We start from the raw sequence: 56,356 nt of genomic DNA on the forward strand, positions 1-56,356 counted from the left end.
AACGCCACGACGCCGAGCACCAAGGCCGATCACAAATCATTCATGCCATCTCCTTTGGGAAAGCCCGCCGCGCTTTCGCACGGAGCCGATTCGGTATAAGGTCAGGGAGAGGCGGCCGGCAAGCCGGCGACCGAGGCAGAGGGGTAACACGCATCATGTCCATGTCGCGTTCCGTAACCATCATCGGCATCGTCCTGCTACTCTGGAACCTGATGGGCGTCGCCGCCTGGGTGATGCAATATGGCATGGACCTTTCCGAACTGGCGAAGACCGATCCCGTGGGCGCGCGCATCTTCGCTGAGATGCCGTCCTGGCTATGGGTCGCCTATGCGGTCGCGGTCGGCGCCGGAACGCTGGGCGCGCTACTGTTGCTGATGAAGAAGGCAGCGGCCGCCACGCTGTTCCTCGTTTCGCTGGTCGCGGTGCTGGTCCAGTTCGGTTACACGCTGGGCGCTACCGACCTGATCGCGCAAAAGGGGATCGTGGTCGCAGCCGGCTTTCCCGCCTTCGTCATTCTGGTCGCGATCGTGCAGTTGGCCTACGCCCGGTCCCTGGTGGCGAAGGGCGTGCTACGCTAGTCGTTCGGTGTCGCCTTTTCCCGAGCCGGCACGCGCGATAACCCGCACCGAGAAGGCTTCAGCGGATCAAAGTTCGCCCCGGGCGCGCCGAATTTCGAACCATTTGCGCACATTCTCATTATGCTGCTGATAGGTGTCGGCAAAGATATGGCCGCCCTTCCCATCCGCGACGAAATAGAGCGCTTTCGTCTTTTCCGGATGGAGCACGGCGAAGATCGACAGCCGGCCCGGATTGGCGATGGGGCCCTTGGGCAGCCCGACCATCGCATAGGTGTTATAGTCGTTGACGGCGGCGATCTCCGACTTGCGGATGCGCCGGCCGAGCGGCTTGCCCCGGGTGATCGGATAGATGATCGTCGGATCGGCCTGCAGCATCATGTTCGCGCGCAGACGGTTATAATAGACGCCCGCGACGGTCGGCCGTTCGGCCGGAACGGCGGTTTCCTTCTCCACGATGCTGGCCAGGATCACCGCCTCCCTGGGGGACTTGACCAATAATCCCTGGGCGCGGCCGGCCCATAGCTGGGCCAGTTCCTTGTCCATTGCGACCTGCATGCGCTTCAATACCTTGGCGCGGGGCTCGCCCTTGTCGAAGGCATAGCTGTCAGGGAGAACGCTGCCTTCCTCCGGCACGGGGATGGTGCCGGTCAGCTGGTCGTTCGCCATCAGCCGTTCGTGCACGAGGATGGAGGGCATGCCTTCGGGAATGGTGACGAGCCGCGTCACCGTCTTGCCGCCCTGAAGGATGGACAGGATGTCGCTGTTGCTGGCTCCGGCCGGGATGTGGAACTCGCCGGCCTTGATCGGCTTCGTCCCCCCGAAAACCCTGGCGCGGGTCAGGAACGCGTCGGCCGAGCGAACCGCCCCCGCCCGTTTCAACAGAACGGCGGCGTCGGACAGGGTCGCGCCCTCGCGCACGGTGATGCTGACGTCTTGCGCCGCAGGGCCCTTTTCAGTCCAGCCGACGACGAACCGGAAAGCGACGAAGGCGGCGACCGCGAGGCCGAGGAGGAGGATGCCGCAGCCAAAGCGGCGGGCGGCCGCAGGACGGGTGCGACGAGCCATGTCAGTATTCTGTTCCCCGGCCTTCGCCGGGGGCCGGCAAGGCAGCCAAAGCCGTCACACCGCCTTCATGATCAGCGAGGCGTTGGTGCCGCCGAAGCCGAAGCTGTTGTTCAGCACCGCGCGGACCTTCCGCTCCTTGGCGACATGCGGCACCAGGTCGACGCCCTTGCAGCTTTCGCTCGGTTCATCGAGGTTGAGCGTCGGCGGCACGATCTGGTCGCGGATGGCAAGGATGCAGAAGATGCTCTCCACCGCGCCCGCGCCGCCCAGCAGATGGCCGATGGCCGACTTGGTGGACGACATCGACATGGTCGCCAGATGCTCACCGAAGAGGCGCTTCACCGCCCCCAGCTCCAGTTCGTCGCCGAGCGGAGTCGAGGTGCCGTGGGCGTTCACATAATCGATGTCGGCCAGGCTCAGGCCGGACTTTCTGAGCGCCATTTCCATGGAGCGATAGCCACCATTGCCCTCAGGGTGGGGCGCTGTGACATGATAGGCGTCGCCCGACAGGCCATAGCCGATGACTTCGGCATAGATTTTCGCGCCGCGCGCCTTGGCCCGCTCATATTCCTCCAGCACGACGACGCCCGCGCCCTCGCCCATGACGAAGCCGTCGCGGTTGACGTCATAGGGACGGCTCGCCTTTTCCGGCGTGTCGTTGAAACTGGTCGAAAGCGCACGCGCCTGCGCGAAGCCGGCAATGCCGATGGGGCAGATCGCGCTTTCCGCGCCGCCAGCCAGCATTACGTCGGCGTCATCCATCGCAATCATGCGCGCGGCGTCCCCGATCGAATGCGCGCCCGTGGAGCAAGCTGTGACGACCGCATGGTTCGGCCCCATCAGGCCGTATTTGATCGAAACCTGCCCCGAGATCAGGTTGATGAGCCGTCCGTGGACGAAGTGCGGCGAAACGCGGCTCGGTCCTTTGTTCGCGAGCACCAGCGATTCGCTCTCGATGCCCGGCAGGCCGCCGATGCCCGACCCGATCGAGCAACCGGCGCGCAGCCGCTCCTCTTCGCTCATATTGTCGAGGCCAGCGTCACGGAGCGCCTGGCTGGCGGCGGAAATTCCATAGACGATGAAGGGATCGACCTGACGCTGGATCTTGTGATCGACGTCGATCGACGGATCATAGCCATATTCGTGGTCGGCGGGCTTTACTTCGCACGCGATGCGGCACTTGTAATCGGTCGCGTCGAAGCGCGTGATCGTGGCCGCGCCGGATTTGGCCGCGATGATGTTCTTCCAGCTGGTTTCCACATCCCCGCCAAGCGGGCTGACCATGCCAAGGCCGGTGACGACGACACGACGCATATACTCGCTCCGATATTCTTCTTCATGGGCTAGCAGCCGCCCATGTAGCCATTGGCGGCGCACTTTCAAACCGCGCGCCAGATAAGAAAAGGCTCCCCCATATTCCGGGATCGCCGGACAGGAGGAGCCGTTTCTTCACGCAACAGGGGCGGCCCTCCCCATAGGGGGTCGGGCCAGCGCCGCCTTACTGCTTGCTGTCGATATAATCGATGGCGTCCTTGACGGTGGCGATCTTTTCCGCCGCATCGTCAGGGATTTCCACGCCGAATTCTTCTTCGAACGCCATAACCAGCTCAACGATGTCCAGGCTGTCTGCGCCCAGATCGTCAATGAAGCTGGCGTCTTCGGTCACCTTTTCGGCTTCGACGCCCAGATGTTCGACGACGATTTTCTTTACGCGATCCGCGGTCTCACTCATGAGAGGTCCTTCTTACTGGGTATCGTTGGTGGTCTGTGAACAACCGTTAAGGCATGCCCTAGTGCCAAGCCCCGATAGAGGCAAGAGGGAAGGCCGCCAAGTCCCTTCGTAGCGGCAGGCAATGGTCCGGCAACAAAAGCACCCCGCCGCACCGCGGAAAGCGCATACTCACTGAAATTTCGCCAACTTCCCATGCCGGGACCGCAGGGCGCGGGACGGATCGGGAGCGCGCCATCCTGCCGGGCGGCGCGCTCGGTGTCGTCAGATCATCGCCATCCCGCCATTGACATGCAATGTCTGGCCGGTGACGTAGCCGGCTTCGCGGCTCGCCAGATAGACGACCGCCGCACCGATATCGTCCCCGCTGCCCAGGTCGCCGGCCGGGATCTTGGACAGGATGCCGCCCTTCTGCGCGTCGGTAAGGGCGTCGGTCATGGCCGAACGGATGAAGCCGGGCGCGATGCAATTGACGGTGATGCCCCGGCTCGCCAGTTCCTGCCCCAGCGATTTCGACATGCCGATGATGCCCGCCTTGGACGCGCAATAATTGGCCTGGCCCGGATTGCCGGTCACGCCGACCACCGACGTGATCGAGATGATGCGCCCGAACCGCGCCTTCATCATCGGTTTGGCGGCGGCGCGGCAGAGGCGGAAGGCGGCCTCCAGATTGATCTGGATGACCTGGCTCCATTCCTCATCCTTCATGCGCAGGATGAGGTTGTCGCGCGTCACGCCCGCATTGTTGACGAGGATATCGATCTTGCCGCCCAGCGCTTCCACCGCCTGCGGCACCAGCGCGTCGACGGAGGCAGGATCGGACAGGTTGCAGACGAGCGTTTTATGACCTTCGCCGAGATCCGCCGCAAACGCCTTCAGCTTCTCCTCGTTGCTGCCCGAAACAGCAAGCGTCGCCCCCTGCGCTGCAAGCGCCTTCGCGATGGCAGAACCGATTCCGCCCGAAGCGCCCGTCACCAGCGCGGTCATGCCTGTAAGGTCGAACATCCTATGTCCTTTCGTGCCGTTCGCCCCCGGCATCCCGCAGGGCCTTGTTTCAAATGAGATGTCGGAAGGTCAAAAAGAGGCCAGCGCGCCCTCTATGTCGTCCATGGTAACGACGCTGCGGACGGTGGCGTCGGGGGCGATGCGCTTGACCATGGGGCCTAGCACCTTGCCGCCCAGTTCGACGAATTCCGTGACGCCCGCGCCCCACATGGCGGCAACCGACTCCCGCCAGCGTACCCGGCCGGTCACCTGCTCGACCAGACGCGCCTTGATCTCGTCCGCGTCAGCAACGGGCCCGGCGAGCACATTGGCATAGACTGGCAGAAGCGGCGCGGAAACGGTCGCCTTGCCCAGCGCTTCTTCCATCGCGTCGGCGGCGGGCTGCATCAACGGACAGTGAAAGGGGGCGGACACCGGCAGCAGCACACCACGCTTGATGCCATGATCCTTCACCATCGCCACCGCGCGCTCGATCGCTCCGCGATGGCCCGAAATCACGACCTGGGTGGGATCATTGTCGTTGGCGACGGCGCAGACTTCGCCCTCCGCCGCCGCCTCGGCCAGCGCCTGCGCCTTGTCGATATCTGCGCCCAGCAGCGCCGCCATCGCGCCCTCACCTACCGGCACTGCGGCCTGCATCGCCCTCCCCCGCAGCTTGAGCAGCCGCGCGGTGGTGGAGAGGTCGAACGCCCGCGCCGCGCACAGGGCGCTATATTCGCCAAGGCTGTGCCCCGCGACATAATCGCCCTTGTCGGCAAGGCTGAAGCCGCCTTCCCGTTCCATCACGCGCAACGTGGCGATGGCGTTAGCCATGATCGCGGGCTGCGCATTTTCGGTCAGCGTCAGGTCGCTTTCGGGCCCTTCCACCATCATGCGGAACAAATGCTGTGACAGCGCGTCATCGACCTCCTGAAACAGTTCCCTGGCCGCCGGGCTCGCCTCGCTCAACGTCTTGCCCATGCCGACCGCCTGGCTGCCCTGCCCCGGAAAGATAAATGCCCGCATCCTCACGTCCTTACATTGCTGCGCCTTCGCACGGCGCGCCTCATCAACATCGTTACACTTTGAGACATAAATGTCATTGAGCCGTACATGTGCCTGCGGCAGTCAGATCATGACGATGCCGGCCCGGTACCCTGCGAAAGTGTGGCGGCCCCTTTAACGATGACGGAGAGCAAGGAAAAGGTGCGATATCGCATTGCTTCGATCGGGGGCTGTTTCGGGACCGCTCTGATGCTGTCGGCCTGCGCTGCAGGGCCCGACTATCATGCGCCGCAATCCGCCGCGCTGGGCGTGCCGGATACCTATTATGGCGCAGGGGCGGCCCAGCCGGTCAGCGATGCGGATCTGGCGCAATGGTGGTCGCGGCTGAACGATCCCACGTTAAGCGCGCTAATCGACAAGGCCATCGCCGGCAATCTGGACATCGTACAGGCGCAGGCGCGTCTTCGGCAGGCGCGCGAAAGCCTGATCCAGACCAACGCTGCCTTCCTGCCGCAGTTGAACGGCACCGCCACGGGCGGCCGCAACTATAGCAGCCAGGATGCGGGCGGGCGGCTGGACGCCAACGGCAACCCGATCGGCGGCGGCGGAAGCAACTGGTCCAGCAGCTATTCCGCCCGGGTCAATGCCAGCTGGCAGATCGACCTGTTCGGCGAACTGGCGCGCGGCAGCGAGGCGGCGCGGGCCGATCTTGCCGCATCGGGATATGATCTCGCCAATGTCAGGATGACGATCATATCCGAACTCGTCACCAACTATGTCCAGGCGCGGCTGGCACACGAGCAACTGCGGATCGCGCGCGAAACGCAGAAGGTGCAGGAGGATAATTACCGGATCGCCGGCTGGCGGCTCCAGGCCGGCCTGGTCTCCTCGCTCGACGAGCAGCAGGCCCGCGCCCAACTGGCGCAGACCAATGCCACCATCCCTCAGCTGGAGGCGCGCCTTCGCAGCAGTCTCAACCGCGTCGCCGTGCTGACGGGGCAGGCGCCGGGCGAAGCGACGCGCGCGCTGGAAACGCCCGCTCCCCTGCCGGTCGCATCGACGCAGATCGCCACGGGCATTCCCGCCGACACGTTGCGCCAGCGGCCCGACGTGCGCAGCGCCGAACGCGCGCTGGCCGCCGCGACGGCGCGGATCGGCGTGGCGCAGGCGCAGCTCTATCCGGCGCTCGGGATCAGCGGAAATATCGGCACCACCTCCAATGCGTTTCGTGACCTGTTCAGCCTCATCACAGGGGGCATATTCGGCAATGTGCAGCAGTTGATCTTCGACGGTGGCAGGCTGCGCTCGCAGGTCCGGTCGCAGCGCGCAGCGACCGACGCTGCCTTCGCCGCCTACAAGCAGAGCGTGCTGACCGCCGTGGAGGATGTCGAGAACGCCGTCGCGCAACTGAACAGCGCCCGCGCGCGCAAGGCAGAGTTCGCGGTCGCCTTCGAGGCGTCGAACAATGCGGCGATCCTCGCCCGCAGCCAGTATCAAGCCGGCCTTATCGATTTCCAGACGCTGCTGACCAGCGAATCCACCTTGCTGAACGCCCGCAACAGCCTGGCGTCGGCGCAATCCGACGAGGTTCTGGCCATCGCTCAGCTATATAACGCACTGGGTGGCGGCTGGCAGAATATGGAAACCCAAGCGCGATGAGCAATGACGTGACGAAGGATCAGGAGATCGACGATTTTCTGGGCGCGAAGCCACAGAAACCGTGGCGCAAATGGGCGATCAGGGGCGGGATCGGCATCGGCCTGCTTCTTTTGATCCTCCTCGTTTCGCGCTGCTTTTCGGACGAGGACAAGCCCAACTACGCCACCCGGGAAGTGCGGCGCGGCGACCTGACCGTCAGCGTGTCGGCGACCGGCAACCTGAAGCCCGTCAACCAGGTCGATGTGGGGTCCGAACAATCGGGCAAGATCACCGCCGTCTATGTCGATGTGAACGACCGGGTGACGCGCGGGCAGAGGCTGGCCGAACTCGACACGCGCCGGCTGGTCGACACGGTGAACCAGAACCGGGCGCAGGTCGCCTCCTCGCAGGCAAGCGTGGCGCAGGCGCAGGCACAGGTCGCGCTGGCGAAGGCGACGCTCGACCGTCAGGAAGATGTGTTCCGTCTGTCGGGCGGTAGGGTGCCGGCCAAAACCGAACTGGATTCGGCGCGGGCGAATTATCAGTCGGCCCTTGGATCGCTACGGGCGGCACAGGCGCAGGTCAGCGTCTCGCGCGCGCAACTCTCCAGCGCGCAGACCAACCTGTCGATCGCCCAGATCGTGTCGCCCGTCACCGGCGTGGTGCTGTCGCGCGACATAGAGCCGGGCCAGACGGTCGCCGCATCGCTCAACGCCCCGGTGCTGTTCACCATCGCGGAGGACCTGACCAAGATGGAGGTCGAGGTCGCCGTGGACGAGGCGGATGTCGGGCAGGTCAAGGATGGCCAGAATGCGACATTTTCGGTCGATGCCTTCCCCGGCCGCACCTTCCCGGCCCGCGTGACCCGCGTGAATGTGGGCTCCAATGGGTCGAGCAGCAGCTCTTCCTCCACCGCCAGCAGCACGACCGCCAGCACCACGGGAACCGTGGTCGCCTATACCGCCGTGTTGAGCGTCGATAATGGCGACGAAATCCTTCGGCCGGGGATGACCGCGACCGCCGACATCGTGACGCAGGAACTGCGCGACGTGCTGCTGGTCCCGAACAGCGCGCTGCGGTTCAAGCCGAGCAGCGGCGCAGGACAGGGCGGCGGCATCACCAGCGTCCTGCCCGGCCCTCGTCGCTTCCGCCGGGGCGGCGCGGACCGCCAGGTCAATTTCGGCGCGGGCAGCAGCCAGACCGTCTATATCGTGGGCGAGGATGGAAACCCCAAGCCGCTGCAGGTGGTCGTTGGCGCGAGCGACGGCGCGCGCACCGTCATCACCGGCGGCGACCTGAAGCCCGGCATGCGCGTCATCACCGGCCAGCTTGCCAAGGGCCAAGAGGCGCCGGCGGAAGACCAGCGCGATCAGGGTGCCGACCGCAAGGCGCCGGGCGACGGCGAACGGCAGCGCAATCCTGCGGCGAACGGACGGCCCGCCAGCGTCGACACGGTCGGCAATTCGGCCACCGGCTCTGGCGAACGCGCGCCGGAAACCGCGCCGGTGGCCCCATCGAATGATCGGCCGGCCCGGCCGGAAGCGCGCGGCACCGGACGGCAGGGCGGAACCTGATCCGTGGCGGACGATCCTATCATCTCCCTGCGCGGCGTGACCAAGGTCTATGGCGAAGGGCCAACCGCGTTCCAGGCGCTCAAGGGCATCGACCTCGACATCGTGGCGGGCGATTTCGTGGCGGTCATGGGTCCTTCGGGATCCGGCAAATCGACCACGATGAACATCCTGGGCTGTCTCGACGTGCCTTCGGGCGGGGAATTCCTGTTCAAGGGGCGACATGTCGAAAGGCTGGACCGCGACCAGCGCGCCCTGCTGCGGCGGCGCTATCTGGGTTTCGTGTTTCAGGGCTTCAACCTGCTTTCGCGCACCACCGCGCTCGAGAATGTCGAACTGCCCCTCCTCTATCGCGGCGAGGACAAGAAGCTGCGCTACGAGATGGGGATGGCCGCGCTCGACAAGGTGGGCCTGAAACAATGGTGGGACCATACGCCCGCTGAACTGTCGGGCGGGCAACAGCAGCGCGTCGCCATCGCTCGCGCGATCGTGACCCAGCCCGATGTGCTGCTGGCGGACGAACCCACCGGCAACCTCGATTCGGAGCGATCGGTCGAGATCATGGAATTGCTGACCGATCTCAACCGGAACAGCGGCATCACCGTCCTCATGGTCACGCACGAACCCGACATGGCCGCCTTCGCCCGCACCATCGTGCATTTCAAGGATGGCCTTGTGGAGCGGATCGAACAGGGAGTGGCGGCGTGAGAGCGGCGACGCACAAATCTTCTCTTCATCGCGCAGGAGGATGTGAGGCCCTGGCCACGGACAGGCCTGGGGGGAAGAGGAAAGGCATGTCATGCTAGGCACGACCGTCATCCTCGCCTTCCGGGCGATCAACCGGCACAAGCTGCGCAGCTTCCTGACCACGCTTGGCATCATCATCGGCGTGGCGGCTGTCGTGACGATGGTGACGCTGGGCAATGGCGCGACGGCGGCAGTGCGCGAGCAGATCAGTTCGCTGGGCGCGAACGTGCTCCAGCTGCGCCCAGGCCAGGGTTTCGGGCGCGGCGGCGGCGGCCCTCGCCCCCCCGACTTCAAGGAAGCGGACCTCACCGCTATCGAGAACCAGCTGACCGGCGTTCGCGCCGTCGCCCCGATCGTTCAGTCCAGCGGCACTGCGATCTATGAGGGCAATAACTGGTCGACCACCGTCTATGGCACGACGTCCGCCTATTCGGAGGTGCAGCAATGGCGCGTGGCGGAGGGCCGCCTGTTTCTGCCCGAAGAAGAGGAAGCCGGCCGATCGGTCTGCATCATCGGCAATACGGTGCGCACCAACCTGTTCCAGGGGACGGAGCCGGTGGGCAAGCGGATGCGGATCAAGGGCGTGTCCTGTCAGGTCATCGGCGTGCTGACCACGCGCGGCCAGGGCGGATTTGGCGATCAGGACGATGTCGTGGTCATGCCGATCAAGTTCGTGCAGCGCCGTTTCACCGGCGACCGCGACATCAGCCAGATCATGGTCGCGGTGGATGACGCCTACGACACCAGCACCGTGCAGGCCAGCCTGGAGGAACTGATGCGCGAGCGGCGCAAGGTGAAGCCGGGCCAGGAGGATAATTTCAACGTCTTCGACACCAAGCAGATCAGCGACACGCTGACCGGGACCACCACCATCCTGACGCAGATCGTGGGCGCGGTCGCCGCCATTTCCCTGCTGGTCGGCGGTATCGGCATCATGAACATCATGCTCGTATCGGTGACGGAGCGCACGCGGGAAATCGGCATCCGCCTCGCCATTGGCGCGGTCGCGCGGGAAGTGCTGATGCAGTTTCTGGTCGAAGCGATCGTATTGTCCTGCCTTGGCGGGCTGATCGGCCTGTTCCTGGCGCTTGTCGCGTCGGTGTCCATCGCGCCGCTGATGAAGGTGCCCTTCCTCTTCGATATCAAGGTGAACCTTATCGCCTTCCTCTTTTCCGCCGCCATCGGCGTGGTGTTCGGCTATTTCCCCGCGCGGCGCGCGGCGGCGCTCAATCCCATCGACGCGCTGCGGCACGAATAGGCGACGGCGATCGACCCGGCAGCGTTCATCCAGGCGCATCTGCCCGTGACGAGCGCGCCCGGCATTCCGGAAATAAGGCTGCATGGCGCGGTGCCCACCAGCGGCCTGCACCGGCTGGCGCGGGGTGATCCGGACGGATTCGGACCGCCCTATTGGGCTTATCATTGGGGTGGCGGGCTGGCTCTTGCGCGGCATGTGATCGATCATCCGCAGCTGGTCCAGGGACGGCGGGTGGTGGATCTTGGCACGGGATCGGGCATCGTCGCGATCGCCGCGGCCTTAAGCGGCGCATCCCGGATACTGGCGGTGGACATCGATCCGTATGCCGTCACGGCCGCCCGGCTCAACGCGGCCCTGAACGGCACGGACATCGCCATTATGCGGGCCGACATGCTGGCAGGCCCGGTGCCGGCGACGGACCTGATCCTTGCCGGCGACTTCTATTATGACGAAGCGCTCGCGCCCAGGGTCAGCCCTTTCCTTGAACGCTGCGTCGATGGGGGAATCGAGGTGCTGATCGGCGATCCCTGGCGTGCGCCGCTGCCCCGGGACCGGCTGGAAAAGATTGCCGATCATCTCGTGCGCGAAACCGGCGGAGCGACCAGGGAGGCCGCTGTGTTCCGTTTCCTGAACCGACGTTCAGCCTAAATCGGCTTTCGATACAATTTTCGACACTCTTTGCCCCTGGGTGGGACAAGCGCGCGACAAACGGCCCCTATCTCTGACTTTGACGCCGGAAAGGCGCCTGACTTTCAAGAGGAGCTAAAAGCCATGATGAAGAAAATGCTGATGAGCCTGGCCGCAGCTACGCTGGTCGCGAGCCCCGTCATCACCGCGCAGGCGCAGGCCGCGCCCAACCGCGAAACCGTCCGCATCGTCAAGCAGGGGCCCCGCGGCCGGACCGTCGTTCGCCAGAAAACGGTCGTCCGCAACGACAAGCAAGGGCATCGCTGGGCCAAAGGACAGCGGTTCGACCGGCGTTATGCGACCAGCTACCGCGTGCTCAACAACTATCGCGATTACCGCCTGTCGGCTCCGCCCCGCGGTTATCAGTGGGTCCGGTCTGGCAATGACGCAGTGCTGGTGGCGCTGACGAGTGGCGTCATCGGAGCCGTGATCGCCAGCGCGATCCGGTAAAACCGACCAACGCTTCCAATATGCGGACGCCCCGGAGCCTCTCCCTCCGGGGCGTCTGCATGATTTGCGTTAAGTAGCGGTTTATCAAGGATTTCAGCCTAGATGGAGAGCGCGCCGGGGGGCCAACATCTTAGGAAACATCATGCCCTTGCACCAGATCATGTATATCAGCAGCGCGAAGGGCGCGATGACCGCCGAGCAATGCGCCGGCATTGCCGCCGCTTCCGCCGTGCGCAATCGTGCGGAAGACGTGACCGGATTGCTGCTGTTCAACGGCCGCCGCTTCCTTCAGGTCCTGGAAGGCCCGAAGGACGCGGTGGAGCGTGTCTATGCCCGGATCGCGAAGGACGGGCGTCATGGCGCGATCGTCACGCTGCGTGAGACAGGGATAGAGACACGCGAATTCGGTGAATGGGGCATGGCCTATGACGATCCTGCCCGCCCTTCCGACAGCCTGAAGGACAAGGTGGCCGCGCTCCTCGAACAGGCCGGCCCGTCCACCCGCGCGCACTTCGTCGGATCAGCGGAGATGCACCGCGGTTAGGCCAGCCCCGTCAGATAATAGACGGCGATGACCAGGAACACGGCCAGCGTCTTGATAAGCGTCAGGGCGAATATGTCCTTGTAAGCCTGCCGGTGGGTAAGACCAGTGACGGCCAGCAACGTGATGACCGCGCCGTTGTGCGGCAGGCTGTCCATGCCGCCCGACGCCATGGAGGCGATGCGGTGGAGCACCTCGCGCGGGATGCCGGCCGCGTCCCCGGTGGCGATGAACTGATCCGACATGGCGGCCAGCGCGATCGACAGCCCGCCGGACGCCGACCCGGTGATGCCGGAGAGCGAGGTGACGGTCACGGCTTCGTTGACGAGCGGGTCGGGAATGGCCCTCAACGCCTCCTTCACCATCAGGAATCCGGGCAACGCGGCGATGACCGCGCCGAAACCATATTCGACCGCAGTGTTCATCCCCGCCAGCAAGGCGCCGCCCACGGCCGCCTTCGATCCTTCGGCGAAACGCCCGGCGACAGGGCGAAATGCGAAGAGGAGAATGGTGGCGATGCCGGCGAGCAGCGCGCCTTCCACCGCCCAGAGCGCGGTCATCTGCGAGACTTTGAGCGTCACCGGCTCGGCCATGCCGGACAGCGAAAGCGACACATATTCGCCCGGTATCCAACGTGGAATGGCCAGCGTCAGGGCAAGGTTGCCAAGCCCCACCACCAGCAGCGGCAGGAGCGCGATCAAGGGGTGGACGCGCGCTTCGTCAGAGACGGCATCGGGTTCGTTGACCAGCGTTTCCGGCGCGCCATAGCCTTCTCCCGCCGCCATGAGCCGGCGCCGTCGCCAGCCGATATAGGTCAGCCCTGCTGTCATGATGAAGGCCGATCCGATCAGCCCCAGCACCGGCGCGGCCCAGGCCGTGGTGCCGAAAAAGCTCGTCGGGATGATATTCTGGATCTGCGGCGTGCCCGGCAGCGCGTCCATGGTGAAGGTTATCGCGCCAAGGCCGATGGTGGCGGGAACGAGCCGTTTGGGAATGTCCGCTCGCCGGAACATCTCGGCCGCGAAAGGATAGACGGCAAAGACGGCGACGAAGACGGACACGCCGCCATAGGTGAGCAGCGCCGTCACGATCATGATCGCCGGGATTGCCCGTTCCGCCCCCACCATAGCGATGACGGCCGTGACGATGGCGCGCGAGAAGCCCGACATCTCGATAAGCTTGCCGAACAGCGCGCCAAGCAGGAAAACCGGGAAATAGAGCTTCAGGAAACTCGCCACCCGCTCCATGAAGAGGCCCGAAAAGGCGGCTGGGACTGCGGCCGGATCTGTCAGGAACACCGCCAGCATCGCCAGCAGCGGGGCCATGAGGATAACGCTCATGCCCCGATAGGCGGCGATCATCAGGAGGATGAGCGACAGGGCTGCTATGGCGATTGGCATGTCTCTCCCCTGCTCCCCTCCCGTTCGCCCCGAGTGGGGCTGAGCTTGTCAAAGACCCGTATCGAAGGGTCAAGCGCCTGACTATCCTTTGACAGGTCGCTTCGGCAAGCGCACTGGCTGTGCAGGACGATCGGATTTTGGAGGCAGTGCTGCGTAAACGCGCCTTGCCTTTCCCCGTCCTTTCCGTCATAGGCGCGCCTTCGTTTGGACGCCGGGGTGACTCGCCGGCCACGCGATGCATTTTTTTTAGACGACAGCCGGAGGGGCGTACCACATGGGGTGGGCGTCAGCGATCGGCCAACAGATGAGGCTAAACATGGCTCTTTACGAGCATGTGTTCCTTGCGCGCCAGGATCTGGCACAGGCGCAGGTGGACGCTCTGGCGGAAACCGCCACCAAGATCGTCGAGGATATGGACGGCAAGGTCACCAAGGTCGAGACCTGGGGCCTGCGTTCGCTCGCGTACAAGATCGCCAAGAACCGCAAGGCGCACTATGTGATGCTGAACATCGATGCCCCTGCCGGCGTCGTCGCGGAACTGGAGCGCCAGACCCAGATCAACGAAGACGTCATCCGCTACATGACCGTAAAGGTCGATGCGCTGGAAACCGGCCCGTCGGTGATGATGCGCAAGCAGGACCGCCCCGAGCGCGGCGATCGTGGCCCGCGCGGCGACCGTGGTGATCGCGGCGATCGTGGCCCGCGCCGCGAGCGCGAAGATGCCCCGGCTGGCGAATAAGGAGATCTGAAACCATGGCACGCCCGTTTTTCCGCCGCCGCAAGAGCTGCCCCTTCGCCGCCAAGGATGCGCCGAAGATCGATTATAAGGACGTCCGTCTGCTGCAGGGCTTCGTGTCCGAGCGCGGCAAGATCGTCCCCAGCCGCATCACGGCCGTTTCGGCCAAGAAGCAGCGCGAGCTGGCCCAGGCCATCAAGCGCGCCCGTCACCTGGGCCTGCTGCCCTACATCGTGAAGTAAGGGAGTAGACCCCATGGAAATCATCCTGCTCGAGCGTATCGAGAAGCTGGGCGCGATCGGCGACGTCGTCACCGTGAAGGACGGCTATGCCCGTAACTTCCTGCTGCCCAACAAGAAGGCGCTGCGCTCCAACGCCGCCAACAAGAAGGTCTTCGAGGCCAACCGCGCGAAGATCGAGGCGGACAATGCCGCCCGTCGTTCGGACGCCGAGAAGGCTGCCGAGGGCGTCAACGGCAAGCAGATCGTCCTGATCCGCCAGTCGTCCAACGCCGGCCAGCTTTATGGTTCGGTCGCGGTCCGTGACATCGTGGAAGCGCTGCACGCCGACGGCGTGACCAACGTCAGCAAGGCGATGATCGTGCTGGAACGCCCGATCAAGACGCTGGGCCTGTTCGACGTCAAGGTCGCGCTGCACCCCGAAGTCGTCACCACCATCTCGGTCAATGTCGCCCGCTCGCCGGACGAAGCCGACCTTCAGGCGCAGGGCGTCGACGTGATGGCCGACCTGTTCGAAAAGGACGAGAGCGGCTTTACCGAAGACTATGATCCCAATGCCGAGCCGGGCGAAATCGCCACGGCAAGCGACGAAGAGCCGGCCGAAGAGGCCTGACTTTTCCGGCATGTCGAAACAGGAAAGCCGCCCTCTCACGGGGCGGCTTTTTTGCTGAGGTTGCGCAACGGCGTGCGGTCGGGACATTCCCCAAAAAGGATCAGCCCGCCTTCTTCCGCCGCGTTTCCCATCCCTTCCTGGCCGCCGCGGAGCGGTCCGCCGCCGGACGCCGCGCCGAAGCCGCGCCGCCTTCTCGCCCGCCCTTGCGGGACGACACATGGGTATCCGGCTTGCCCCGGCCCGAGCCCGACCTGTTGCCGCCGCCCGATTCCTTGTTGACCGTGGCCCAGGCCCGGCGCTCCGCCTCGTCCTTCGATACGCCGCGGTCCTCATAGCCTTCTTCGATATGGCGCGCCTTGCGTTTCTGCTTATCCGTGTAGCTGCTTTTGTCACCCTGTGGCATCGAAGCTCTCCTTGATGTTGATGGCTTTTCCAACGCCGGGCCAACCCATGTGTTCATATCGGTACGGCAGCGTCACGAAAGACGGAACGGGCAGGCAAGCGATGCGTTCGGCCGTCATGGAAGAGCGTTCCCTGATCGAAAAACTGGCCCGGCATCTGTCCGCTGGAGAGCCGGAGGCGTGGCCGGGCAAGGTCGAGGCCGCCGCGAGCATCCTTGCGATCATGAAGGAGCCGGACGCCGCGATGCGCGCCGCTGGCGATCACGACGCGTGGGAACGGATGATCGACGCGGCGCTGCGCGAACGCTGGCAGGTGCCGCAGCCGGGAGCAGGAGGCGATGTCCCCGGCGGCGCGGACGAGGAAGGCGACATGCGGTTGACCCAGGATGCGATCGGCCATGACCGGGCGGACTGGGTTCATCTGCGCAAAGGGGAGACGTCATCATGAAGGGATTGTTGAAACTGGCCATCGTCACCGGCCTAGGCGCGTTCGCCTTCAAGGGCTGGCGCGACTGGATGGGGACGGCCCAGCCGCGCGAGGATGATCGCGGTCCCGCCGGATCGTCCGGCATCGTGCGCGACGCCGGCCCCCAAACGGGCGACGCCGAATGGGACAAGGTTGACGAGCAGGTCGACGAGAGTTTTCCGGCCAGCGACCCGCCGGGCAATTACTAGCACCCGCAACACGCCATTGCCCGGCTGATCGGCCGCCTCTATGAGGCAGGCCACGGGCGGGATCGCCCGCAACAGGGGAATGACTATGCCTTCGGGTCTGATCGCGCTGCTCGACGATGTGGCGGGGATCGCAAAACTGGCGGCTGCCTCGCTGGACGATGTCGCAGGCGCGGCCGGCAAGGCGGGATCGAAAGCGGCGGGCGTCGTCATCGACGATACCGCCGTGACGCCCAACTACGTCATGGGCCTCAGCCCCGAACGCGAACTGCCGATCATCTGGAAAATCGCGCGGGGATCGCTGCGCAACAAGCTGCTGTTCCTGCTGCCGGCCGCGATGCTGCTGTCCGCCTTTGCGCCATGGCTGCTGCCGCCCCTGCTGATGCTGGGTGGCGCTTTCCTCTGCTTTGAAGCGGTCGAGAAGATCATCGAAGCGCTTCGGGGCGGACATGACGAAGCGGCCGAGGCCGCCGCGACGCTTAGTTCGGCCGAGCTCGAAAAGCAGAAGGTCTCGGGCGCGATCCGCACCGATCTCATCCTGTCCGGCGAGATCATGGCCATCGCCCTGGGCGAAGTCGCGGCGGAACCGATCTGGGAACAGGCCGCCATCCTCGTCGTGGTCGCCATCCTCATCACGGCAGGGGTCTATGGAGTCGTGGGCTTCATCGTGAAGATGGACGATATCGGCCTGCACCTCGCCCAGCGCTCCTCCGCCGGGGTTCGCGCGCTGGGTCGCGGGCTGGTGAAAGCGATGCCGGTGCTGATGTCGGTGCTGGGCGTCGTCGGCACGGCGGCGATGCTGTGGGTGGGCGGTGGCCTCATCGTTCATGGCCTGCACGAATTCCACTGGGATCTGGTGCCGGGCGCCATCCACCATGTGGCGGAAAGCGCGGCGCACGCGGTCCCGGCGATCGGCGGCGCGGTCGAATGGATCGTGAACGCTGCGGGCGCGGCGCTGGTGGGCGCGGTGATCGGCGGGATCATCGTTGCGACGCTGCATCTGCTGCCGTCGAAGAAGCATTGAGAGACGCATGTCGTGCTCCTGCAAAAGCGGGAGCACATTCTGTTGGAATGGCATTGACGTGACCCATCCCTCCCCATGGCGCATCGAGGCGCGCGCGCTCATCACGCTGGCGTTGCCGATGATCGCGGGCAATGTCGCCTGGTCTGCGATCGCCGCCAGCGACCTGCTGCTGCTCGGGCGGCGGGGAGCGGAGAGCGTCGCGGCGGGCGCGCTCGCGATCAACCTGTTCCACGCGCTGCTGATATTCGGCATGGGACTGGTCACGGCCGCGTCCCCCCTGATCGCGAGCGAGCGGGGCCGGCGGCGTAACAGCGTGCGTGACGTGCGGCGGACGGTGCACCAGACGCTGCGTGCCGCGCTGTTCTTCGTGCTGCCCGCATGGTTGCTGTTGTGGGAGTGCGAGACGATCCTGCGCGCCATGGGGCAGGCCCCGGATCTGGCGCGGGAAGCCGGGCAGTTGATGCACGGCCTGCAATGGGCGCTGCTGCCCTTCCTCTGCTTCACCACGCTGCGCAACTTCATCGCGGCGCTGGAGCGGCCGGTCTGGGGCCTGATCATCATGCTGGCCGCCATTCCGATCAACGTCGCGGCGGGATGGGCGCTGATCTTCGGCCATTTCGGCCTTCCCGAGCTGGGGCTGTTCGGCGCGGGGCTGGCGAGCAGCCTGTCATCCTGCTTCCTGTTCCTGGGCCTGCTCACCGTCATCCTGCTGGACCGGCGTTTCCGCCGCTACCGCCTGATGGGACGGTTCTGGACGCGCGACCGGGAACGGCAACGTCAGGTCTGGACGCTGGGGCTGCCGATCGCGATCACGCTGGGTTTCGAAACGACGGTATTCAATGCGTCGGCTTTCCTGATGGGTCTGATCGGCCGGGATTCGCTCGCGGCCCATGCAGTCGCGATCCAGATCGCCGCGCTCGTCTTCATGGTGCCGATGGGCATCGGCCAGGCAGCGACGGTGCGGGTCGGCATCGCCTTCGGCAGGCGCGACCGGGCCGGCGTGGGCCGCGCCGGCTGGCTGGCGCTGATCATCGGGACCGGCTTTGCCTGTTGCGCCGCCGCGCTGCTGATCCTGATGCCGCGAACGCTGGTGTCGGCCTTTCTCGACCTGTCGGACCCGGCGAACGCGCGGACCGCCACGCTGGCCGTCAGCTTCCTTGGCATTGCCGCGCTTTTCCAGCTGGTCGATTCCGCGCAGGCCGTCGGCGCAGGCGTGCTGCGCGGCGTTCAGGATACGACAGTGCCGATGATCTTCGCACTGGTCGGCTATTGGGTGGTCGGCATTGGCGTCGGCACGCTGCTGGCGTTCCCGCTGGGCATGGCCGGGGTCGGTATATGGCTGGGGCTGGCAAGCGGCCTTGGCGCGGTGGCGCTGCTGCTGATCGCGCGCTGGACGATGCGGGAGCGATTGGGGCTGGTGCCGGATTGATGCGGTTCGTCGCGTTGCTTGCACGGAAGGATTATGGTGCGACGCACAAAGCAATTGAAAGAATCGCGCAAATCGGTCAATAAACCGGCATCATGCAAGCCCCTACCGAGATTTTGCAAGCCATTGCGCTTCAGAAGTGCCTGAAGGTGACCTACAACAAGATGGTGGTCACGCTGGCGCCCCACATTCTCTATACCCGTCATGACGAGATGTATGTCGACGCGGTGACGACCGACCGGGATGGACGCCCGCCACGCGAATTGAAGCTGGGTACGTTCAAGGTCGCCGGCCTGTCCGACCTTCAGGTTCTGGAAGAGGCGTTCGACGGAATGTACGGCCTCTACAATGAAGGCGACGACAAATATAAGGGCGTGACGCTGTTCGCCATCCAGCCGGAAAGCGCCGCGGCCTGACCCATGGGCGTTTCCCGGCCTGCGCCCGGGGAACCGGCTATTTCTTCAGCCGATACCCCGTCCTGAACATCCAGGCGACGATGCCGACGCAGATCGCCAGCATCCCCGCGACGAACAGCAGGCTATATTCGATTCCCACGTCACCCTGGCCGAAAAAGGTCCAGCGGAAGCCCGAGATCAGATAGACGATCGGGTTGAACAGGGTGATGGTGCGCCAGGGTTCGGCCAGCATCTTGACCGAATAGAAGGCACCGCCCAGGAAGGTCATCGGCATGATGAGCAGCAGCGGGATGACCTGCAACTGCTCGAAACTTTGCGCCCAGATGCCCAGGATAAAGCCGAACAGGCAGAAGCTGACCGCGATAAGAACCATGAAGGCGGCCATCGCGAGGGGATGCGCGACCGGCACGTCGACGAAGAGATGGGCGGTCACGAAAATGATCGTGCCGACGATCAGCGACTTGGTGGCCGCCGCGCCGACATAGGCGATCACCGTTTCCGTCGCGGATACGGGCGCGGACAGCAGTTCATAGATGGTGCCGGTGAATTTGGGCATGTAGATGCCGAAGCTCGCATTGAAGATGCTTTCGGTGAACATCGACATCATGATGAGGCCGGGCACGATGAAGGCGGCATAGGGAATGCCATCGACCTCCGTCATGCGCGATCCGATCGCGCCGCCGAACACCACGAAATAGAGCGAGGTGGTGATCACCGGGACCAGAAGGCCGGTGAGCAGCGTGCGGCGGAAACGGTGCAGCTCGAACTTATAGATGGCGGCAATGGCGCGCAGATTCTGGAGGCTCATGCGGCCTTCTCCTGATGGACGAGGCTGACGAAGATATCCTCCAGGCTGCTCTGCCGGGTGTTGAGATCCTTGTAACCGATGCCAAGATCGCCCAATCGCCGCAGCAGGGACGAAACGCCCGTCCGTTCCGCCTGCGTGTCGAAAATATATTCGATCTCGCTGCCCTCGGCATGGAGCGTGACGTTCCAGTCCGCCAGTTCCACCGGCACCGCATCGATCGGATCGGCCAGCACGATGGTCAGCGTTTTCTTGCCCAGCTTCTTCATGAGCGCGGTCTTTTCCTCGACCAGCAGCAATTCGCCCTTCGTGATGACGCCGACGCGGTCCGCCATCTCCTCCGCCTCCTCGATATAATGGGTGGTGAGGATGATGGTGACGCCGGTCTGGCGCAATTCGCCGATCAGCTTCCACATGTCGCGGCGCAATTCCACGTCCACGCCGGCGGTGGGTTCATCGAGGAAGAGGACGCGCGGTTCGTGGGAGAGCGCCTTGGCGATCATCACGCGGCGCTTCATCCCGCCGGACAGTTCAAGGATCTTGCTGTGGCGCTTGTCCCAGAGCGAAAGGTCGCGCAGCACTTTTTCGACATAGGCGTCGTTGCGAGGCTTGCCGAAGAGGCCGCGGCTGAAGGTGACGGTGTCGATCACCCGTTCGAACTGATCGGTGGAAAGCTCCTGCGGCACGAGGCCGATGGCGGAGCGCGCGCCGCGATAGTCGCGCAGGATGTCGTGGCCGGCCACCGTGACGCTGCCGCCGGTCGGGCGGGCGATGCCGCAGATAATGGAGATCATCGTCGTCTTGCCCGCGCCGTTCGGGCCCAGCAGCGCGAATATCTCGCCTTCGTTGATGGAAAGATCGACGCCCTTCAGCGCTTCGAAGCCCGACGCATAGCGTTTCGTCAGGCCGTCAACTTCTATGATGGATGCCATGGAAGGCTTTGCCCCTTTTGCGTTGCCGCAAAGATAGGAGCCCAGCGGCTTCAGGCAAGCTGTTCGCCCCGCCGGAAGAATCGAAAAACGGTCGCCGGGGGGAAATTGCGCACTGTCTGGCCGGCGCGGACCACATCCAGGTCCAGCGCATCGAGAATGTCGCGGCTGACCGGCGGACGCATGGAATAGGTGAACTGCACGAAGCTGCCCCCCGGCCGCAACATGTGGAAGGATTCGGACAGGATGTCGGCATGCATGTGCCGATCCATGGCGAGAAGCGGAAGACCGCTTACCACCACCTGATAATCGCCGGGCGTGCCGGCCGTGGCGGTCGACACGATCTGCGCCGGGGTTTCAAGCACGGACACGAGCGGGAAGTGGCGGCGCAGGCCCCGGGCGAAGCCGGGATTGATCTCCACCACTTCCAGTTGCTCGGGCGGCAGGCCGGTTTCCAGGATGGCGCGCGTGAACACGCCGGTGCCCCCGCCCAGTTCGAGCACGCGTCCCTCGTCGCGCGGATCGATGCGCGACACCATCAGGCGCGCCAGGTAGCGGCTGGACGGCACCACCGACGCGGTCTGGCGCGGCTTCTTCACCCAGGCGGCGAGGAAATCGAGATATTCGGTGGCGCGGGCACGGAATTCGCTGTTCGGCAAGGCAATCGCCCGGCTGCGCTTTGGCTTATGTTGCATGGGCGAAATGCGACCGCTCTTTTTCCATTCCCCCTCCCTTAACGTCGCGGACGCCCCGCGTCGATTGACTTTCGTCACAGGCGCAAAGCCAATGCGGTACAATGGTCGCTAATCTGGGTGAGCGCGCAGGTTGCGACGCAGGAACCGCGCAAGGCCGGCCCGGTTGAAAGCCGCATCGATCCCAGCCGTGAAGCCGCGGCCATCCTTTGCAGATCATGTCAGGAGAGCCGTTTATGAAACGCTATGTCTTCGCCGCCGCGCTTTGCCTCGCCTCCCCCGCTCTGGCCCAACCCGCGACCGCGCCGGACTTTGTGAAAGCGGCGGGCGCCGGCGACCTGTATGAGCGGCAGTCCAGCCAGCTGGTGCTGCAAAGCACGAAGAACGTCAAGGTGCGCGCGTTCGCGACCATGATGGTCAAGGACCACACGAACAGCACACAGATGGTGAAGAAGGCGGCGATGCAGGCCGGCCTCAAGCCAAAGCCGCCGGCGCTGATGCCCGACCAGGCCCAGATGATCGCCCAACTGCGCGGCGCGACCGGCGAGGCGCGCGACAGGATGTACGTCACCCAGCAAAAGGCGGCGCATCAAAAAGCGCTGGCGCTCCACCAGGGCTATGCCAGCGAAGGCGACAAGGCACCGCTGAAGGCGGCCGCCGGCAAGATCGCGCCCGTGGTGGAACATCATATCATGATGCTGCAGGGCATGTGATCGCCAGGGCACGAGCGAGGCGCCGCTAAAGCCGTCGCGCGACCTGGCTCAATTCCAGATAACCTTCCTCGAACCCGGCTGCTGTGGCGAGCGCCGCCCAGTCGAGTACGTGGATCTCCCGCCCCTTGATGGTCATGAGCCCGTCTTCCCTCATGGACCGGATCACCCGGTTCATATGGACCGGCGTCATACCGAGCGCGTCAGCGAGTTGCGCCTGCACCACGGGAAGGTGGTAGCGGGTCCGCACCCCAATCCCCGCCTTCTCCATGCGGACACCCAGTTCGCAGAACAGATGGGCGGTCCGCATGCGCGCATCCCGCCGACCGATATTGACGACCCATTGCGACAGGACCGATCCGTCCGCCACACAATCGCGCCAGAAGGCTTCCGCGATTCCCGGATAGGCTCGACAAAGGGCGGCAAGGTCGCGATGCGGCACCTTCACGATCGTCAGCCGGGCCGACAGAGCCTGAAGCGCCCATTCCACCTTGGGCAGCATCAGCGAATAAAGGTCGCACATGTCGCCCGGAATATGGATTGCGGTGATCTGGCGCCGGCCGTCCCTCAATTGCCCGAACCGTGCGGCGAGGCCGGAAACGACGAAGCAGGACGTGTCCGTCACTTGGCCTGGCCCGACGATGTCGCGATGAGGCTCCACCTCAATCTCCTTGCCGTTCAGCGAGAGAATTGCCTGCCGCTCATCCTCTGTCAGGATCGAGCGTTGCGACAATTTGCGCACGAACAGGTCGAAAGCGGGGTGACCGCGGGGCATGGTGTTTTTCCTTTACAGCGGCTCCGGCCTGCGCCGGCATGAGCATCATGACACGATGCTGATCGCCTGCGCGAAACGAATAGTCTCCAGCAACTTGCCCGCATGGTCGGTAATTTCCATGCGATGGCGCAGGTCGACCGGCTTGCCGTTCATGACATGGTCGGCGATGACTTCGCGGGCGCTGCGCATAGCTTCGGAATGCGCGGCGGCAAGATCAACAAATTCCTGCCCCTCCTCGTCCATGATGTCGACGTCGTTGAACAGATTGATGTGATAGCGTGCCATGCTGCTCCAAGAGCGGGGCGAGAAAAGAGTTCCATCGAGTCGATGACAGCGGGGCGGAAAGTTGAATTCCCGCGAATCCCTCGTCGCGGTGACGCCGCGGGTCAGGGCGGTGCAAATGGGGGGCCGCCTGCAAAAAAATCTTCCAAAGCCAACATAGGTGAATTTGAGCGGGTGATTTTGCCTTATTATGCACCTTCGGGGGGCTTGACAGGGGATAACCATGTTAAGCCAGGTCTCAGCAGAAGACGCTTTGGTGTTCTTTCGCCCGCACGAATTTTTGGCGCGGGAGAATGAAAAGCCCGAGGGTCTGTATCAAATATTGGAAGGCTGGGCCTCGCGGTACCGGCTGTTGCCGGACGGTCGAAGGCAGATCACCGCTCTCTATCTTCCTGGCGACTATTGCGAGCCGCAATGGGCGCTGGGCCGCCGTCCGTCCCAACCCATTGTCGCGCTGACCAATGTGCGCGCGCGCAAAGCGCCGTGCCACGTTCCCGCGTCGGGTCCGGGCGATGTTCAGGCCGGTTTCTGGAAGAATATGGTGGACGGATGCGAACGGCAGGCGTGCTGGCTCGTCACGCTGGGCCGGCGAACCGCGCTCGAAAGGCTGGCGCATCTGCTGCTGGAACTGTTCGAACGGATGCGCGGGTGCGGCCTGGCCTATGGTCAGCAATGCGCGTTGCCGTTGACGCAGATGGACATTGCCGACGTTACGGGCCTGACCCCCGTGCATGTCAATCGCACCTTGCAGACGATGCGGACGCGCGGCTTGATCGAACTCCAGTCGAAATGGCTGCGGATACCCGACCTTCCGGCGCTCCGCGAAGCGGCGGCCATATCCGCCAGCGAGGCCGCGATTTGACCGGAAATCCCCGTGTTTGCGTGGAATGACAGAAAAATTTCAGCCTGATTAGCATATGTTAGCGTCCAGAGTTCCGTCTTTGAAGCAAGGTGCGACGCTCCCGGCAGGAAGCATGCCCATGCTCCCCGCCGGCGAAAGACTTTCGACCAGCGCCACCAAAATGACGGATCATGACAGGATCAAAGATTTGGCAGAGATGCGGGGCGCCCGGAGCGTGCTCGTTCCCAGCGGCGACCGGTCGAACGGCTTGCTTGCCTTGCCCCTTGTCGGGAAGGAACAGTGCTGCGCTTGAAAGGTCGGCATTGCCGCGCACAAAGCCGGCGTCGATTTCTTCCTTCGCAACGTCGTCGGGCGGAGCAAAATCAGCTCCACCCCTCCCCCCTGTCATGAGGACGGCGCGCTTCGTCGAAAGCCGTCCTGCCCCCTTCGCCGGGGCGCAAGGCGGAAAGGCATGTGCCTAGGCCATGGCGTCCTTCGCGTTGCGCCGAGCGCCGCACATTGTCGAGTACGGAGCCAAGACGTCGCCACGCACAGGGCGCGCGTCATGACGATTGTGCACAGCCTGGCCCCCCTTGCCATGCGCCTGGCCGGCAGGATCAGCCTGTCGTCCGCCGACCATGCAGCCCTGCTGGCGCTGCCCTTTCAGGAACGGAGCCTGCCTGCGGGCGGCTATGTGCTGCAGGAAGGCGACCGGGCGACCAGCTGCCATATCCTGCTCAGCGGCCTTGCCCACCGGCATCGTTTTTCCACGGAGGGAATGCGGCATATCGTTGGCATCCACGGCCCCGGCGACATATTGAACCTGCCCTCGCTGCCGCCCCCGGCTGCGGAGGATTTCGTTCAGGCGTTGACATCGGTGCGGATCGCCACGGTGCCGATCGAAAGCATATTGGACTTGAGCCGCACCTGTCCCGCCATCGCGTCGGCGCTGTGGACGGAGGCGGAAGCGGAGCTTTCCATCGCCCGGGCGTGGGTCGCCAATATGGGACGTCGCGACGCGCGCGGGCGGATCGCGCACCTGTTCTGCGAACTGGTGATACGAAACCATCCCATGGGCGGCTTTGACGGCTGCGTCTTCAGCCTGCCGCTGACGCAGTCGGAACTGGCGGACGCGACCGGCATAACCACCGTCCATGTGAACCGCACGCTGCGCGCCCTGGAAAGCGATGGCATCATCCGCAGGGACAGGCGGGAGATCATGGTTCCCCAATGGCAACGGCTGGCGCAACTGGTCGATTTTCGGCCCGCGGCATGGGCCGGGCGACGCAGCGCCTGACCGGTCAGTCCGGGCGCGGACCGAGCACACTCGCCAGCTCGTCCAGCCACGGCCCGGCGACACCATCCGAAGGCGCGCGCCAGTCGCCGCGCGGCGACAGCGCGCCGCCAGCCGACACTTTCGGCCCGTTGGGGAGCGCCGACCGCTTGAACTGGCTGATCGCGAAAAAGCGGTGGAGGAAATTGTCCAGCCAGCGCCGGATCGTCGGCAGGTCATAGGCGACGCGGGCGTCCTGGGGATAGCCGGGCGGCCATTCGCCGGCGTCCGCGTCCCGCCAGGCATGCCAGGCGAGGAAGGCGACCTTGGAAGGCGGCAGGCCCAGCCGGACGACATGATGCAGGAAGAAGTCGTTGAGCGCGTACGGCCCCACTTTGGACTCCGTGCTCTGCAACGCGCCACCTGCCCCCGCCGGCACCAATTCCGGCGAGATTTCCGTGTTCAATATGGCATCCAATATCCGCTTGGTCGGATCGTCGAACTGGTCAGTGGCGATGCACCAGCGGATCAGGAACTGGATCAGCGTCTTGGGCACACCGCTGTTGACGGCATAATGGCTCATCTGGTCGCCCACGCCATAGGTGCACCAGCCAAGTCCCAATTCGCTAAGGTCGCCGGTGCCGATGACGAACCCGCCGTGGCGGTTGGCCAGCCGGAACAGATAATCGGTGCGCAGGCCTGCCTGCACATTTTCGAAGGTGATGTCATAGACAGCTTCGCCACGCGCGAAGGGATGGTCCATGTCGGCGAGCATCTGGCGCGCGGCGGGGCGGATGTCGATTTCCTCGCCCGCTATGCCGAGCGCGTTCATCAACGCCCAGGCATTGCCCTTCGTCTGATCCCCGGTCGCGAAGCCGGGCATGGTGTAGCCCAATATGGTCGAGCGTGGCAGTCCCATGCGGTCGCACGCCTTGGCCGCGACAATCAGCGCATGGGTGGAATCGAGCCCGCCGGACACACCGATCACCATATGCCGACCCGCCGTCGCGCGGAACCGGGTGACAAGCGCCTCCACCTGGATGTTGAAAGCCTCGTAGCAGTCCGCGTCGAGCCGGAGCGGATCGGCGGGCACGAACGGGAAGCGTCGGACGGGACGATGAAGCCCGATATCCGCTTTGGCGGGCGTGAAGGGAAAGGATAGCCGGCGAAAGCGGGTTTCGGGGTGACCTGCGGCCACCGCGCTGTCGTTGAAGGTGCCGTTGCGCATCCGCTCCAGCCGGATCCGCTGCACGTCGACATCGGCCAGCAGCAATTCAGGGCTGTCCCCGAAGCGGCCGGATTCGGCCAGAAGATCGCCCAGTTCATGCACCATCGCCTGCCCGTCCCAGGCAAGGTCAGTGGTGCTTTCGCCGGCGCCCGCGGCGGAATAGGCATAGGCAGCGACGCAGCGCATCGATTGCGATGCGGACAACAGGTGGCGGTCCCGCGACTTTCCGATGGTGATGTTGGACGCCGACAGGTTGCACAGGATCATCGCGCCCGCCATCGCGCCGAAGGTGGAAGGCGGCAAGGGCGCCCAATAATCCTCGCAGATTTCGACATGGAAGACGAAATCGGCATGTCCGTCCGCCGCGAACAGAAGGTCGGTGCCGAAGGGGGCGGTCATGCCCGCAACCTCGATCTCCAGTCCGGCGAGGCCCGCGCCGGGGGCGAACCAGCGCTTTTCATAATATTCCCGATAATTGGGCAGGTAGCTTTTCGGCACTATGCCAATGATCCGCCCCCCGGCGATCGCCACGGCGCAATTATAAATTCGCCCCGCCCTTCGCAGCGGCGCGCCGATCAACAGCAGCGGAAGGTCGGCGCTGGCGGCGACCAGCCGGCCGATCTCCTGCTCGACCCGGTCCAGCATCGCATCCTGCAGATGCAGGTCGTCAATCGCGTAGGAGGAGAGGCACAGTTCGGGGAAGAGGACGAGGTCCGCCCGCCGCTCCGCCGCCTGCCGGGCCACGGCCAGGATCGACCGCGCATTGGCGGCCACATCGCCGGCGCTCGCCGCGGGCGTCGCCGCGGCGACGCGAACGAGGCCGTGGCGATGGATGGAAAGAAAATCGTCAATCGCGCTCAAGTGCCTGCCTCATCATATCCAGCCCCACTCTCAGGCATGCTATCCGCACCGGGCCGCGACCGATATCCCCGAAATGCTCTTCCCGATGCAGCGTCGGCCCGTCCTTGCACGCGCAAGCGAAGTGGACGAGACCGTTTTCCTCGCCATCGGGCGCCGCGCCGGCATAGCCCGTCACGGCAAGGGCAATGTCGCCGCGCGACCGGGCGAGCGCGCCTTCCGCCATGGCGATCGCGACTTCGCGACTGACCGCGCCGCATGCCTCGATCGCGTCGCGCCGGATCCCCAGAAGCTCGCATTTCGCGTCCTCGCTATAGACCGCAAAGCCGCGCTCAAAGGCATGGCTCGCGCCTTCGACATCGGTCAGGAGCGAAGAGAGGAGTCCGCCCGTGCAGCTTTCCGCGGTCACGAGGCTGAGGTTGGCGGCGCAGGCGTCACGCAGCAGGGCGGCAGCGGCCTCCTCCATGTCGGTCGGCAATATCGGGGACAGGGTCGTGGCTGCTGCATCGTTGGCGACATCCGTCCCGTCCGCGTCATTCGCCATCGCGTCGCCCCTGCGCGCTGTTGCCGCCCGGCCTCTTCATCGACGGCCGGTCCAGCATGTCGCGCGGGTCGGGCGCCGCGCCCGGTAGCTGGTCCTCGGCAGAGATGTCGGGCCGCCTTTTCCGGTGGGCCTCGTCTTTCATCATGCTCTCCTTCCATGCCGGCGACAAGGAGGCGGCGGACGGTTGGTTCCAGCGCAGGCTCACACAGGTTAGTGCCAGCTTGGCCGGATCGCAAAGCCGGGCAGGAAGTGACGCATTTCCGTGGCGCGCGCGCCCGATTGATCGGGATCAATCAGATTTTTCCGGAACGGGCGCCCCGCTGCGGAATTGTTCAGACACGCATAAGCCTGATTAAGAGGATCATCCTGTCGTGGCTACCCGATTGAAATTCGAAGGCTCGCAATTCCTGCAACAGAATTTTCAGGAGCAGCTCAGCCGGTGGAACCGCTCCCGCCTCGCCCCTGCCTATCCTGAAGAGGCGACGGCGCCACGGCTGGAGACAGATGCGCGCATGGCGCGGCTCGAACGCGCCTTCATCGAGGAATTGCGCGCCGAAGTGCATGCAGAGGCTGCCCGCGCCCCCACCGATGCGGAAGGCTTCATCGCCTGGTTCGAAGCGTTGAAGCAGTCCGGGCCGGGGCAGCATGACCGGCTGTTCCCGTGGCTTGCCGACCAGGCGGACCGGGATCAGATCCGCTGGTTTCTTAGTCAGGAAGCGGCAGGCGAAGCGGGCTTCGACGACCTCGTCGCGATGACGCAGGTCAAGCTGCCGACCCGGGCGAAAATGGAACTGGCGCGCAATTATTGGGACGAGATGGGGCGCGGCAATGTGAAGGGCATGCATGGCCCGATGCTGTCGCAGCTCGTCGAGATACTCGACCTGGATACCCGGATCGAGCGCACCTGCTGGGAAAGCCTGGCGCTTGCCAATGCGATGACCGCCATGGCCACGTCGCGCTTCTATGCCTGGCATAGCGTCGGCGCGTTGGGCGTCATCGAACTGACCGCTCCCGATCGGTCGGCCCATACCGCCCGCGCGCTCAAACGCATCGGCCTCTCCAATGCGGAGCGACGATATTTCGACCTGCATGCCGTGCTGGACATCAAGCACAGCGAGGATTGGAACGAGGAGGCGATCAAGCCGCTGGTGGCGGAAGACCCGCGCCGCGCGACCGCCATGGCGGAAGGCGCGCTCATTCGCCTACGCTGCGGCGCGCGCTGCTTCGACGCTTATCGCGCGCATTTCGGTCTGGCATGATGACCGACGCGACGCGCACCATCCTGCTGGTCGAGGACGACCCGTCCGTCGCCGCCATGATCATGGACATATTGGAAGATGCCGACTTCGCCGTGGACGGGCCGCACCGGACCCTCAGCGAAGGCGCAGCCGCGCTGGCCGGCCGGCTCCCCGCTGGCGCGGTGCTCGATATTCGGCTGGGGCGGCAGGACGTAGGCCTCATCGCTGACGATCTCGACGCTTATGGCGTTCCCTATCTTTTCTGTTCGGGGGCAAGCGGCGGCAGCGTCCCGGCGGCGCATCCGCAAGCGCCCGTCATTCCCAAGGACGCGGTCGCTGCCCGGCTGGTGCCGGCGCTGCGGCGCATCGTGCATTAGAATTTCGCGTTTGCCGCAAGAACGTGCATCCTATCGTTGGGTCACGCATTGAAAGGGCGCTGATGAACAGCACCCACAGGGAGGCCAGCCATGTCCCAGGAAAATGACGATCGTATCCGCGAACGCGCCCACGCCATCTGGGAAGCGCAGGGTCACCCAGAGGGCCTGGCGGACGAACATTGGGCGCAGGCGGCGGCGGAAATCGCGGCGCTCGACGTCACCGCGCCGGGCGAAGCGGTCGAACTGCCCAACCCGCTCGCGACCGGGGCTGCGGCCGAGGAGCTTGCCAAGCCCAAAAGACGCAAGAAGGCGATCTGACGCCTTTTCCCCTCGTCCCCTTTCTTCCCTCTGAACGACCGGAGGCCTCTTGAGCCAGTTTCCCGACCGCCTCGAGGGCGGCTCCCCCTACCCGCTCGGCTCCAGCTTCGATGGGCTCGGCGTCAATTTCGCAATCTTCTCCGCCAATGCCGACAAGGTCGAGCTTTGCCTGTTCGATCCGCAGGGCAAGAAGGAGTTGGCACGCCTCACCCTGCCCGAATGTACTGACGAAGTGTGGCACGGCTACCTGCCCGACGCGCGGCCGGGGCTTCTTTACGGCTATCGCGTCCATGGTCCCTATGCGCCCGAACAGGGGCATCGCTTCAACCCCAACAAGCTGCTGCTCGATCCCTATGCCCGCAAATTGTCGGGCAGCCTGCGCTGGAACGACGTGCTGCACGGCTATCCCATACGCGGCCGGCGCGGCGACCTTGGCTTCGACAAGCGAGACAGCGCGCCCGCCATGCCAAAGGGGGTGGTGACGCACGACAGTTTCGACTGGTCGCGCGACGTGCGCCCCAACATACCCTGGTCGCAAACCGTGATCTACGAAGCGCATGCCAAGGGCCTCACCAAATTGCTGGAGGCCGCGCCGCCGCAGGAACGCGGCACATTCGCGGCGCTGGCGCACCCCAAGGTCATCGACCATCTGAAGCGGCTGGGCATCACCACGCTGGAATTGATGCCGATCCACGCGTTCACCCAGGACCGCTTCCTTCAGGAAAAGGGGCTGCGCAACTATTGGGGCTATAATACGCTGAGCTTCTTCGCCCCCGAACCCAGCTATTTCGCGAGCGACACGCATGACGAATTGCGGGTGGCGGTGCGCCGGCTGCACGCGGCGGGGATCGAGGTGATCCTGGACGTTGTCTATAACCATAGCTGCGAAGGCAGCGAGATGGGGCCGACGCTTTCCTGGCGCGGGATCGACAATGCGACCTATTACCGGCTGCTGCCGGACCATCCACGCTACTGCGTCAACGACACCGGCACGGGCAACACGTTCAAGCTGACCCATGCCCGCGTCATCCAGATGGTCGCGGATTCGCTGCGTTACTGGGCGACCAGCTTCGGCATCGACGGCTTCCGTTTCGACCTGGGCCTGACGCTGGGGCGGACCGATCATGGCTTTGATCCCAATGCAGGCCTGTTCGACGTGTTGCGGCAGGATCCGATCCTTGGCCGGCTGAAGCTGATCGCGGAGCCCTGGGATGTAGGCATGGGCGGATATCAGCTGGGCAATTTCCCGCCGGGCTTCGCCGAATGGAACGACAAATATCGCGACACGGTGCGCCGTTTCTGGCGCGGCGATCCGGGGCAGCGCGGCGATCTTGCCGCCCGCCTCTCCGGCTCGGGCGACCTGTTCGACCGGCGCGCGCGGCGGCCATGGGCCAGCGTCAACTTCCTCACCAGCCATGACGGCTATACCCTTGCCGACCTCGTTTCCTACGAGGAGCGGCACAATGAGGCCAATGGCGAGGATAATCGCGACGGGCACGACAATAATCTTTCGCGCAACTGGGGCGCGGAAGGCCCGACCGAGGACGAAGCCATTGTCGAGACGCGCGGACGGGTGCGCCGGGCGATGCTGACCACGCTGCTTACCTCGCTCGGCACGCCGATGCTGGTCGCGGGCGACGAGTTCGGACGGACGCAGGGTGGCAACAACAATGCCTATTGCCAGGATAATGAGATCAGCTGGCTCGACTGGACAATGATGGAAGGCGAAGAGGGCAAGGCGCTGTTCGATTTCACTGCGCGCCTCATCGCCCTGCGCAAGCAGCATATGGTGCTGCGCGCGCCGACTTTCCTCTATGGGCAGGATTCCCCCGGCTTCGGCGTCAACGATATCGAATGGTGGGACGAACGCGGCAATCCGTTGTCCCCGGAGGATTGGGACAATCCCGAAGGACGCGCGCTGGTGATGCGCCGCGCGACCCAGCGGGACGATGGCAAGGTGGAGGTTCTGACCCTGTTGCTCAATGCCAGCGATACGCCCATCGACTTCGCCCTGCCCGCGCCATCCGCCACGCGCGAGGTGTTGATCGACAGCGCCCAGCCGGACCGGGAGCCGTTCGCGATCGAAGATGATTACGGCGTCCAGCCCCATTCGGCTGTGCTGATCTGCTGGGTCGGCGAAGAGGTGGCCGCATGACCCTGTGGGGGCCGATGCGGCTGGAGGATGGACGGTGGCGTTTCCGCCTTTGGGCGCCGGACAGGGACGCCGTGACGCTGGAACGGGACGGCGCGGCGGACATCGCAATGGCGCGGGACGCCGATGGCTGGCACGCGGTGGAGACGCTGGCGCTGGCGGGTGACCGCTACCGTTTCCGCGTCCATCCCGATCTGGCGGTGCCCGACCCGGCGTCCCGCGCGCAGTCGGGCGGTGTCCATGGCTGGAGCGTGCTGGTCGATCCGGCCGCCCCCACTTGCGACTGGCGTGGCCGCCCCTGGGCGGAAACGGTGATCTACGAACTGCATGTGGGACTGTGCGGCGGTTTTTCGGGCGTTGCGGCGCTGCTGCCCGAACTCGCCGCGATCGGCGTGACCGCGATCGAACTCATGCCGATCAACGCGTTCAGCGGGACGCGCAACTGGGGCTATGACGGCGTCCTGCCTTTCGCCCCGGCGGAGGCCTATGGCACGCCCGACGATCTGCGCGCACTGATCGACGCTGCCCATGCGCAAGGGCTGATGATCTTCCTCGACGTCGTCTACAATCATTTCGGCCCTGACGGCAATTATCTGGGGGCCTACGCCTCCGCCTTCTTCCACCCCGAACGGCACACGCCCTGGGGTGGCGCGGTCGCCGTGGACCGTGCGCAAGTCGCCGCCTATTTCCGCGAAAACGCGCTGATGTGGCTCATGGATTACGGCTTTGACGGCTTGCGTTTCGATGCGGTCCACGCCATCGACAATGATGATTTCCTCGACGCGCTGGCGCGGGACATCCGGGCCGCGACCGGCCCTGACCGGCACATCCACCTGATGCTGGAAAATGAGCGCAACGATCCCGACCGGCTGTCGCCCGACCGTTACGACGCACAATGGAACGACGACTTCCACAATGTAATGCACGTCCTGCTGACGGGAGAGCGCGATGCCTATTATGAGGATTTCGCTGACCGGCCGGCCGACAAGCTGGCCCGCTGCCTTGCCGAAGGCTTCATCTACCAGGGCGATGCTTCCCCGCATCAGGGCGGCAAGGCGCGCGGTCGCCCAAGCGGCCACCTGCCGCCGACCGCCTTCATCGCCTTCCTCCAGAACCACGATCAGGTCGGCAACCGGGCGCTGGGCGAGCGGCTGATCCGACTGGCCACGCCGGAGCGGCTGAAGGCGGCAACGGCGCTGCTGCTGCTAATGCCGCAAATCCCCCTGCTCTTCATGGGGGAGGAAACGGGCGCGCAAAGTCCCTTCCTCTTCTTCACCGATTTCCATGACGAACTGGCCGACGCCGTGCGCGAAGGGCGGCGCCGGGAATTCGCCGGCTTCGCCGCCTTCGCCAGCGAAGAGGCACGCGCGCATATTCCCGATCCCAACGCGTCTGGAACCTTCGACGCATCGCGCGTAGCGGCGGGCAACGCCGCTGCCGAGTGGCGCGACTTCTATCGCGGGCTGCTGGCGTTGCGGCGGGACCGGATCGTGCCGGGCCTTCCCGGATGCAGGCCGACGGGGGCGCGCAGCCTGTCGGACGCCGCGGTTCTGGCATCATGGCGCATGGGGTCTGGCGAAGCGTTGACCATCCTCCTCAATCTCGGCGAAATCGCCGTGAAAACACCGCAGGCGGGCAAGCCGCTATTTCTGCTGGGAGAGGCAGGCGGCCCTGCCAGCTTCGCCGCGTGGCTGGCATGACCATGGCTCCGTTGCACATGCTGGCGGCGGCGGCCGGCATAGCGCGCCTGTGGACCGACGCCGATGGCGCGGAGCAGCAAGTGAGCGACGAGAGCCTGCGCGCCATATTGAGCGCTCTGGGCTTGCCCGCCGAAGGGCCGGCGGAGATCATGGAAAGCTGGCGGCGGCTGATGGAGCGCGCCGTGCGCACGCCACGGATGCTGACCGTCGATTGCCACATGCCCTTCCCCCTTCCCGACGGGTTCGGGGAGGCCATCCTGCTGAACGAAGCGGGCGCGGTGGTGGAACGGGATGCGCAGCGGATAGGCAGAAAGGGCATAGCGAAGCCCGGCTATTACCGGCTGGCGGCGGGCGATGCGGCCTGCACGATCGCGGTCGCGCCCCAACGGTGCCGCCAGTTGAAAGGCCGCTGCTGGGGCGTCGCCGTCCAGATACCGTCGCTGCGCGGATCCGGCGATTTTGGCGACTTCGCCGATCTCGCGCGCGCTGTAACTTTGCTCGGGAAAGCCGGTGCGAATGCCGTCGCATTAAGCCCCGTCCACGCGTTGTCGATCGACGATCCCGGCCGGTTCGCGCCCTATTCCCCGTCGAGCCGCATCGCCCTCAACGCGTTGCTGGGCGAGGCGGAAACGGACGAAAGCACGGCGCTCGATCCGCTGATCGACTGGACGCAGGCTGGACCCGCCAAGCTGGAAGCGCTGCGACGCACGTTCGATGGGGGCAGTGATTTCCCCGCGTTTCTGCAACATAATGCCCAGACCGGGCTTGATCGGGTGCAACAGGCCGCGCGGGAGGCGGGCATGGCGGTCGGTCTGATCGCCGACCTTGCGGTGGGCGTCGATCCCGGTGGCATGGAAGCGCGGAACGATCCCGACCTGTTCTTGAACGCGCTCAGCATCGGCGCGCCGCCGGACCCGCTCGGGCCGCTCGGCCAGGATTGGGGACTGACGAGCTACAGCCCCTTCGGCCTTGCCGAAAGCGGCTTTGCGCCGTTCATCGCCATGTTGCGGGCCAACATCCCAACGGGCGGCGGCATCAGGATAGACCATGCGTTCGGCCTGCGGCGGCTCTGGGTCGTGCCCAAAGGACGGTCCGCGCGCGAAGGCGCGTATCTCGCCTATCCGTTCGACGACCTCCTGCGGATCGTGAAGCTGGAAGCGTGGCGCGCCGACGCCATCGTCATCGCGGAGGATCTCGGCACCCGGCCGCCCGGCTTCATCGACGCGCTGGAGGAAGCCGGCATCTATGGCATGGCAGTCCTGCCTTTCTCGCGCGACGAGGACGGCGCTTTCCTGCCCGCCCAAGACTATCGCGATACCGCCGTCGCCATGAGCGCGACTCATGACACAGCGACATTGGCCGGCTGGTGGACCGGGCGCGACCTTGAATGGAACCGCAAGCTCGACAGAGGCGGACAGACGGCGAAGGAGCGGGCAGAAGATCGCAAGCGGCTGTGGACCGCGATCGGCGGGGCCTTGCCGCAGCCCGCCGACGACGATCCCGCTCCGGTGGTGGACAGGGCCATCGCTTTCCTTACGCGGACGCCCTGCCCTCTCCTGATCGTGCCGATGGAGGATCTGGCGGCTCTGGTCGAGCAGCCTAACCTGCCCGGCACGGTGAACGAACATCCCAACTGGCGAAGGCGGCTGCCCGCGCCGATGGAAGAATTGCTGAAACGCGAGGATGTCGCGCGCCGCCTTGCCCTTTTGAACGCGGAGAGGGGCGCATGATCCCCCGCTCGACCTATCGCTTGCAACTGACGCACGCCTTTCCCTTCAGCGCCGCGCAGGCGATCCTCCCCTATCTGGCGGACCTGGGCATCAGCCATGTCTATGCCTCCCCCATCACAACCGCGCGCAAGGGATCGACCCACGGCTATGATGTGGTGGACCCCACCTGCATCAACCCGGAACTGGGCGGAGACGAGGGGTTCAGGCAGCTGGCAGCGGCCCTGCGCGCGCGCGGCATGGGCATCATCATCGACATCGTGCCCAATCATATGGGGGTGGCCGGGGGCGAAAACCCCTATTGGAATGACGTGCTGCGACTGGGGCCGGACAGCCCCCATGCACGCTGGTTCGACATCGACTGGCGCGGGCCGCTGACCCTGCCGATCCTGGGCGCGACCCTGCCCGAAGTCGTCGCGTCCGGCGATCTCAGGCGGGAGGACGGGCATTTGATCCTCTATGGCGAGCAGGCCTTGCCGCTGCGCCCCGGATCGACCGGCGACGACCTGCACGACCTGCTTGACCGGCAGCATTATCGCCTGGTCCACTGGCGCACCGCCAATGACAGCCTCAACTGGCGGCGCTTCTTTTCGATCAACGACCTGGCCGGTTTGCGGATCGAGGATCCGGCAGTCTTCGAAGACACGCACCGCCTCTACTTCGACCTGTTTCGCGAGGGGCTGATCGACGGGGTGCGGATCGACCATGTCGACGGGCTTACCGATCCGGCAGGCTATTGCCGAACGCTGCGCGCGCGGTTCGACGCCATCAGGGGCGGCGAAGACCGCGCCTATATCGTGGTGGAGAAGATATTGGCGGCCGGTGAATCGCTGCCGGCCGATTGGGGCGTCGATGGAACCAGCGGCTATGACTTCATGCGTGATGCGACCGCATTGCTGCACGATCCCGCCGGTGAGGCTTCACTCAAGGATCTGTGGCAATCGCTCGATCCGCCGCATGCCGATCCGGCGGCGGTGGTGACGCAGGCGCGCCGCGACATGCTGTCCTGGCAGTTCGATGCGCAGCTAGCCGCCTGCGTCGCCGCCTTCGAGGCGCTGGTCGCGGCGGAGCGGCACGCCATGCCCGCCATGCAGGCCGTCACCCCGGCGATGCTCCGCCGCGCGATCGAGCGGCTGCTCTGGGTTTTCCCCGTCTATCGCACCTATCATGACGGGCGGTCCGCGCCCGCCGCAGACGCGGCCGCGCGCGACAAGGCATGGAAGGACGTCCAGCCACATCTGCCCCCCGGCGAGGCGCATGTCGCGCGGATGGTGCTGGATTGGCTCGGCGGCGACAAGCAGGGCGAAGCCGCCCTTGTCGCCGATGCGGTCCGGCGGTTCCAGCAGCTGTCGGCGCCGATCGCCGCCAAGGGCGTGGAAGATACCGCCTTCTATCGCTACGCGCCGCTGCTGTCGGCCAATGATGTCGGGTCCGCCCCGGAGCAGTTCGCCATTTCCATCGACAGCTTCCACCAGCGCGCGGCCGAACGGGGCCGCCTGTTCCCCCACGCCATGCTGGCGAGCGCCACGCACGACCATAAGCGGGGCGAGGATGTGCGGGCACGGCTGGCCGTGCTGAGCGCCGTGCCGGACCTGTGGCGGGAAGCCGCGACGCGCTGGATGGATCGGGAACCCGATCTCCGCGTTCATCCGGCGGATCGCTACCAGATCCTCCAGACCCTGATCGGCATCTGGCCGCAGGACGCGAACCAGGCGCTCACCGCCGGTTTTGGCGAGAGGATCGCCGCCTGGCTGGAAAAATCGCTGCGCGAGGGGCGGTTGCGGTCGAGCTGGGAAGCGCCGGACAGCGACTATGAAGGCCGGGCGCGGCTTCTGGCGGATCGGCTTGTCCGGGCGGACGATTTCCGGCGCGAGATGTCCGCCCTGCTCGACCGCATCGCGCCTGCCGCCATGGCCAACACGCTGGCACAAACGGCGCTCAAATTCTGCGTGCCGGGCGTGCCCGACACCTATCAGGGGTGCGAGGCGATGGACTTCAGCCTCGTCGATCCCGACAATCGCCGGCCGGTGGATTATGCCGCGCACCAGGACAGGCTTGCGGATGGGGCAGGCGATGACGGGCGCAAAATCGGGTTGGTCTCCCGGCTGGCCCGGCTGCGCAACAGGGTGCCGGCGCTGTTCGCGCACGGCAGCTATCAGCCGATCGCCGCCACAGGCCTGCGGGCCGGCCATGTCATCGCGTTCGAGCGGCAGCATGCGGGGAAGAGGCTGGTCTGCGCCGTCGCTCTTCGCATCGGCGCGCCGTTGGTCGAACGGGGTCGGATGCCGGACGAGCAATGGTGGGGGGACACCCGCCTTGAGGACCATGACGACTTGCCCGTCGCGCGGACGTTCGCGCACGACCCCTATTTCATTAACCTATATGAATAGCGGTTGAAGGGCGGGAACTTGCCCTCTTTACAGGCGTCTCCGCTTATGCGGCGGGCATGTTCGCCTGCGCTTCACGAAAGAGCGGCACGATGATCGACGGTATGATGTTGGAATGGCTGGCAGCACATAGCGAGAATTTTCAGGTCCGGTGCAATCCGCATCGGGAAAGCCACACCACCATCGCCCGCCACCTCCTGCATCGGGAGCGTCTGGGCGAGGCCCCCCAGTTCAGCGACGACGCGGCCCGTTCCGCCTGCGTCAACGGCGCGACGCTTTGGGAAGTCAGCTTTCGCCATCCCGATGGAAGGGACACGCATCTGGCAGGCCCCTCCCTCGACAACTGCCTGAAGCAGGTGCGGGCGCTATTCGGCCCGACGCTGCACCATCCCATTGCGGCCTGACCGGGCCGGTTGGGTCCGGTCCCTGTCGATCCCGAGCCAAGCGCGGCGGCGCTCGTCGATCTGGCGGTGATACGCATCCATGTCCGCGCTGCCGGGAAGCGCGTCGTCGGCGGGGATGGAGCGGATCGAAATCAGGGTGGCCATGTGCATCTCTCCTTGTCGAAGGCTCAATGCGGGGCAGCGCCGGACGTTCCGGCAAACATTGACATAGGACAATATTGAGGACGTTCAGCGGCGAACGCGGCGCCCCTGCCGGCCAATTTCCATCGCCCGGTCCGGGTTCGGCCATGGGCCTGTGCCGCTCCGCCAGCGCCCGTCCTCCCTAATCGCGGGAACGGGTGGGAAGGATGGTCTGGAATATTCTAGAGAGCATGATCCGTTCATATTGAACCGCGTCATGCTCTATCTTGTTTTCCGCATTTTCCGAGCCAGCGGACGATACCGTCCGCTTCGAAAATGCTCTAGACGTCCGTTCACCCGATCATCATCAGGCTCGCGTTGCCGCCCGCCGCAGTGGTGTTGATGGACGTCGATCGTTCCTCCAGAAGCCAGTCGAGGCAGTAGCCATGGCCATGGTCGTCGGCATGGACTGGCACGATCGGACCGGGCAGGTCGGCGACATGCTGCAGCGTCGCGACCAGCTTGGCCGCGTTCCCTTCGACAAGGGCAGCGGCATAGGGGCCAGCGGCGGTGCCGCTGAAGCGCATGGCGACCTCTGGCGGCAGGCCAGGGGGCAGCGTCATGCCCTCCAACACGCCGTGGTTGCCGGTCGCCAATATCGCCGCCATCTGCCGGAACAGCCCCTGGCGGGTCGCCGGCCACATCAGGATGCGACCGCGCGGGTGCAGCGCATAAAGGTTGCGCTCGCCGACCGGCCCCGGCAGCGTCAGTTCGACGCCCAGCGCCGACGCGTCGCCGGTGCGGCGGGCCTGCGTGGCGGCGTCGCCCTCCCCCTGCGCATCCAGCCAGTCGGCAAAGGCATGGAGCGGCGAGCGAAGATGGCTGACGCGCTCGGCAAAGACCGGCGGCATGGTGACGAGCCGACCGAGATAGAGCGGACCGCCCGCTTTCGGCCCCGTGCCAGACAAGCCACAGCCGCCAAAGGGCTGCACGCCCACGATTGCCCCTATGACGTTGCGGTTGACGTAGATGTTGCCCACCTTCACCCGTTCGGTGACGCGCGCGACGGTTTCGTCGAGCCGCGTGTGCAGGCCGAAGGTGAGGCCATAGCCGGTGCCGTTGATCTCCTCCACCAGTGCGTCCAGCCGGTCGCGCCGGAAACGCAGCACGTGGAGGACGGGACCGAATATCTCGCGGCTCAGGTCCGCGATGCTCTCGATCTCGATGATGGTGGGCGGCACGAAGGTTCCGTGCGCGGTTTCGGGCGGCAGCGGACTTTGCTCCACCCTTCGGCCGAGCGCCTTCATCGTCTCGACGTGACGACCGATGCCGTCCCGTGCTTCCGCCGTGATGACTGGGCCGATGTCGATGTTCAGCGCATCCGTACGGCCGATCCGCAGTTCCGCCAGCGCGCCTTTCAGCATGGCGAGCGTCCGGTCGGCCACATCCTCCTGCAGGCACAGGATACGCAGCGCGGAGCAGCGCTGACCCGCGCTGTCGAAGGCCGAAGCGATCACGTCCGCCACCACCTGTTCGGCCAGGGCGCTGCTGTCCACGATCATCGCGTTCTGGCCGCCGGTTTCGGCGATCAGGGGAATGGGCTTTCCGGCGGGGGACAGGCGCTTGGCAAGCTGCTTCTGGATCGACCGGGCCACTTCTGTCGACCCGGTGAACATAACCGCCGCTGTTTCCGGCGCGGCGACCAGAGCGGCCCCAATCGGACCTTCACCGGGCAGCAGTTGCAGCGCATCGGCCGGAACACCCGCTTCATGCAGCAGGCGCACCGCCTCCGCCGCGATCAGTGGCGTTTCCTCCGCCGGCTTCGCCAGCACGGGATTACCCGCGACCAGCGCGGCGGCGACCTGTCCTGTGAAGATCGCCAGCGGGAAATTCCAGGGCGATATGCAGGTGACCGGGCCGAGAGCCTGCTGCTGCGGGCCGAAGGTCGTCCGCGCCTGCGCCGCATAATAGCGCAGGAAGTCTATGGCCTCGCGCACTTCGGCGATGGCGTTAGGCAGCGATTTTCCAGCTTCGCGGACGATAAGGCCAAGCAGGACCGGCATGCGAGCCTGCATCGCGTCGGCCGCGCGGTCCAGCATCGCCGCGCGTTCGGCCACGGGCGTAGTCCGCCAGGACGAGGCAGTGGCGCGGATGGCAGCGGCGCGCGCCTGCTCCGGCGATGCTTCGGTGACATGCCCGACGACATCGCGGTGGTCGGCGGGGTTCAGCACCGGCCGCGTGTTGCCTTCCCCGCCCTCCGGCGCGGCCGCCCAGCCGATGGCGGCACTGTGGCGCAGCGCTTCGCCCAGGCTGGCGAGCGTTGCTTCGTTGCTGAGGTCGAGGCCGGCCGAATTGCGGCGGTCAGGGTAGAGATTGGCGGGCAGCGCGATCTGGTCATGCTGCGCGCCGGGATGCGGCATAGCGCGCACGATATCGACCGGATCGGCCACCAGATCGGCGATCGACACGGCCGGATCGGCAATACGGTTGACGAAGCTGCTGTTCGCGCCATTTTCCAGCAGGCGGCGGACGAGATAGGCAAGCAGCGTCTCATGCGTGCCGACCGGCGCATAGATGCGGCAGGGACGGTTCAGCCTGCCCGCGCCGACGACCTGTTCGTAGAGCGGCTCGCCCATGCCGTGCAGGCATTGAAATTCATAGTCGCCAAGGGCAAAATCCGGCCCGGCGAGGTGATAGATGGTCGCCAGCGTCTGCGCATTATGCGTCGCGAATTGCGGGAACACCGCGTCACGGGCGGCGAGCAGCTTCTGCGCGCAGGCGACATAGGCGATGTCGGTGTGCAGCTTGCGGGTATAGACCGGAAAGCCTTCCAGCCCGTCCACCTGCGCGCGCTTGATCTCTGCGTCCCAATAGGCGCCCTTGACCAGCCTGACCATGATCCGGCGCCCGGCGCGACGGGCAAGATCGACGATCCAGTCGATGACGAAGGGGCAACGCTTGCCATAGCCCTGTACCACGAAGCCGAGGCCGTTCCAGCCGGCAAGGTCGGGGTCGAGCGCCAGGCTTTCCAGCAGGTCGAGCGACAGTTCAAGCCGGTCGGCTTCCTCCGCGTCGATGTTGAAGCCGATGTCGTAGCCCTTGGACAAGACCGCCAGCCGCTTCACGGCGGGCAGCAACTCGCCCATCACCCGGTCCGCCTGCGCGCGGGCGTAGCGCGGGTGGAGCGCGGACAGCTTGATCGAAATGCCCGGCCCGGCATGGATGCCCCTGCCCGCCGACGCCTTTCCGATGGCGTGGATGGCATTCTCATAATCGGCATAATAGCGCGCGGCGTCGGCAGCGGTGGTCGCCGCTTCCCCCAGCATGTCGTAGCTGTAGGAAAAGCCCCTGGCTTCCATCTCGCGCGCGCGCTTCAGCGCCTCCTTGATCGTCTCGCCCGTGACGAACTGCTCACCCATCATCCGCATGGCAAGATCGACGCCGCGCCGGATCACCGGCTCGCCCGCCCGGGCAACGAGGCGGGTGAGCGCCGCGCCAAGGCCGCGATCGTCCACGCTGCCCACCAGCTTGCCGGTGACGACCAGTCCCCATGTGGCGGCGTTCACGAACAGCGACTTGTCCCCGCCCAGATGCGATCCCCAATCACCGTCAGCGATCTTGTCGCGGATCAGCGCATCGCGCGTGTCGTTGTCGGGAATGCGGAGCAGCGCCTCGGCAAGGCACATCAGTGCCACGCCTTCCTGGCTGGAGAGCGCATATTCCTGGACCAGCCCTTCGACGCCACTGCCCTTGTGATTGACGCGCAGCGCGGTGACGAGGGCGGTGGCCGTCGCGGCGATGGCGGCACGCACATCCTCCGGCAGCGTGGCCGCATCAATCAGGGGCGCCATCGCCTCCGCTTCCTCCCGGCGGTAAGCGGCGGTGATCGTCTCCCGAAGCGGCGTGGGCTTGCGAACGGGAGGCGCAAAAGCGGCAAATGGGGGCTGGCTGGTCATCCCGCGAGCATAGCGAAAAGACCGAAGACATATCGACTTTTGAATGACGGTTATCTAGCCAAAGTGACTTATCTTCAGCGCCGTGATAGCCAGACCAGATGACAAATGATCCCGACAAGGTCGAACTGGACGATCACGACCGGCGCATCGTCGCTGCTCTGGTGGAGGATGGGCGGATGACCGTCACTGATCTCGCGGCGGCGGTCGGCCTGTCCAAGACGCCCTGCCAGGTGCGGCTGCGGCGCTTGCAGGCGAGCGGCGTCATTCGCGGCTTCCGGGCGATCGTCGATCCGGCAAAGCTCGGCATGGACCATGTCGCCTTTACGGAGGTGAAGCTCAGCGACACGCGGGAAGCCGCCCTCAACCAGTTCAATGCAGCGGTCCGGCGCATCCCCGAAGTCGAGGAATGTCATATGCTGGCGAGCAATTTCGACTATCTGCTGAAAGTGCGGACCGCCGACATCCGCCGTTACCGCGCAGTGCTGGGCGAAAAGATCAGCGCCCTGCCCCATGTCGCCAGCACATCGACATTCGTGGCGATGGAGACGGTGCTGGAAGCCGGGAGCCGGCGGACGCGGGGCGGGAAATAGGGTCAGTCGAAAAGGCCGAGCGGGATCGCATCGCCCATCGCCTTGTACCCCGCCGGCGAAGGATGGAGGCCATCGCCGACATCATAGGCCTTTAGCAGCCGGTCGGGACGCGCGGGATCGCGCATCGCCCGATCGAAATCGATCACCGCGTCGAAATGTCCGGGCATCCTGATCCAGGCGTTCACCGCCTGCCGGTCCGCCTCGTTCTGCGCGTCGGGATGATAATAATCATTATCGCCATAGGGCAGGATCGTCGCACCGATCACCTTGATCCCCTTGCCATGCGCCCTGGCGACGATCTGCCGGTACGCACCGATGATGCGCGCTACATGGGCCTGATGCGCTTCCCTGCTCACCGGCGCGTCGCGCGTCAGCGTGCCAAGGTCGTTGACCCCTTCGAGCAGGATGAGGTGCGTGACGCCCGGTTGCGCCAGCACGTCGCGGTCCAGCCGCGCAAGCGCGCTGGGCCCGAGGCCGTCGTCCAGCAGACGGTTGCCGCCGATCCCCTGATTGACCACGGCGATGTTCCGGCGCTTCGGATCCGCCTGCAGCCGCTCCGCCAGCCGGTCCGTCCAGCGATCATTGCCGTTGGTCGTGGAACCGCGCCCGTCCGTGATGGAATCGCCCAGCGCGACGATCGTGCGGGCGGGCGCGCATCGGTCCACCTCCAGCGCGGCGAGGTGGAACCAGTGGTCGAAATGCGCCGCGCCGTCCATCGTCCCGTCCGCCAGATGATCGCCCGGAAGATGCCAGGAGGTCGCGCGCGAACCGGGATGGGATGTCTGTTCCGGCTCCCCGTCGTAGCGGATGGAAATGGCGATCGTCTCCAGCGCCTTTACCGGCAGCGCGACCGGATCGGAGAGATAGTCCGCGCCCGGCGGGACGATCACCGTCGCGCGGCTGTCGAAGCGCAGCGCGGTGACGCTGGCCGGGTCGATGGCGGGCGAAGCGCTGCCCAGCGCCCGCGCGATGCTGGCCCCCGCGATCCGCAAGGGCTGGGTGCCAGCGAGATTGGAAATGCGCACGCGCAGCTGCTCCCCCGATATGGAGGGGCGGACGATCTGACGGAGCGTCTGGTCCTTGAGCGTGCCGGGCGGCAGGACCGCGTCGTTGACGGGCTCATATTGCGCCGAGGCCCAGGCGGCGACCTGGACGGTTGCGCAATCCTTCGCCTGCGCGGGCGTCGCGGCGATGAGGGCCAAGGGCAGGAAGATCAGCGATCGCATTTCAGCTCCCGAGCGGAAAAGGGCTTTAAAAAGGCTCAGCCCGAACGGCGAAAATTGTCCAGCGATTAAGAAAAAGGGGCCGGCGCTGCCGCCGGCCCCATAGTTGTCCTTGGGGGAGGATCAGAAGTTCGCCCGGATACCGGCCAGAACCTGTCGGCCGGGATAGTAGATGGAATAAGGGGCGTTATCGTAGGCAAAGATGCTCCGGATCGGCTCATTCGTGATGTTGAGCACATCCAGCGTCAGGCGCATCGCCTTGTTCATGAAGGGGAGCTGATAACCAGCCGACAGGTCGAGCTGACCGCGCGAATCGCTGCCCAGATAGGCGTTGGAAATGCCGTTCTGATTGTAGCCGCTGGTGATCGTCTTGTCGTTCCAGACATAGTTCAGGCTGACCGACAGGGCGTCGGTTTCGTAGAAGCCCTGAAGATTGTAGGACCATTTCGGAACGCCGGTCGCGACCAGCTTGTTGCCCTGGGCGTCGACCGAGTTGGACGACTGCTTGATGTAAGTGCCGTTGACCGAAAAGCCGATCCCCTTCACCAGGAAATCGAGCGGCTGCACCCAGGTCGCCTCCAGCCCGCGCAGGCGCAGCGACTGCAGATTGATCGGGCGGTTGACGTTGACCGGGAGATTCTCGATCGCAACGCCGGTCCGGGCCGCACGGTCACGCAGCGCGTTCTGCTGCGTCGACTGAAGATTGTCGAACGGGATATTCAGCGAACCGAAGCTCGCCTGGCTGACCTGCGTCAGGGTGAAGCCGTTGATATCCTTCTGGAACGCGGCAAGGCCGACATAGCCGATGCCGCCGGTGTAGAATTCACCGCCAAGGTCGTAATTGTTCGACGTGTAGGGCTTGAGGTTCGGGTTGCCCGCGCTTGCTTCCAGAGCCGACGGATCGGAGAAGGTCAGACCCGGCAGGATCTGCCCTGCTTCCGGCCGCGTCATGGTGCGCGAGGCGGAGAAACGCAGCTTGACATTGTCCGCCGCGCTCCAAGTCACGTTGAGCGCTGGCAGGAAATTTTCGTAGGTCGAATTGGCTTCGATATCCACGATCGTGTTGCCGACCTGGCTCGGGCCGAGAACATTCTGCCGGGTGCGGGCATAGCGCATCCCGGCATTCACATCGAGGTCGCGGCCAAGCAGGGTCGTCCGTCCGTTCACCTCGAAATAGGCGCCCCAGACCTTTTCGTCGACATCGCCCGTGGCGCCACCGGTGACAGCGCCGCGCGCTTCGGGGGCATTGTCGCGGAACTGCGCGTAGTTGGTGGCGTCGATGATCTTCTGGAAATCAGGCACGACGAACGCTGTGTAGCCAACCGGGCCATTGGCGAGATGGCCGAAATTGCTGACCGGGAACGGCATCAGATATTGCGGCACCTGCGCGTTGGTGATCGACCCGGTCAGGCCGGCGCAGGTCGCGCCGCACACCGTCGCCTGATAGGCGGAACTGTTGTCATAGGCGCGCACGACCCGCTTGGCGCGGTCATAGGCTGCGCCAAGCTTCACATTCAGGAAGTCGTCGCCATAAGTCAGGTCCAGATGCGCGCCCTGCGTTTCGGTGCGGCGGCGAACATTCTGCACATTCTGGCGATACCATTGCCATCCGGCCTGCGGGCTGTTCAGATCGATGTTGGTCGTGATCTGCGGATAATAGCCGTTCGAATTGTCATAATAGACATCGACGCCCGACTGCGGCGTGGTCTGGAACGCCCAGGTCGGCTGCTCGCGGAAGAAGCGGCTCTTGGACATGTTGAGGTTGGCGACGATCTTTAGCTTGTCGGTGGGTTCCCATGTCATGCTGGGGCTGACGTTCCAGAAATGGGTCGTCTGCTTGAAGATGCTGGATTCGAGGAAGAAGGACGAGTTCGCGAAGGTGCCGCTGGTGACGACATTATTCTCGTCCACGGTCAGGTCGATCGGGATCATGCCGCCGGTCGACTGCGGGGTCGAACCCGGTCCCGAGTTGCGGACCTGCCAGTTCATGTTGACCTTGGTATAGTCGCGGGTCGACTTCGCCCAAATGCCGTCGATGGCGAAATGCAGCGTGTCGCTGGGACGCCATTCCATCGAGGCGAGCGCCGAAATCCGCGAACGGTCGCCTTCGGTCAGCGAATTGCGGCCAAGGCGCGGGATGATCGCACGGCTCAGCTGATCGCGCGTCAGGCCAGACGTCGCGACGACGTCCACCGGCTGTCCGGCGACCAGACCATGACCTGTGTTGCGCGGGACCACGGATGCATAGGCGAAATTATTGCCGCCCGGATCGCCAACGCCCAGATTGCCGTCGGTCCAGCCGATGGTTTCGAACCCGTCGACTCGCGTCTTGGTCTTCACGCCCGCAACGCCCAGCAGGATGCCGAACGTGTCGGTGGTATGGCTGGCCACGATCGCGCCGCGCGGGCCGACCTTGTCATTGGTGTCGGAATATTGCCCCTGCGCGACGACCGTAACGTGGGTGCCGGGCTTGTCGAACGGACGGGCGTTCTGAAGGTTGACCGTGCCGGCAATGCCGCCTTCGATCGTATGCGCCGATGCCGACTTCGCAAGGTCGAGGCGGGTGAAGAGTTCGGACGGGAAGAAGTCGAGATCGACTTCGCGATTGCCGCCGCCACCGCCGGTGGTGCCACCGTCCGACGCGACCGCGATCTGCGATCCGTTCAGCAGCACCTTCGAGAAGCTGGGGCCAAGGCCGCGGATCGCGACCTGCGTGCCTTCGCCGGTAATGTCGCGGTTCAGGCGGACGCCCGGCATGCGGTTCAGCGTTTCGGCAAGGTTGGTGGCGGGCAGCTTGCCGATGTCTTCGGCGAAGATCGAGTCACCGAAAGCGACGGCATTCTTCTTGGCGTTGGTGGCACTTTGCAGCGATCCGCGAATGCCGGTCACGACGATCTCGGCGACGTCATCGGCAGGCGCGGCCTGCGGCGCAGCGTCCTGCGGGGCCGCGGCATCCTGCGCGAAGGCGACGGACGCCAGGCCCAGCGACCCGACTGCGGAAGCTGCGAAAAGCGCAGCACGAAAAGCGTGGATATGAGCAGACATAGGAAACCCTCTCCGAACCTAGCGCCTATGACCTGTTTGCAAGCCAACTGTTAGCGCTATCAGTGCAACCTAATAGCGCGCGACACGGCCCTGTCAACATGAGCCAAACATAAATGGTAACGTTACAGCTTTCTGTGATCGGAATGTCGCAGTTGCCGGAGGGCGGCCAGCGCGCCTTCTTCTTCCAGCACGATCAGCCAGCGCGTGAGCGACTGGCGCAGATGCTCGTTTCCGGCGAGGTCTGTGGGAACGATCGCAGCAAAGCCAAGCATCGCATCGACTCGCTCCGAAGCCATGTCCGCGTGGGACAGCCGTTCCGCCATCTCGCCCGCCAGCGGATCATCCACCTGATGGGCCGCTCCGTCATCGTCCAATCCCGCCTGCCATCGGATCCACGCCGCCACCGCCAGCGACAAGGCGTCGATCCCCCGCCCCTGGCCGAGCCGAGCGGCGATCGGCGCGAGCAAGCGCTGCGGCAGCTTCTGCGACCCGTCCATGGCGATCTGCCGCGTCCGGTGGGCGAGCGTCGGATTGTCGAACCGCGCCATCAGCGCGCAGCGATAGGCTGCCACGTCCAGACCCGGCGGCGGCGACAATGTCGTTTCGGTCTCGTCCCACAGAGCCTTCACGAAATGGCGCGCGTCCGGCAGCGCCAGAACCTCATGCACATGATCGATCCCGGCCAGCCCGCCCAGATAGGCGATGCCGCTATGCGCGCCATTGAGCAGGCGCAACTTCGCCTCCTCCCAGGGCGCCACATCGTCGGTCAACTGGACGCCCTCGCCGAAATCCGGGCGCGGGCCGCAGAACCGATCCTCGATCACCCACTGGCGGAACGGCTCTGTCTTGACCATCGCCAGATCCTCCACGCCAAGCCGCGCGGAAAGCGATGCGATGTCGTTGGGCGTGGTGGCGGGAACGATACGGTCCACCATCGTCTGGGGGAAGGCCCCTTCCGCTGCGATCCAGTCAGCCAGCGCCGCATCGTGGCGCCGGGCGAGCGCGATCACGGCGTCCCGCAACCGCGCGCCGTTGTGCGGCAGATTGTCGCAACTGATGGCGGTGAAGGGCGGCAGCCCGGCGGCGCGACGACGCGCCAGCGCGGCAACGATATAGCCGGGCGCGGTCTGCGGCCGTTGGAGCGAGAGGAGATCGGCCGCCAGCTGCGCGTCCTCTTCCATCAATCCGCCGGTCGCGAGGTCGAGCTTGTAGCCCTTTTCGGTGATGGTCAGGGTGACGATATGCGTGTCGGCCGATGCCATCGCCTCGATCAGCGCGATCGGTTCCTCCGGCGCGACGATCACCCGTTGCACCGCGCCGACGATGCGCGCCTGCTCGGCCGATCCGTCACGCACCAGCATCGTATAAAGGCCGTCCTGCGGCGCCATCTGGTCGCGCACGGCCGGGGAGCGAAGCGAGGCGCCGACGATGCCCCAGCGCATGTCGCCCCCGTTCAGCGCGTCGTCGAAGAATATCGCCTGATGCGCGCGGTGGAACGCGCCGATGCCGATATGCACGACCCCACGGCTGACGGCGGCACGATCATAGGCCGGGCGGATGACGTCGCCCGGCAAATCCGCCAGCGTGGCGGACGACAGTCTGTTCACAGCTTGTAGGCCTTTTTCACCAGGTCGTAGGCAAGTTCGCGGGCGACCTCATGCGCCTCATCCTCGTCCAGCCGATGTTCAGCGACCAGTTGCGCCAGCCAGGCGCAATCCATGCGGCGGGCGACGTCATGACGCGCCGGGATCGACAGAAACGCACGGGTGTCGTCGTTGAAGCCCACCGTATTGTAGAAGCCGGCGGTCTCCGTCATCCGTTCGCGGAAGCGGCGCATCCCTTCGGGACTATCATGGAACCACCAGGGCGGCCCCAGCCGCAGCGCCGGATAATGTCCGGCGAGCGGGGCAAGCTCCCGCGAATAGACGTCCTCGTCCAGCGTGAAGAGGATGAGCGTCAGACGGGGATCGTTGCCGTAAAGGTCGAGCAAGGGCTTGAGCGCCCGGACGAATTCGCCCGCCGCCGGGATGTCGGCGCCCTTGTCGCGGCCGAAACGCGCGCGAAGGGCGTCATTATGGCTGCGGTGGACGCCCGGATGCAATTGCATCACCATGCCGTCCTCGATCGACATGCGCGCCATCTGCACCAGCATATGGCCGCGGAAAAGCTCCGCGTCCTTCGCGTCCACCGGGCCGGCCGTCACCCGATTGAACAGCGCCTGCGCCTCTTGCGACGAAAGATTGGCGGTGAAGGCGCTGGGGTGCCCATGGTCGGTCGATGTCGCGCCCGCTTCCCGAAAAGCGGCGCGCCGCTTTTCATGCGCGCGCAGATAGCCGGCATAGCTGCGATCCTCGCCCGCCATCGCGCAGAAGCGCTCGACATTGTCGATGAAGCGCGGATCGTCCGGGTCCAGCACCGGGTCCGGGCGATAGGCGGTGATGACCCGGCCGCCCCAGCCCGACGCGCGGATGGCGCGATGATGGTCGAGCGGGTCGAGCGGCCCCTCCGTCGTCGCGATCACCTCTATGTTATAGCGTTCGAACAGCGCGCGTGGGCGGAAGGCGTCCGTCTTGAGCGCCGCGTCGATGACGTCGTAATAATGGCCGGCCGTCGTCGCATCCAGCCGCACGTCGATGCCGAACGCCTCGACAAAGACCCAGTCCAGCCACATGCGCGAAGGCGTGCCCCGGAACAGATGGTAGTGCGCGGCGAAGCGATGCCAGATGGCGCGCGGATCCGTCTCGGTCGGGCTGCCATCGATCGTGGGCACGCCCAGTTCCTCCAGCTTTACCCCCTGGCTGTAGAGCATGCGGAACACATAATGGTCCGGCACGATCAGCAGGTCGGCGGGGTTCGCAAAGGGCTGGTCATAGGCGAACCAGCGCGGATCGGTGTGGCCGTGCGGGCTGACGATGGGCAGGTTCCTGACCGTCTCGTAGAGCGAACGGGCGATGGCGCGAGTTGCGGGATCGGATGGCAGGAGACGATCGGGATGAAGACGCAAGGGTCGTGTCATGCGGCGCTTTCGGAAGGGATGATCGCCACCGGCTGATAGCGGGGCAGAAGAAGGTGAATGACCGCCAGCGCGACCAGATAGGCGACGGACGCGACGGCGAAGATGGGGCCGTAACTGCCGATGGTTTCCAGGATGACGCCGGCGAATTTCGCCATCAGCATTCCGCCGACAGCACCCGCAAGGCCACCCAGGCCGACGACCGACCCCGCCATCGAGCGCGGAAACACATCGCCGGGCAAGGCGTAGAGATTGGCGGAAAAGCCCTGATGCCCTGCACAGGCAAGGCCGATCAGTCCCACCGCGACCCACATGGACGGCGAATGGGCCGCAAAGGCGATGGGTAGGGCGCATGAGGCAGCCAGCAGCATCGCGCTCTTGCGCGCGCGGTTGACGCTCCAGCCGCGGCCCATCAGGCGCGACGATGTCCATCCGCCCGCGACCGATCCTATATCGGCCAGCAGATAGACGGCGATCAGCGGCGGACCGAAGTCCAGCATCTTGACGCCATATTGCTTGTTGAAGAAATCGGGCAGCCAGAAGAGGAAGGTCCACCACACCGGATCGATCAGGAACCGCCCCATCATATAGGCCCAGGTCTGGCGGTGGCGGAACAGGGTGGCCCATTTGACCGGGCGCTGCCCCTCCACCGGATCGGTCTCGATCCAGGCCAGTTCTTGCCGCGAAAGCCCCTTCTTCTCGCGCGGGCGGCGGTAGAAGCTGAGCCAGGCGGCGAGCCAGGCGACGGTCAGCAGGCCGGTCAGGATGAAGGCCCAGCGCCAGCCGAGCGACACCGCGATGACCGGCACGATCAGCGGCGTCAGGATCGCCCCGACATTCGACCCGGCATTGAAGATGCCGATGGCGAAGGCGCGTTCCTTCTTGGGGAACCATTCATTGGTCGCGGCGATGGCGGCGGGAAACGTCCCCGCCTCCCCGATGGCGAGCGGAATGCGCGCAAGCAACATCCCCGCCGTCGAGGTGAAGAAGATATGCGCGACATGGCCAATGGTCCACAGCGTCACCGCGAGCGCATAGCCCGCGCGCGCGCCGATCCGGTCGATCAGCCGGCCGAAAACGACATAGGCGACGCCATATCCCGCCTGAAACCAGATGGCGAGGTCGGCATAACCGCTTTCGCTCCAGCCGTAACGCGCCTGAAGATCGGGCTTCAGCGTCGGCAGCACCAGCCGGTCGATATAGCTCAGCACCACGGCCGCGAACAAAAGGCCGCAGACGATCCAGCGGACCTTGCCTGAGGGTTTGGGAATCGCCTGCGTCATCGCGATCACCAATTGTACATCGTACCGTCTTCCAGCCGGTTCACCGGCAGGAAGGCGCGGCTATATTCATATTTGGCGGCCAGTTCCTCGTCGATGTCGACGCCAAGGCCCGGCGCGTCGCCCGGATGCATCATGCCGTTGGCGAAGGTGTAGGCATGCGGGAAAACCGCGTCCGTTTCCTCGGTATGGCGCATATATTCCTGCACCCCGAAATTGGGGACGCTAAGGTCGAAATGCAGCGCGGCGGCCATGCAGACCGGCGACAGGTCGGTCGCGCCATGGCATCCGGTGCGAATCTGGTAGAGGTCCGCCAGCGCGGCGATCCGGCGCAGGTGGGTAATGCCGCCGGCATGGACCACGGTCGCGCGGATATAGTCGATCAACTGGTTCTGGATCAGGTCCTTGGCGTCCCAGATCGTGTTGAAAATCTCGCCCACCGCCAGCGGCGACGTGGTGTGCTGGCGGATCAGCCTGAACGCTTCCTGATTTTCGGCCGGGGTCGCGTCCTCCAGCCAGAAGGGACGATATTGCTCCAGGTCCTTGCCCAGCCGCCCCGCCTCGATCGGCGTCAGGCGGTGATGGATGTCGTGCAGCAGGTGGACGTCCCAGCCCAGCGCCTCGCGCGCGGCTTTGAACAGTTCGGGCACCACGCGCATATATTTGGGGGTGTTCCACACATTCTCGGTCGGCAGGTCGGCGTCTGCGGGCTCGTAGAAATATTTGTCCTTGCTGACGCCATAGGTGGACGCCATGCCCGGCACGCCGCACTGGATGCGGATCGCCTTGTAACCCTGCGCCTGATATTCCAGTGCCGCGTTGATCGTGTCCTCGATCGTGGTGCCGTTGGCATGGCCATAGACCATCACGCCTTCGCGGCTCGCCCCGCCCAGCAGCTGATAGACCGGCAGGCCCGCAATCTTGCCCTTGATGTCCCAGAGCGCGGTGTCGACCGCCGCGATCGCCGACATGGTGACAGGGCCGCGACGCCAATAGGCGCCCTTGTAGAGATATTGCCAGATATCCTCGATCCGGTGCGCATCCCGGCCGATCAGGCACGGAATGACATGGTCGGTCAGATAGCTGGCGACCGATAATTCTCGCCCGTTCAGCGTCGCGTCGCCCAGGCCGTACACGCCCGCGTCCGTGATGATCTTGAGCGTGACGAAATTGCGGCCGGGGCAGGTGACGATAACCTTGGCATCAATGATCTTGGGCATTTGGGCAGTCCTGTTCAGATGATTTCAAGCGCGATGGTCTGTAGATTTTCGCTGTCCGGCCCGACCATGATGTCGAACAGGCCCGGCTCGACCACTTCCTCCATGTCGAGGTTCCAGAGCGAGAAGGCCTGGGGGCCAAGCGCGATGCGGACGGTCCTCGTCTCGCCGGGCGCCAGGGTGATGCGTTCGAAGCCCTTCAGTTCCTTGATCGGGCGGGTCACGCTGGCAACGCGGTCGCGGATATAGAGCTGGACGACCTCGTCGCCCGCGCGCGTTCCGCTGTTGCGCACGTCCACTTCGACCGTCACGTCCCCGCCCACGCCGATGCGTGAAGAGGAAAGTCGTGGCTTTCCAAATTCGAACGTCGTGTAGCTGAGGCCATATCCGAACGGATAAAGGGGCGAGATATCCTCGAACACATAGCCGCGCCGGGCGGACGGCTTGCGGTTGTAGAAGATCGGCACCTGCCCCGCGTCGCGCGCGACGGTGACGGGCAGCTTGCCGCCCGGATTGACATCGCCGAACAGGATGTCGGCCATGGCGGTGCCGCCTTCCTGCCCCGGATACCAGCATTCGAGCAGTGCGTTCGCGCCCTCCGCCACGGTCGGGTAACTGGGCGGGCGGCCGTTGATGGCGCAGACCACGACAGGCTTGCCGGCCGCCTTCATCGCCGCGAACAGGTCATTCTGTTCACCGACCAGATCCAGGCTGGTGCGATCGCCCAGATGGTTCTTGGCAAAGCCCTCTCGGCTGGTCTGTTCGGTGTCGCCGATGGCGAGGATAACGATGTCGGCCGACCTCGCGACCTCCACCGCCTGCGCGATCAGGTCGCGATTCTTCGCCGGGTCCGCCAGCAGCACCGCGTCCGCCGAACGATCCTCGCTCTGGGTGATGAAGACGCCCTGCGCATGAACGATCTCCGCCTTGCCCTTGAGCTTGGCGGTGATGCCTTCCAGCAGCGAGACGGTCTGGCGCGGCACGCTGGAATAACCGCCAAGCCGAGCGACGGCGGCGTTGGGACCGATGACCGCGACCCGCTTGTGCGCGCCAGGGTTGAGCGGCAGCGTGCCGTCATTCTTGAGCAGCGCGATGGAGCGATGCGCAGCCTTGAGCGCCAGCGCGCGGGCTTCCTTGTTGCCGGTGATCGCCGCATGATCCTTGCGCGGCCAGGGATTTTCGAACAGGCCCGCGCGGAATTTGAGCGTCAACATGCGCTTGGCTGCGATGTCGACCGCTTCTGTGGGGATTTTCCCGCTGCGGACCTGTTCCACCAGCGTCCGATAGGTGGTCCCGTCGGGCAGCTCGCAATCCACGCCGGCGCGCAGCGCGGCGCGCGCGGCGGCCTGCGGGTCGGGCTGGACATGGTGGATGGTGTCGAGTTCGTGGATCGCGCCATAGTCGCTGACGACCGCGCCATCGAAATGCCATTCGCCGCGCAGCACATCGCCCAGCAGCCATTTGTTCTGGTGGCTGGGGACGCCGTCAATCTCGTTATAGCTGGGCATGACCGCGGCTATGCCGGTGCGCTTCACCACTTCGCGGAAGGGCGGGAAGAAATTCTCCCGCAATTCGCGCTGGCTGATCGGCGCGGGGGCGACATTCTCTCCCGCCTGCGGCTGGCCGTGGCCGGTCATATGCTTCAACGTCGCCATGACCTTGTCCGGGCCAAGCTGTTTGCTTTCACCCTGAAGGCCAAGGACGGCGGCAACGCCCATCTCGCCGCAAAGATAAGGGTCTTCGCCGAACGTCTCCTCGATCCGGCCCCAGCGGGGATCGCGGGCGATGTCGACCACTGGCGACAGCGCCAGATGCACGCCGCGCGCACGCACTTCGCGGGCGATCACGGACTGGACTTCGCGCATCAGGTCGCGGTCGAAACTGCCCGCCATGCCGATCGCCATCGGGAACATGGTCGCCTCGGTCGCCATATAGCCGTGCAGGGATTCCTCGTGAAACAGGACCGGGATGCCGAGCCGCGTTTCTTCCAGCGCCCATTTCTGGACGGCGGTGACGAAGTCGACCGTCTGCTGCGGCGTGCGCCAGCGCGCGCCCACGCCCCCCGCCTGGTTGGCGTCTCCCGCCGCGCCGCGCTTGTCGGACGGGCGGGTGATCTGGCCGAACCCGTTGGGGTAGGCGGCGCTCGCCTTGGCCGGGGAGAAAGCGATGCCGTCCATGACCTCCGCCTTGGTCGCCCAGAGCGCGATGATCTGCGCGACCTTCTCTTCCAGCGTCATGCGCGACAGGAGATCGCGGACGCGCAGGTCGATGGGAGCCGACGCATCCTTGTAGAGCAAGCCGCTGCGCGCTTTCGCCAGCGCCGGGGTGGCAGCGGTGGAGGCAAGCACGCCGAGAGCGTGGCGGCGCGACAGGCTCATGGCGTCACCGTCAGCGTGGCGGACTGGAGCGCGACCGACGAATTGCCGGTCATGATCTCAAACTCTCCCGGCTCGACGACGCGGTGCATCTCGTCATTCCACATCTGGAGGCTTTCGGGCGTGATGGCGAAGCTGACGGTGCGGCTCTCGCCGGGCTTGAGCGTCACGCGCTCGAAGCCCTTCAGCTCCTTGATCGGCCGGGTGACGGAACTCACCTTGTCGCGGATGTAGAGCTGGACGACCTCGTCGCCTTCGCGCTGGCCGCTGTTGCGGACAACGACCAAGACAGTCGTCTGCCCGCCCCTGCCGATGCTGGCCGCTGCCAGTTTCGGCGCCGACAGGTCGAAACTGGTGTAGCTGAGGCCGAAGCCGAAGGGGTAGAGCGGGTCGGTGGTGTCGAACAGATAGCCGCGCCGCGCGGAGGGCTTGGCATTGTAGAACATCGGCAGCTGGCCGACCGAGCGCGGCACGGTGACGGGCAGCTTGCCCCCCGGATTGACGTCGCCGAACAGGACGTCGGCGACGGCATTGCCGCCCTGTTCGCCCAGATACCAGCCTTCCAGCAGGGCATTCGCCTGCTCGCTGATCTTGACGGTCGAGGCGGGGCGGCCGTTGATGAGGATGACCGTAATCGGCTTGCCCAGCGCCTTTAGCGCATCGAACAGTTCCTGCTGCTCGCCGACGAGGTCGAGGCTGGAGCGGTCGCCCAGATGGTTGTCGGCCCAGCCTTCGCGGCTCGACTGTTCGGTGTCGCCCAGCGTCAGCACGATCCGGTCCACGCCCCGCGCCGCCTCCACGGCCTGCGCGATCAGCCTGCGGTTTTCTAAGGGATCGGACTTCACCACCTTGTCCGCCCACCAGTCGTCATCCTCGGTGATCCTGACGCCCTGCGCGAAGACGATGGTCGCGCGCTTGCCGACCTTGGCCTTGATGCCGTCGAGAATGGAGACGCTGTGCGGGGGCTGGCCATAATAGCCGCCCAGCCGTGCGACGGCGGCGCTCGGCCCGATGACCGCGATGCTGCCTTCGGGCTTCAGCGGCAGCATGCCGTCATTCTTGAGCAGGGTGATCGAACGCTGCGCCGCCGTCAGCGCCAGCGCACGGGCTTCGGCGT

Annotated in this window: 54 protein-coding genes (1 of these 54 cut by a window edge); 28 read left to right on the top strand and 26 right to left on the bottom strand. The window is 65.2% G+C overall.

Features of this window, described 5'->3' with window-relative positions:
- Positions 1–155 precede the first annotated feature (155 nt).
- The gene (locus AX724_RS01560) at positions 156–578 is read left to right on the top strand and encodes a sugar transporter (protein ID WP_066762837.1); all 423 of its coding nucleotides are present in this window, start codon (positions 156–158) and stop codon (positions 576–578) included.
- A 66-nt stretch (positions 579–644) separates the two neighbouring features.
- Here AX724_RS01560 and mltG read toward each other — a convergent pair whose 3' ends face one another.
- The 5 genes from mltG to fabD form a co-directional block, all read right to left on the bottom strand.
- Positions 645–1,643 carry an endolytic transglycosylase MltG gene (gene mltG, locus AX724_RS01565; RefSeq protein WP_066762839.1) on the bottom strand — a complete coding sequence of 333 codons (999 nt, stop codon included), beginning with the start codon at positions 1,641–1,643 and terminating at the stop codon, positions 645–647.
- Positions 1,644–1,697: 54 nt separating this feature from the next.
- Positions 1,698–2,957 (bottom strand): beta-ketoacyl-ACP synthase II, encoded by a 1,260-nt coding sequence (gene fabF / locus AX724_RS01570; RefSeq protein WP_066762841.1) that lies wholly within the window; start codon positions 2,955–2,957, stop codon positions 1,698–1,700.
- 184 nt (positions 2,958–3,141) lie between these two features.
- On the bottom strand, positions 3,142–3,375 hold the full coding sequence (locus AX724_RS01575; RefSeq protein WP_007689016.1) for an acyl carrier protein: 234 nt from the start codon (positions 3,373–3,375) through the stop codon (positions 3,142–3,144).
- A 261-nt stretch (positions 3,376–3,636) separates the two neighbouring features.
- Complete coding sequence (gene fabG / locus AX724_RS01580) at positions 3,637–4,377, bottom strand: 3-oxoacyl-[acyl-carrier-protein] reductase (RefSeq protein WP_066762843.1); 741 nt, start codon at positions 4,375–4,377, stop codon at positions 3,637–3,639.
- 69 nt (positions 4,378–4,446) lie between these two features.
- Entirely contained in the window at positions 4,447–5,382 is a 936-nt protein-coding gene (gene fabD / locus AX724_RS01585; RefSeq protein ID WP_066762845.1) for an ACP S-malonyltransferase, read from the bottom strand.
- Positions 5,383–5,541: 159 nt separating this feature from the next.
- Between fabD and AX724_RS01590 the strand changes: the two genes are divergently transcribed.
- The 7 genes from AX724_RS01590 (at position 5,542) to AX724_RS01620 (ending at position 12,256) form a co-directional block, all read left to right on the top strand.
- On the top strand, positions 5,542–7,020 hold the full coding sequence (locus tag AX724_RS01590) for an efflux transporter outer membrane subunit (RefSeq protein ID WP_197421441.1): 1,479 nt from the start codon (positions 5,542–5,544) through the stop codon (positions 7,018–7,020).
- Complete coding sequence (locus tag AX724_RS01595; RefSeq protein ID WP_066762847.1) at positions 7,017–8,573, top strand: efflux RND transporter periplasmic adaptor subunit; 1,557 nt, start codon at positions 7,017–7,019, stop codon at positions 8,571–8,573. Before AX724_RS01590 ends, AX724_RS01595 begins: the two co-directional genes overlap by 4 nt.
- Positions 8,574–8,576: 3 nt before the next feature.
- Positions 8,577–9,278 carry an ABC transporter ATP-binding protein gene (locus tag AX724_RS01600; RefSeq protein ID WP_066762850.1) on the top strand — a complete coding sequence of 234 codons (702 nt, stop codon included), beginning with the start codon at positions 8,577–8,579 and terminating at the stop codon, positions 9,276–9,278.
- 91 nt (positions 9,279–9,369) lie between these two features.
- On the top strand, positions 9,370–10,575 hold the full coding sequence (locus tag AX724_RS01605) for an ABC transporter permease (protein ID WP_066762852.1): 1,206 nt from the start codon (positions 9,370–9,372) through the stop codon (positions 10,573–10,575).
- Positions 10,576–10,620: 45 nt separating this feature from the next.
- Positions 10,621–11,223, top strand: coding sequence for a class I SAM-dependent methyltransferase (locus AX724_RS01610; protein ID WP_231736434.1), 603 nt, complete (start codon positions 10,621–10,623; stop codon positions 11,221–11,223).
- Between the two features lie 123 nt (positions 11,224–11,346).
- Entirely contained in the window at positions 11,347–11,712 is a 366-nt protein-coding gene (locus tag AX724_RS01615) for an RcnB family protein (RefSeq protein WP_066762858.1), read from the top strand.
- A gap of 142 nt (positions 11,713–11,854) precedes the next feature.
- Complete coding sequence (locus tag AX724_RS01620) at positions 11,855–12,256, top strand: BLUF domain-containing protein (RefSeq protein ID WP_231736435.1); 402 nt, start codon at positions 11,855–11,857, stop codon at positions 12,254–12,256.
- Here AX724_RS01620 and AX724_RS01625 read toward each other — a convergent pair.
- Positions 12,253–13,653: a GntP family permease gene (locus tag AX724_RS01625; protein WP_066762861.1), complete on the bottom strand. Its 1,401-nt coding sequence runs from the start codon at positions 13,651–13,653 to the stop codon at positions 12,253–12,255. The genes AX724_RS01620 and AX724_RS01625 overlap by 4 nt on opposite strands.
- A 316-nt stretch (positions 13,654–13,969) precedes the next feature.
- Between AX724_RS01625 and rpsF the strand changes: the two genes are divergently transcribed.
- The 3 genes from rpsF to rplI are packed head-to-tail and all read left to right on the top strand — an operon-like array spanning position 13,970 to position 15,241.
- Positions 13,970–14,392 (top strand): 30S ribosomal protein S6, encoded by a 423-nt coding sequence (gene rpsF, locus AX724_RS01630; protein ID WP_066762863.1) that lies wholly within the window; start codon positions 13,970–13,972, stop codon positions 14,390–14,392.
- Between the two features lie 14 nt (positions 14,393–14,406).
- Positions 14,407–14,631, top strand: a complete 225-nt coding sequence (rpsR, locus tag AX724_RS01635) for a 30S ribosomal protein S18 (RefSeq protein WP_004212076.1) — start codon at positions 14,407–14,409, stop codon at positions 14,629–14,631.
- A 13-nt stretch (positions 14,632–14,644) separates the two neighbouring features.
- Complete coding sequence (gene rplI, locus AX724_RS01640) at positions 14,645–15,241, top strand: 50S ribosomal protein L9 (protein ID WP_066762866.1); 597 nt, start codon at positions 14,645–14,647, stop codon at positions 15,239–15,241.
- 100 nt (positions 15,242–15,341) lie between these two features.
- On the opposite strand, the gene AX724_RS01645 is transcribed toward rplI, so the two are convergent.
- Positions 15,342–15,644, bottom strand: a complete 303-nt coding sequence (locus tag AX724_RS01645; protein WP_066762869.1) for a plasmid stabilization protein — start codon at positions 15,642–15,644, stop codon at positions 15,342–15,344.
- A complete protein-coding gene (locus tag AX724_RS24685; RefSeq protein WP_269454109.1) occupies positions 15,631–15,762 on the bottom strand; it encodes a hypothetical protein in 132 nt (43 codons plus the stop codon). Before AX724_RS24685 ends, AX724_RS01645 begins: the two co-directional genes overlap by 14 nt.
- Here AX724_RS24685 and AX724_RS01650 point away from each other — a divergent pair.
- The 5 genes from AX724_RS01650 to AX724_RS01670 all read left to right on the top strand — a co-directional run bounded on the left by AX724_RS01650 (position 15,761) and on the right by AX724_RS01670 (position 19,180).
- Positions 15,761–16,090: a hypothetical protein gene (locus AX724_RS01650; protein ID WP_066762872.1), complete on the top strand. Its 330-nt coding sequence runs from the start codon at positions 15,761–15,763 to the stop codon at positions 16,088–16,090. The two genes, AX724_RS24685 and AX724_RS01650, sit on opposite strands and share 2 nt — an antisense overlap.
- Positions 16,087–16,317 carry a hypothetical protein gene (locus tag AX724_RS01655; protein ID WP_066762875.1) on the top strand — a complete coding sequence of 77 codons (231 nt, stop codon included), beginning with the start codon at positions 16,087–16,089 and terminating at the stop codon, positions 16,315–16,317. Before AX724_RS01650 ends, AX724_RS01655 begins: the two co-directional genes overlap by 4 nt.
- Positions 16,318–16,402: 85 nt before the next feature.
- Positions 16,403–17,338, top strand: coding sequence for a DUF808 domain-containing protein (locus AX724_RS01660; RefSeq protein ID WP_066762880.1), 936 nt, complete (start codon positions 16,403–16,405; stop codon positions 17,336–17,338).
- Between the two features lie 118 nt (positions 17,339–17,456).
- Positions 17,457–18,767, top strand: coding sequence for an MATE family efflux transporter (locus AX724_RS01665; RefSeq protein ID WP_066763007.1), 1,311 nt, complete (start codon positions 17,457–17,459; stop codon positions 18,765–18,767).
- 92 nt (positions 18,768–18,859) lie between these two features.
- Complete coding sequence (locus AX724_RS01670) at positions 18,860–19,180, top strand: hypothetical protein (protein WP_066762886.1); 321 nt, start codon at positions 18,860–18,862, stop codon at positions 19,178–19,180.
- A 37-nt stretch (positions 19,181–19,217) separates the two neighbouring features.
- Here the strand turns inward: AX724_RS01670 and AX724_RS01675 are convergent, their stop codons facing one another.
- The 3 genes from AX724_RS01675 to AX724_RS01685 are packed head-to-tail and all read right to left on the bottom strand — an operon-like array spanning position 19,218 to position 21,609.
- Positions 19,218–19,988 carry an ABC transporter permease gene (locus AX724_RS01675; RefSeq protein ID WP_066762890.1) on the bottom strand — a complete coding sequence of 257 codons (771 nt, stop codon included), beginning with the start codon at positions 19,986–19,988 and terminating at the stop codon, positions 19,218–19,220.
- The gene (locus tag AX724_RS01680; RefSeq protein WP_066762900.1) at positions 19,985–20,917 is read right to left on the bottom strand and encodes an ABC transporter ATP-binding protein; all 933 of its coding nucleotides are present in this window, start codon (positions 20,915–20,917) and stop codon (positions 19,985–19,987) included. The genes AX724_RS01675 and AX724_RS01680 overlap by 4 nt, the downstream gene beginning before the upstream one ends.
- Positions 20,918–20,967: 50 nt before the next feature.
- A complete protein-coding gene (locus tag AX724_RS01685; RefSeq protein ID WP_066762903.1) occupies positions 20,968–21,609 on the bottom strand; it encodes a class I SAM-dependent methyltransferase in 642 nt (213 codons plus the stop codon).
- 233 nt (positions 21,610–21,842) lie between these two features.
- On the opposite strand from AX724_RS01685, the gene AX724_RS01690 reads away from it, so the two are divergent.
- Positions 21,843–22,319, top strand: a complete 477-nt coding sequence (locus tag AX724_RS01690) for a DUF4142 domain-containing protein (RefSeq protein WP_066762905.1) — start codon at positions 21,843–21,845, stop codon at positions 22,317–22,319.
- 25 nt (positions 22,320–22,344) lie between these two features.
- Here the strand turns inward: AX724_RS01690 and AX724_RS01695 are convergent, their stop codons facing one another.
- Both AX724_RS01695 and AX724_RS01700 read right to left on the bottom strand, forming a co-directional pair.
- Positions 22,345–23,091 (bottom strand): Crp/Fnr family transcriptional regulator, encoded by a 747-nt coding sequence (locus AX724_RS01695; RefSeq protein ID WP_066762908.1) that lies wholly within the window; start codon positions 23,089–23,091, stop codon positions 22,345–22,347.
- Between the two features lie 45 nt (positions 23,092–23,136).
- A complete protein-coding gene (locus tag AX724_RS01700) occupies positions 23,137–23,376 on the bottom strand; it encodes a DUF6894 family protein (RefSeq protein ID WP_066762910.1) in 240 nt (79 codons plus the stop codon).
- A 220-nt stretch (positions 23,377–23,596) separates the two neighbouring features.
- Here AX724_RS01700 and AX724_RS01705 point away from each other — a divergent pair, with 220 nt between their 5' ends.
- Both AX724_RS01705 and AX724_RS01710 read left to right on the top strand, forming a co-directional pair.
- Positions 23,597–24,235, top strand: a complete 639-nt coding sequence (locus AX724_RS01705; RefSeq protein WP_066762912.1) for a Crp/Fnr family transcriptional regulator — start codon at positions 23,597–23,599, stop codon at positions 24,233–24,235.
- A 544-nt stretch (positions 24,236–24,779) separates the two neighbouring features.
- A complete protein-coding gene (locus AX724_RS01710; RefSeq protein WP_066762913.1) occupies positions 24,780–25,511 on the top strand; it encodes a Crp/Fnr family transcriptional regulator in 732 nt (243 codons plus the stop codon).
- 4 nt (positions 25,512–25,515) lie between these two features.
- Here AX724_RS01710 and AX724_RS01715 read toward each other — a convergent pair whose 3' ends face one another.
- The 3 genes from AX724_RS01715 to AX724_RS23220 are packed head-to-tail and all read right to left on the bottom strand — an operon-like array spanning position 25,516 to position 28,259.
- Positions 25,516–27,576, bottom strand: a complete 2,061-nt coding sequence (locus AX724_RS01715; protein WP_066762918.1) for an NAD(+) synthase — start codon at positions 27,574–27,576, stop codon at positions 25,516–25,518.
- The gene (locus tag AX724_RS01720; RefSeq protein ID WP_066762921.1) at positions 27,563–28,117 is read right to left on the bottom strand and encodes a CinA family protein; all 555 of its coding nucleotides are present in this window, start codon (positions 28,115–28,117) and stop codon (positions 27,563–27,565) included. The genes AX724_RS01715 and AX724_RS01720 overlap by 14 nt, the downstream gene beginning before the upstream one ends.
- Positions 28,107–28,259 (bottom strand): hypothetical protein, encoded by a 153-nt coding sequence (locus tag AX724_RS23220; protein WP_156447969.1) that lies wholly within the window; start codon positions 28,257–28,259, stop codon positions 28,107–28,109. Before AX724_RS23220 ends, AX724_RS01720 begins: the two co-directional genes overlap by 11 nt.
- A 229-nt stretch (positions 28,260–28,488) precedes the next feature.
- On the opposite strand from AX724_RS23220, the gene AX724_RS01725 reads away from it, so the two are divergent.
- The 8 genes from AX724_RS01725 (at position 28,489) to AX724_RS01760 (ending at position 38,420) form a co-directional block, all read left to right on the top strand.
- Positions 28,489–29,376, top strand: coding sequence for an iron-containing redox enzyme family protein (locus AX724_RS01725; protein WP_066762925.1), 888 nt, complete (start codon positions 28,489–28,491; stop codon positions 29,374–29,376).
- A complete protein-coding gene (locus AX724_RS01730; protein WP_066762927.1) occupies positions 29,373–29,732 on the top strand; it encodes a response regulator transcription factor in 360 nt (119 codons plus the stop codon). Before AX724_RS01725 ends, AX724_RS01730 begins: the two co-directional genes overlap by 4 nt.
- Positions 29,733–29,822: 90 nt before the next feature.
- Entirely contained in the window at positions 29,823–30,050 is a 228-nt protein-coding gene (locus AX724_RS01735; RefSeq protein ID WP_066762930.1) for a DUF2934 domain-containing protein, read from the top strand.
- Between the two features lie 49 nt (positions 30,051–30,099).
- Complete coding sequence (glgX, locus tag AX724_RS01740; RefSeq protein WP_066762936.1) at positions 30,100–32,205, top strand: glycogen debranching protein GlgX; 2,106 nt, start codon at positions 30,100–30,102, stop codon at positions 32,203–32,205.
- Complete coding sequence (gene treZ, locus AX724_RS01745; RefSeq protein ID WP_066762938.1) at positions 32,202–33,902, top strand: malto-oligosyltrehalose trehalohydrolase; 1,701 nt, start codon at positions 32,202–32,204, stop codon at positions 33,900–33,902. Before glgX ends, treZ begins: the two co-directional genes overlap by 4 nt.
- Positions 33,899–35,632 (top strand): 4-alpha-glucanotransferase, encoded by a 1,734-nt coding sequence (gene malQ, locus AX724_RS01750; protein ID WP_231736436.1) that lies wholly within the window; start codon positions 33,899–33,901, stop codon positions 35,630–35,632. The genes treZ and malQ overlap by 4 nt, the downstream gene beginning before the upstream one ends.
- Positions 35,629–38,019, top strand: coding sequence for a malto-oligosyltrehalose synthase (treY, locus tag AX724_RS01755; protein ID WP_066762944.1), 2,391 nt, complete (start codon positions 35,629–35,631; stop codon positions 38,017–38,019). Before malQ ends, treY begins: the two co-directional genes overlap by 4 nt.
- An 89-nt stretch (positions 38,020–38,108) precedes the next feature.
- The gene (locus AX724_RS01760) at positions 38,109–38,420 is read left to right on the top strand and encodes a hypothetical protein (RefSeq protein WP_066762946.1); all 312 of its coding nucleotides are present in this window, start codon (positions 38,109–38,111) and stop codon (positions 38,418–38,420) included.
- On the opposite strand, the gene AX724_RS01765 is transcribed toward AX724_RS01760, so the two are convergent.
- A complete protein-coding gene (locus tag AX724_RS01765) occupies positions 38,382–38,564 on the bottom strand; it encodes a hypothetical protein (protein WP_066762947.1) in 183 nt (60 codons plus the stop codon). The two genes, AX724_RS01760 and AX724_RS01765, sit on opposite strands and share 39 nt — an antisense overlap.
- Before the next feature lie 329 nt (positions 38,565–38,893).
- Entirely contained in the window at positions 38,894–42,496 is a 3,603-nt protein-coding gene (gene putA / locus AX724_RS01770) for a trifunctional transcriptional regulator/proline dehydrogenase/L-glutamate gamma-semialdehyde dehydrogenase (RefSeq protein ID WP_066762948.1), read from the bottom strand.
- A gap of 98 nt (positions 42,497–42,594) precedes the next feature.
- Here putA and AX724_RS01775 point away from each other — a divergent pair, with 98 nt between their 5' ends.
- Entirely contained in the window at positions 42,595–43,086 is a 492-nt protein-coding gene (locus AX724_RS01775; RefSeq protein WP_066762951.1) for an Lrp/AsnC family transcriptional regulator, read from the top strand.
- 2 nt (positions 43,087–43,088) lie between these two features.
- Here the strand turns inward: AX724_RS01775 and AX724_RS01780 are convergent, their stop codons facing one another.
- The 8 genes from AX724_RS01780 to AX724_RS01815 form a co-directional block, all read right to left on the bottom strand.
- Entirely contained in the window at positions 43,089–44,312 is a 1,224-nt protein-coding gene (locus tag AX724_RS01780; RefSeq protein ID WP_066762955.1) for an SGNH/GDSL hydrolase family protein, read from the bottom strand.
- 120 nt (positions 44,313–44,432) lie between these two features.
- Positions 44,433–47,354 carry a TonB-dependent receptor gene (locus AX724_RS01785; protein WP_066762958.1) on the bottom strand — a complete coding sequence of 974 codons (2,922 nt, stop codon included), beginning with the start codon at positions 47,352–47,354 and terminating at the stop codon, positions 44,433–44,435.
- Between the two features lie 122 nt (positions 47,355–47,476).
- Complete coding sequence (locus tag AX724_RS01790; RefSeq protein ID WP_066762960.1) at positions 47,477–48,961, bottom strand: mannitol dehydrogenase family protein; 1,485 nt, start codon at positions 48,959–48,961, stop codon at positions 47,477–47,479.
- On the bottom strand, positions 48,958–50,370 hold the full coding sequence (gene uxaC, locus AX724_RS01795; RefSeq protein ID WP_066762966.1) for a glucuronate isomerase: 1,413 nt from the start codon (positions 50,368–50,370) through the stop codon (positions 48,958–48,960). Before uxaC ends, AX724_RS01790 begins: the two co-directional genes overlap by 4 nt.
- Positions 50,367–51,650, bottom strand: a complete 1,284-nt coding sequence (locus AX724_RS01800; RefSeq protein WP_066763009.1) for an MFS transporter — start codon at positions 51,648–51,650, stop codon at positions 50,367–50,369. Before AX724_RS01800 ends, uxaC begins: the two co-directional genes overlap by 4 nt.
- 5 nt (positions 51,651–51,655) lie before the next feature.
- Positions 51,656–52,867, bottom strand: coding sequence for a D-mannonate dehydratase ManD (manD, locus tag AX724_RS01805; RefSeq protein WP_066762968.1), 1,212 nt, complete (start codon positions 52,865–52,867; stop codon positions 51,656–51,658).
- A 14-nt stretch (positions 52,868–52,881) separates the two neighbouring features.
- Positions 52,882–55,242, bottom strand: coding sequence for a glycoside hydrolase family 3 N-terminal domain-containing protein (locus tag AX724_RS01810; RefSeq protein ID WP_066762972.1), 2,361 nt, complete (start codon positions 55,240–55,242; stop codon positions 52,882–52,884).
- Positions 55,239–56,356: the 3' end of a glycoside hydrolase family 3 N-terminal domain-containing protein gene (locus AX724_RS01815; RefSeq protein ID WP_066763012.1), read on the bottom strand. It continues 1,258 nt past the right edge of the window; 1,118 of the gene's 2,376 nt are visible here — the last part of the coding sequence; the start codon falls outside the window, past its right edge — the gene reads right to left on this strand; it ends in the stop codon at positions 55,239–55,241. The genes AX724_RS01810 and AX724_RS01815 overlap by 4 nt, the downstream gene beginning before the upstream one ends.

It is taken from the genome of Sphingobium sp. CCH11-B1 (genome assembly GCF_001556865.1).
In the GTDB taxonomy this organism is placed as follows: Bacteria; Pseudomonadota; Alphaproteobacteria; order Sphingomonadales; family Sphingomonadaceae; genus Sphingobium.

Bases quoted from the DNA above. Each gene is read 5' to 3' on its own strand.
- AX724_RS01650 (WP_066762872.1), top strand. From the start codon at position 15,761: ATGGAAGAGCGTTCCCTGATCGAAAAACTGGCCCGGCATCTGTCCGCT.
- mltG (WP_066762839.1), bottom strand. From the start codon at position 1,643: ATGGCTCGTCGCACCCGTCCTGCGGCCGCCCGCCGCTTTGGCTGCGGC.
- AX724_RS01700 (WP_066762910.1), bottom strand. From the start codon at position 23,376: ATGGCACGCTATCACATCAATCTGTTCAACGACGTCGACATCATGGAC.
- AX724_RS01605 (WP_066762852.1), top strand. From the start codon at position 9,370: ATGCTAGGCACGACCGTCATCCTCGCCTTCCGGGCGATCAACCGGCAC.
- AX724_RS01675 (WP_066762890.1), bottom strand. From the start codon at position 19,988: ATGAGCCTCCAGAATCTGCGCGCCATTGCCGCCATCTATAAGTTCGAG.
- AX724_RS01685 (WP_066762903.1), bottom strand. From the start codon at position 21,609: ATGCAACATAAGCCAAAGCGCAGCCGGGCGATTGCCTTGCCGAACAGC.
- uxaC (WP_066762966.1), bottom strand. From the start codon at position 50,370: ATGACACGACCCTTGCGTCTTCATCCCGATCGTCTCCTGCCATCCGAT.
- AX724_RS01800 (WP_066763009.1), bottom strand. From the start codon at position 51,650: ATGACGCAGGCGATTCCCAAACCCTCAGGCAAGGTCCGCTGGATCGTC.
- AX724_RS01670 (WP_066762886.1), top strand. From the start codon at position 18,860: ATGCAAGCCCCTACCGAGATTTTGCAAGCCATTGCGCTTCAGAAGTGC.
- AX724_RS01710 (WP_066762913.1), top strand. From the start codon at position 24,780: ATGACGATTGTGCACAGCCTGGCCCCCCTTGCCATGCGCCTGGCCGGC.
- putA (WP_066762948.1), bottom strand. From the start codon at position 42,496: ATGACCAGCCAGCCCCCATTTGCCGCTTTTGCGCCTCCCGTTCGCAAG.
- rplI (WP_066762866.1), top strand. From the start codon at position 14,645: ATGGAAATCATCCTGCTCGAGCGTATCGAGAAGCTGGGCGCGATCGGC.
- AX724_RS01690 (WP_066762905.1), top strand. From the start codon at position 21,843: ATGAAACGCTATGTCTTCGCCGCCGCGCTTTGCCTCGCCTCCCCCGCT.
- AX724_RS01760 (WP_066762946.1), top strand. From the start codon at position 38,109: ATGATCGACGGTATGATGTTGGAATGGCTGGCAGCACATAGCGAGAAT.
- AX724_RS01645 (WP_066762869.1), bottom strand. From the start codon at position 15,644: ATGCCACAGGGTGACAAAAGCAGCTACACGGATAAGCAGAAACGCAAG.
- AX724_RS01665 (WP_066763007.1), top strand. From the start codon at position 17,457: ATGATCGCGGGCAATGTCGCCTGGTCTGCGATCGCCGCCAGCGACCTG.
- AX724_RS01695 (WP_066762908.1), bottom strand. From the start codon at position 23,091: ATGCCCCGCGGTCACCCCGCTTTCGACCTGTTCGTGCGCAAATTGTCG.
- AX724_RS01625 (WP_066762861.1), bottom strand. From the start codon at position 13,653: ATGCCAATCGCCATAGCAGCCCTGTCGCTCATCCTCCTGATGATCGCC.
- AX724_RS01720 (WP_066762921.1), bottom strand. From the start codon at position 28,117: ATGGCGAATGACGCGGACGGGACGGATGTCGCCAACGATGCAGCAGCC.
- AX724_RS01595 (WP_066762847.1), top strand. From the start codon at position 7,017: ATGAGCAATGACGTGACGAAGGATCAGGAGATCGACGATTTTCTGGGC.
- AX724_RS01560 (WP_066762837.1), top strand. From the start codon at position 156: ATGTCCATGTCGCGTTCCGTAACCATCATCGGCATCGTCCTGCTACTC.
- malQ (WP_231736436.1), top strand. From the start codon at position 33,899: ATGACCATGGCTCCGTTGCACATGCTGGCGGCGGCGGCCGGCATAGCG.
- AX724_RS01575 (WP_007689016.1), bottom strand. From the start codon at position 3,375: ATGAGTGAGACCGCGGATCGCGTAAAGAAAATCGTCGTCGAACATCTG.
- AX724_RS01655 (WP_066762875.1), top strand. From the start codon at position 16,087: ATGAAGGGATTGTTGAAACTGGCCATCGTCACCGGCCTAGGCGCGTTC.
- AX724_RS01780 (WP_066762955.1), bottom strand. From the start codon at position 44,312: ATGCGATCGCTGATCTTCCTGCCCTTGGCCCTCATCGCCGCGACGCCC.
- AX724_RS01680 (WP_066762900.1), bottom strand. From the start codon at position 20,917: ATGGCATCCATCATAGAAGTTGACGGCCTGACGAAACGCTATGCGTCG.
- AX724_RS01810 (WP_066762972.1), bottom strand. From the start codon at position 55,242: ATGAGCCTGTCGCGCCGCCACGCTCTCGGCGTGCTTGCCTCCACCGCT.
- AX724_RS01615 (WP_066762858.1), top strand. From the start codon at position 11,347: ATGATGAAGAAAATGCTGATGAGCCTGGCCGCAGCTACGCTGGTCGCG.
- AX724_RS23220 (WP_156447969.1), bottom strand. From the start codon at position 28,259: ATGAAAGACGAGGCCCACCGGAAAAGGCGGCCCGACATCTCTGCCGAG.
- fabG (WP_066762843.1), bottom strand. From the start codon at position 4,377: ATGTTCGACCTTACAGGCATGACCGCGCTGGTGACGGGCGCTTCGGGC.
- AX724_RS01735 (WP_066762930.1), top strand. From the start codon at position 29,823: ATGTCCCAGGAAAATGACGATCGTATCCGCGAACGCGCCCACGCCATC.
- treY (WP_066762944.1), top strand. From the start codon at position 35,629: ATGATCCCCCGCTCGACCTATCGCTTGCAACTGACGCACGCCTTTCCC.
- fabF (WP_066762841.1), bottom strand. From the start codon at position 2,957: ATGCGTCGTGTCGTCGTCACCGGCCTTGGCATGGTCAGCCCGCTTGGC.
- AX724_RS01775 (WP_066762951.1), top strand. From the start codon at position 42,595: ATGACAAATGATCCCGACAAGGTCGAACTGGACGATCACGACCGGCGC.
- rpsR (WP_004212076.1), top strand. From the start codon at position 14,407: ATGGCACGCCCGTTTTTCCGCCGCCGCAAGAGCTGCCCCTTCGCCGCC.
- AX724_RS01590 (WP_197421441.1), top strand. From the start codon at position 5,542: ATGACGGAGAGCAAGGAAAAGGTGCGATATCGCATTGCTTCGATCGGG.
- AX724_RS24685 (WP_269454109.1), bottom strand. From the start codon at position 15,762: ATGACGGCCGAACGCATCGCTTGCCTGCCCGTTCCGTCTTTCGTGACG.
- AX724_RS01765 (WP_066762947.1), bottom strand. From the start codon at position 38,564: ATGGCCACCCTGATTTCGATCCGCTCCATCCCCGCCGACGACGCGCTT.
- fabD (WP_066762845.1), bottom strand. From the start codon at position 5,382: ATGCGGGCATTTATCTTTCCGGGGCAGGGCAGCCAGGCGGTCGGCATG.
- AX724_RS01620 (WP_231736435.1), top strand. From the start codon at position 11,855: ATGCCCTTGCACCAGATCATGTATATCAGCAGCGCGAAGGGCGCGATG.
- AX724_RS01730 (WP_066762927.1), top strand. From the start codon at position 29,373: ATGATGACCGACGCGACGCGCACCATCCTGCTGGTCGAGGACGACCCG.
- treZ (WP_066762938.1), top strand. From the start codon at position 32,202: ATGACCCTGTGGGGGCCGATGCGGCTGGAGGATGGACGGTGGCGTTTC.
- rpsF (WP_066762863.1), top strand. From the start codon at position 13,970: ATGGCTCTTTACGAGCATGTGTTCCTTGCGCGCCAGGATCTGGCACAG.
- AX724_RS01705 (WP_066762912.1), top strand. From the start codon at position 23,597: ATGTTAAGCCAGGTCTCAGCAGAAGACGCTTTGGTGTTCTTTCGCCCG.
- manD (WP_066762968.1), bottom strand. From the start codon at position 52,867: ATGCCCAAGATCATTGATGCCAAGGTTATCGTCACCTGCCCCGGCCGC.
- AX724_RS01785 (WP_066762958.1), bottom strand. From the start codon at position 47,354: ATGTCTGCTCATATCCACGCTTTTCGTGCTGCGCTTTTCGCAGCTTCC.
- AX724_RS01660 (WP_066762880.1), top strand. From the start codon at position 16,403: ATGCCTTCGGGTCTGATCGCGCTGCTCGACGATGTGGCGGGGATCGCA.